This window comes from Methylophilus glucosoxydans (assembly GCF_042676145.1).
In the GTDB taxonomy this organism is placed as follows: Bacteria; Pseudomonadota; Gammaproteobacteria; order Burkholderiales; family Methylophilaceae; genus Methylophilus; species Methylophilus glucosoxydans.
In genome coordinates this window covers 1,316,924-1,373,912 of record NZ_JBHTJW010000002.1, presented here as the reverse complement: position 1 = coordinate 1,373,912, position 56,989 = coordinate 1,316,924, and the positions used below count along the sequence as shown (strand labels likewise).

The following is a 56,989-nucleotide window of genomic DNA, read 5'->3' as shown; positions in this document are numbered from 1 at the left end:
GCACTTGGATTAACAGCCATCATGGTTGTTTTACCATTCACTGCTGGTTACGCGTCATTCATTAGAGAGCATAAAATTGTCAGATTTTATGCAAACCCGACTTACTCAATTTACTCTGCCTACAACTACTTGAGTCAAGAAGCCAAGGTCTATGAGGCACGCAATACAGTGCTCAAAACCATTGCTGGAGACGCAGTAAAGACTACCTCTACCAGTAATAAACATAAGCTGATTATTATGGTGGTTGGCGAAACAGCTCGGTTTGACAGGTTCTCGCTGAATGGTTATCAACGTATTACCAATCCCAACCTCGCAAACGCCAATGTGATCAGTTTTGATAACGTTTCCTCTTGCGGGACTTCTACAAGTGTTTCAGTGCCGTGTATGTTTTCTTCTCTTGGTAAGAAGAATTACGATAAACAGGCAGCATTAAATCAAGAGAATGTCATTGATGTGCTCGCCAGAAATGGCATTGACGTTTTGTGGAGAGACAACAACTCAGACTCCAAAGGCGTTGCTTTGAGAGTTAAATACCAAAACTTCCAGTCAACCACATTGAATCCAATTTGCGATCCAGAATGTCGGGACGTTGGCATGTTGGACGGTCTTGATAAGCACATCCAATCCAAAGGCGATAAAGACGTCCTCATCGTATTGCATCAAATGGGCAATCATGGTCCAGAATACTTCAGGAGATACCCAGCTAGCTTTGAAAAATTTAGCCCGGTTTGTAAATCCAAAGAGCTTAAAGACTGTACGAAACAAGAGATAGACAACTCCTACGACAATGCAATTCTTTATACGGATTATTTCTTGTCAGAGGTTATCAAATTCTTGAAACCCTATGAAGAAAATTATGATGTTGGAATGTTGTATATCGCAGACCATGGAGAGTCTCTTGGTGAATATGGAATGTATCTGCACGCGGCTCCAGTGATGATTGCGCCAAAAGAGCAAACCAGAGTGCCATTGATAGTTTGGACAGGAAACTCATCTGCTTTCCCGGAAAGTCACTTAAGGCAACATAAAAGCTTGGCGCTAAGCCATGATGATGTATTTTGCTCTTTGTTGGTGGCGTATGACTTCCGTTCAAGTATGTGTACGCCGTACGTGGAAGCAGCTAGACATCTGCATGACTCATTAGACCATGATGCAATTGCAGTAGATGATAAGGGCGCTTCAAGCTAAAAACAGTTTGAGTTATTGGTCCCAGTTAATTAGGGCCAACACCCACTCCATTCAAGTTTGGTTTGCCGTTTTCCTAAACAGTAACCTCAATTTTCTCGCGGAAAACGAAGTGCCAAACAATCCAGCTGATGTGTATGGTGTGTAACCAAGGTTGAGGCTTAATATTAAAGAGTGTCAGATTTACTAATTGAACCCAAAGATGGCTTTGAGAAGTTGCCAGCAAAAGGTAGATCTACATGCACCTTGCCCCATGAGCATACGAATACTGTTTATATCGGGCTAGGATATAATAGAACGGCCACGTAGTTCTTTTCAAGCATTTTATAAGTTTGCTTATTCTCTTCTAATAGAACACTTCAAGCACACCAAAAAATGCTCCCCAGTTATCTCGATGAGCCACACTGCAAATATGCAAAAGGAAATCTAATTTTGGCTCTCCTATTAGATAACTCTCTATAAGATAATACGATCCTGATGCCGTCAGAACTGCATTATTTTGCTTATCGAAATACTTTATCGGAGAGGTATGATAAGCATTTTTACCTTCATCATTTTGAATAAATCCTACTAAAAAAACGTGTTCAATTGGATGTGCCGATATCACTCGTTTGTAAAAAAAGGCATCTTGGATAACGCCATTAATACAGGTAAATTTCAGATTTGAGTTTAAGTGTACCAAATCATTTAGTGACACTCTCTCCAATTTAAGCTGATCTCGATTTCTTCTGATTACGTCATCTAAACTCTTAGGGATTAAATCAATTCCAAAACTCTCTTCATTCAAATTCGTCATCTTCATACCTCGAAAATTTATTTTATTTGTTGACACTATATATAGTGTAATGCTACTTTTGAGAAACTCGCAATATCCTATACTCCCAGCATCAGCCTGGAGTACATATGGATACCAAAATTGCGTTCGGAATTACTTTGAAGGGATTTAGAAAGTCAAACGGGATTACACATAGAGACTTTGGTACTAGTCGTACATATATAGGTTCTATTGAGAAAGGTCATGTTTCTCCAACTTTAGAGAAAATTGATGATATAGCCAAAGTTGTAGGTGTCCATCCTATCAGTTTGATTGTCCAGACTTATCTAAACATGGATGTGAATCATTCGTTTGAATATCTGATTTCCATAGTTAAAGAGGACCTAGCTAAATACCATTCAGATCTATGACTTACTATTTGGATAGCATTTATGTTTTTTTCTTTTTATCAAAAAAACAGTATTGAACTTGTTGACTATTCCCCTTGGTTTCTTTGTGAGGTGAGAGAGGAGGAAGGTGTTTCTGGAGATATCAGTTTTTCTAAAACTCATTTAATCGCAGATTTTATAAAGCTAACTGACTTTGCTTCAGGAAATGAGATAAACAAAGCATACGTCGTTATTCCTTACTGTTTGAATAATACAAGCGATTGGAGTTTGGCAAGATTAAGAGGAGTATCACTTGCACAATATTTTCATGAAGGAATTGAAAATATAGTATATCGCTATGAATTAGCTAACGAAGATACTTTTTTAGTTGACTCTTTAGGATTAAAAGTTGAAAGCGAATTAACTTTTAAACCGATTATAAAATTCAAGTAATCTAAATTGGTTTTATTGTATTAAACTCAATTACATTCTTTAAAAGAGGATCGTTTGAATTCTCTAGGTTAGACTGCAATAAGTTGACTCTTCTAGTCTGAACTTCAAGAAGATGTCTTAAGTGCTCATTGTCTTTGGCATACTGATCTGCTTTTGTTTTCCAAACGCGAACTTCCTCACGGCTACAATTCAGGCGCTCTTCTAAGCTTAGGCTCGGCAGAGGTGGGATTGTACTTTCTTTCTCACTCTCAACGAGTTTTACTAAATCTTTTCTTTGGCTTTTGATCTCTTCAAGCTTTTCTAAAGGCCAAACTCTATTATTTAGAGTACCTCTGCTAACCTTGGACAATCTAGCAAGCACTGACTGTGTAGGTTTGAGTTTAGGATTAGAGGATATTTTCTGTAAAGCATCAGAAATCCTATTTGTAACCGTAATAAAGTCAGCTTGATTTTTTTCTTCAAGAGCCTGAGGAAGACTTGATTTGTTAACTATTTTCAACTTTTTCTCCGAGACTTTCTAGAACCATCTTAGCTTCTAAAGCAGCAGTTAAATGAACGTCTTTAGCGTGAGCGAAAGCATCATCATGAGCCATCTGTATATTTTGCTCATAAATTCGCTTCCACTGAGGCACATGCGTTGATGTAATAATTGCTTGGCTACACTTTCCTGGATTACATTGAAGCGAACCAATGCAGGGACTTGTCTCTTTTGTCCCGTCTTTCAGTAAACGATCCCTACGACCTCCGCAATAGCCAGTGCCGACACTAGCAAAAGGAATACCTTGTTTTGAAAGCTGAGCCATTAGCATTTCTTTGGACCAGCCTTGAGCGGCCATGCCTTGAAAATATACCCTTCTTCTTTGTTTGAATTCCTCAGCCCCACCTCCAGCAACTGGCGTATCGGGATCATAAAGGCTTGAAGCAATCTCGGTGTATGCGTTAGTCGTCTGCCTCGCTCTTTGAGCAGAAATATCAGCAATATTCCCATACATCAAAGTAACTGACGGGGGTATTGCATTCAATGCAGAATATAAATGTTTCAATTGATGGGCAATAAACATTAAACCCAAATCAGCTCTAGCAAGTTGGTTCGCAAGACTATGACGAAGTTGGTGAGAACTGATAACCCAACTTCGCCATCTTTCTGTGGTATCGATTTCCCGCAAATAATTATTCATACTTCCAACAAATCCGGTAATGCTTAGAGGTGTTGGCTTTACTCCAATTGGTACAGTTTCTCTGCTAGAAATCAAATATGGATTGAATGTCACTCTTGAAATTTCTTCGAGACATCGCAATGCATCTCGCATTATTGGTATCGCTGGCCATATGTCATTTTCTTCTGGTGACAGGTCATCCTGGCTTTTAACTAATGTGCCCAGCAACACATAAATACCATGATGTTTCTTGATACAGCCTACTTGAAAGGTGGTCAAATCCGAATACCTGGCCCCTGTATACATTCCGATTATGGTATAAGCTGCCCGCTGGACCTTGTAAATGTAATCTAATACATCACTAAGTAATATTCCGTGATCCTCTTTGAATTTTGCTCTCAATTTGATAGTTCCAAAATGACGCTTCTTGCTTAAAGCCGCTGAAATTTCTCGGTCAATTTTCCTTATATTTGTATAGTCTTCAAAGACCAAATTCCCACCCGAAGAACATTCAAGAACTTTATGTTTTGGTATTTCAGCATGGCCATTATCAGCCGCTTCAATATTGAGCCAATTTAAAAAGCCTTTAACCTCTCCACAGGCACGGTTAGATAAGAATTTAAATAAATCATTTGGCATTACCGGATTGTAGTCCGTCCGCTGCGTTTCATACTTAAAAGCTAGCGCCTCAATATCAGTATTAGTCCAGAGCACCCCTTTACCCAAATATCTGGTTACGATTGGGCTTGTAAGGTCTTTTAAACCCTTTTTTAAAGCCTTACCATCTTTGAAGGAATATGATTTAAGAGTCTCCGCAATGTCATGAAGCCTAATATCCGTTATTGATGAAATATGACTCAGACTTCCTGATTGAGAACGTAATGAAATTAAACTTTCTTTATAAACTGCTGAGAAAAAGCGTGCCAGAATCTTGACCATTACAATAACTGTTTGTGGCTTTACCCATCCTTTTCCCTTTAGACTACTGTCAACAAGATAACTTATCGCTGTAAGTATTTTCAACTCATATATTAGCTGGTCTGGAATTGACCGGGCTTCATTTGAATCACCAGAAACATGACATCTATAGTTTTCCCAATTTATCTGAAGCCGAGAAATTGGTACTGATGTTTGTCTAGTTAAGCTTTCATCAAAAAAATCCCAAAAGTCGTCCTGAAATTTAGACTTCTTGGAAACATAAAACTCCTCGTCAAAGTTGAAGTCATTCTCTATTACGGATTTAATATCAATTTTCTTCGCTTTATCAATCACGGGTTACTCCATGATAGATTAGAGGGTCAATTACAACGTCTAGCGTCTCGGACATTTCGACAGCCCATTCAAGAACATCAGAATCGAACTCGCTTTCGTCTGGATCGAAAAGTTGCTCTAATAACTCGAGAGTTTTATCGTAATGATCTGCATTTGGTAGATTTTGAATATTGTTGTTCTGTAAGTCCAAGAGTTGACTTCGGTAGGCTGCTAACACTGGGAGGTGCTCTTTTAATAAGATCACGTTTTTACAAAAAAGACACATATTGAATCTAGTACATGCGGAACCTTGAACATACCCTTGCAATCTTTTTACAGAGTCAGGTGGATCGTAGGTGTTTTTACAATCTGCAACCAATCCCTTATAAATCTTGATTGGTTGATATTCGGGAGCCGTACTTATCTTTGTGGAGCACTCGTTTGTATAGTCAGCTCTATTCTCCCTAATTCTCTGCAAAGCCTCACTCACAACTTTACGAATTGGAATGTCAAGTCTGTTCTTATTTATATACATAAGAGTAGTTGTAATACTTTTGTGGCGAGCAACCTGCTGAATTTCAAAAAGGTCACGACCCGAAAGAGCCATATTGGTTAATTTAGTTGAGCGAAATCTCACCAAATTAAACTCCAACGGTTCTCCATCATCATTTCTTAAATCATATTTATTAACTATTTCTCTACACCAATTTGAAGTTTGTGCGGAACTCAGCCCAATTACCTCACCATACTTTTTTCGACTCCCTGCCTCATAAATTATCAATCTATTTTTAAGTTCGCATTCATCTTGCAATCCATCTCGCATGGTTTGTGTTAAAGCAACTAATGTGTCAAAAGCTTTCTTAACATTAATAGCTTGCTTTCTTTTAAGAGGTTGCTCATCCAAACTATCTAACAATGAGAGGTGCAGCTCCTTTTCCCCTCCAGAGCGTTTTTTTTCAAACTTTATGTAAGGCATGTTTGTTAATGGATGCTCATCAACATACGAATCTAGACTCAGGTTGAGTAAAGAGTCTGGATTTAATCCAGTGAGGTATATCAAATTCACAACCGTAGGCATAATCAAATTTCTCCCTATAAATGGAGTTACGCCCCAGCTGTGGTAGACATTCTGAATACCTCCGTGGGTATTACTGGCATGAAAGTAAAAATTCTTGTGTTTTGAACTATCCTCTGACTGATTTAAAAAGCTGGCATTACCCTTCATAACATTTTCAAAATACCATTGAAGATTGGCTTTAATTTTCCAGCCATGACCAGGATCATTAAGTCTCGCATTTGGGTTAGTTTCAGACTTAATTCGCGGGTCTTTCCCTTCGCCTGGCTTTAGGGAGGTGTAGCCGGCAAGGATTCGTAGGACAACTCTCATTTCTGAATTTACGGCTGTCAATATTTGTTCTAGCTCTTTATCCGAATAGTCTTTATGAGCATTAGTTTCTCTAAAGCCGGATTTTGTATTTGCATTCAGTATCGAATGACATGAAAGCAAATCTTGTGCAAATGCTTCCTTTAAAGTTTGCCGTACCGCGCTCAGAAAACTTACTAAGGTATGAGACGCGAGCTTTGGTAGGTCACTTTTTACATTTCCATGTAAGTCAGTAACTTTTTTCAATCGGACAAAAAAGAATTCATCAATATGTTCTTTTAAAATGAAAGGCCTATTTCCATGCTGCTCCTTCAAGTAAATCAATAATTTTCTTTTTGCTCCCATATAGGTTGATCTGGTTTCTTTTGTAGCAGCTCTGCTTGCCCTTTTATCGAATAACCAAATGATCTGTGCATATGGATTACCTGAAGTAGCCGCAGGTGGCTTCCCAAATTTTTCAATATCTAAAGGAGTTATGTTCGAGCTATTATTCAACTTTCACTCCAATTTTTTTTATGGGTGGTAATTCACGTGCTCTAATGTACGTTTCCTTAAAGATTTTTTCCGACTCTTCTATCCTTTTAATCATAAGAGGGTTATTTGATGCTTCTCTTAGCTTTTGTAGCAAGGCTACTGGAATCTGAGTATAGATTTCGGTTGTTTTAATGCTAGCGTGTCCGAGCATTTTCTGAAGATATAAAAGGTTATCTAGAAAGCTTCCACTTTCTTTTGCTTTCAGTATAGATATTGCGGTACCGTGTCTTAGTCTATGAGGTGACACTTTCTTACCTAGACCTGCCCTGTGAGCAGCATCATCCATAAATTTTTGTATTGCTTTAATGGTTAGCTCCTCTCCATATACATTAAAAAAAGCTGGTCTTGCTTGTTTTGGATTTGGGACATAATTAGCAAACATGTATGATTTTGAATTAAAGTAGCGATTCAATCTGACCAAGAGTGGTCTAGAAATGATTGTATCTCTCATTTTGTACGCACCATTTCGCCCCTTGCTACCCTTTATCCTTAATGGAAAATAATCATCAGTCTCAGGATAGTTTTCCATATTTGGAATATCATCTTGAGTGACTCTAAGAACTTCTGATACGCGAACTCCAGTGTCGAAAATAAAATGTGTGATAAGCCTTTGGATCTCCCAACGCATTCCTTTTGATAATTGAATAACTTCGTTGGGTAATAAATATCTAGGTATTCCTTTTGACGGATTTGAGGTTCGAAAACCAGAATTACAATATAGTGATTTCTTGTGTACTTTCCCTGAGCTCTCGCTAGCCAGCCAATTTGTAAAAGACTTAATAAGAGATTCATAACCTCTAACAGTGCTTGCTGCCAGCCCTTTATTTATTAAATGCTTATAAAAATCGTCGATGATAGTCAAATTTAATCCAACGATTGCTTGGTCCACTGTTACCTGCCCAAAGACTCTATGCGACTCGAGAAAACTACAAAAGTCTTTCAACCGTTTTGAATATAAGTCTAACGTGCATCTACTTCTTGATTTTGGAGACCCCACCATTGAATTCAGAAAATTTGTAGGAAGCTCTACTACACGCTCTAAATTATCAAAGAACAGGTATTCATTCTCGCAAACGGAATCCGCAGTATGGAGTATCAATTTGCACCTCTACTTTTGCTACACATTGATTATGTATTACAAAATCAAATAGCTAACTATTATTTATCGCGACAACATTATAAGAAAATAATATATCAACAAAAAAAACTTGTAAACCATAATTAAAGTTTAAATTGGTTTATTTGAAGGACTTGTGAAGAATTATTCTTACAGGTCTCACTCAATTAAACGTTACAGGCATGTGTTATGCCATTTAACAGTTCGCGGGTAAAAGTAGATTCAAATACGCTATCCAGTATCCGCAAAGGTCAAGTGCTCCGAGACCTCAAGCGATAAGGAAGATTTGAACGAGAAGCATAAGAATGAGGCAACTACTTGAAGATTCTGGCCCTATTAAATACAGGGATTTGAAGTGACATCTGCTTGAATATCTATGGAAAAGAAAGCAGATTTAAATTGATCAGATTAAATTTGGAATAACTGTAAGCGAGAATAATGTGTTTATTTTTGATACTTTAAATCTCAATAGACTTATGTAATGTACAAAAGCATTACGGTAGATAAATAGAAAAATATCCGCACTTCGCTGATAGAGCTGGCAGGACAGTTTGCCATCTGCCACATAAAACTGGAAAAAAGCATGGCATGGCGGCAACTTCATCCGCTCAACATCGGCCACATTCCAGGCAGACACAATTAAGCGACGAGAGTCAGGGGTCTTTTTGATCTGCTCTATAACCTGCGAAATCTGGTCAATATGACTGCCATCCGGCTTGGGCCAATTGCGCCATTGATAACCATAGACCGGGCCGAGATTGCCTTGTTCGTCTGCCCACTCATCCCAAATGGTGACGCCTTGTTCCTTGAGATAGGCAATATTGGTACTGCCTTGCAAAAACCAGAGGAGCTCATGAATAATCGACTTCAGGTGTACCTTTTTGGTCGTTAATAATGGAAAACCTTCTGCCAGGTTAAAGCGCATCTGATAGCCAAACACCGAGATCGTGCCTGTACCGGTGCGGTCAGTTTTGACATGACCATGCGCAAGTACGTGGTTCAGTAAATCATGATACTGTTGCATAGACAGGCTCCCGCTAATTTAGGTATTGGCGACGATAAATGCTTTAATCGCATCGACACTGACGTCCATGACGGTCGAGGTTTGCGGCAACTCTTCCAGACCTTGCAGGCTGGCTGGCCGCTCAGGTTTTTCTCCTAGAGCTTCCACGATGGCATCTTCAAACTTGGCCGGCAATGCCGTTTCCAATACTAGCATGGGCACATTTGGCTTACGGTGTTCCAGAGCGACTTTCAAGCCATCGGCAGTATGCGTATCAATAGTCACGCCATATTTTTCTTTGGTAGTGCGTATGACTTGCATCCGGTTGGCATGGTTACTATGGCCTGAAACAAACCCAAAGTCAGCCACTTTCTCAAAATAACCATCTGCATTCAGGTCAAACTTGCCCCCATGATCCACAGCGGTCCACAGCTCGCGTACCCTTGCGCTGTCTTGCCCCACCAAGTCATAGACAAAGCGCTCAAAGTTGGAGGCTTTGCTGATATCCATGGACGGGCTGGAGGTATGATAAGTCTTGGCTGAACCACGCGGCGCATAAACGCCGGTATTGAAAAATTCGTCCAGCACATCATTTTCGTTGGTAGCAACGATCAATTGATCAATAGGCAAGCCCATCATGCGCGCAATATGCCCTGCACAGACATTGCCGAAGTTGCCACTTGGCACGGTGAAGCTGACCTTCTGGCTGTTGTTTGTGGTCACAGCCAAATAGCCTTTGAAGTAATACACAATTTGGGCTGCAATGCGCCCCCAGTTAATGGAATTGACTGCGCCGATTTTGTATTGCGCCTTGAATGCATGATCATTTGAGACGGCTTTGACCATATCCTGTGCATCATCAAATACCCCTTTAACCGCAATATTGAAGATGTTTTTATCTTGCAGGCTGAACATCTGCGCCGTCTGGAAGCGGCTCATTTTCTGGTAAGGCGACAGCATGAAGACACGCACGCCTTTTTTGCCACGCATGGCGTATTCGGCCGCTGAGCCTGTATCACCGGACGTTGCGCCCAAAATATTGGTGGTCTGGCCAGTTTTTTCCAGCACGTATTCAAACAGGTTGCCCAGCAGCTGCATCGCCATGTCTTTAAACGCCAGCGTTGGCCCATTTGAGAGACTCAGCAGGTAGAGATTATCCTCGAGCTTGAGTGTAGGTGTAATGTCTTCGGCATTTTGGCCAGCACGCGCATATTGATAGACTTCAGCCCGATAGGTTTTATCAATAATGGCTTTGAGATCTGCGTGTGGAATATCACTGTCATCAACCAAGCGTGACAAAACCGCAAACGCCAGCTCACGGTAACTCATGCCACGCATGGCATTGAGGTCAGCATCGCTGAATTGCGGATACTGCTCAGGCAGATACAAGCCGCCGTCTGGAGCCAGGCCACCCAGCAAAATCTCACTAAAACTCAAAGCAGGCGATTGCCCGCGGGTACTGATATATTTCATTGTATGACACTCACTGAATTTGGCCGGGTCAACATTAGACTGACTTAGCGCGACAAGGATTCGACACGGATTTTTGTCACTTTACCAGTCAAGGCGGGCAAGGCCTCGATACGGGCGATCGCGGTATCCATGGTTTTTTCCTGGGTGGTATGGGTCAGAATGACGATATCCGCTTCTGACTCCCCATCTGCCGGCTCTTTCTGCAGCATGGCATCAATCGAAATTTGCAGATCAGCCAGAATCTTGGTCAAATCGGCCATGACACCGGGTTTATCCGATGCACGCAAACGCAAGTAGTAATCAGAATACACTTCTGCAATCGGCAACACGGGCAAAGCTTGCTGCTGATCTAACTGGTAGCCCAAATAGGCCACGCGTTGTTCGGCCTGCGTGCCCTGCAAGCGAGCGATATCGACTAAATCAGCCACCACAGCACTCGCGGTAGGCTCAGCGCCCGCACCGGCGCCGTAGTACAAGGTAGGCCCAACGGCATCGCCTTTCACCACAACGGCATTCATGGCGCCATCGACATTGGCAATCAGGCGTTTTTCCGGGATCAAAGTCGGATGCACACGCAACTCGACGCCCTCACTGGTTTTCTTGCTGATGCCCAGCAATTTAACGCGGTAGCCCAACTCTGCCGCATAGCTAATATCTTGAATGCTGAGTTGAGTGATGCCCTCAGTGTAAGCTTGTTCAAACTGCATGGGCATGCCAAACGCAATACTGGCCATGATGGTCAGCTTGTGTGCGGCATCAATGCCTTCGACGTCAAACGTCGGATCAGCCTCGGCATATCCCAGACGCTGCGCTTCTTTGAGCACATCTGCGAAGGCGAGGCCTTTGTCACGCATTTCGCTCAGGATAAAGTTGGTGGTGCCGTTGATAATGCCAGCCACCCATTCGATTTTGTTGGCACTCAAGCCTTCACGTAAAGCCTTGATGATGGGGATACCACCTGCGACCGCCGCCTCAAATGCTACGATCACGCCTTTATCAGACGCAGCTTTAAAAATTTCGTTACCATGCACGGCCAGCAAGGCCTTGTTGGCCGTGACCACGTGCTTGCCATTGGCAATGGCTTGTAGCACCAACTCCTTGGCAATGGTGTAGCCGCCGATCAACTCGACAACCACATCAATCTCCGGGTTATTGACCACGGCAAAGGCGTCGTCAGTCAAGGCAACCTGCCCATTCGTGACCTGTTTGGCGAGCTCCAGGTTGCGGTCAGCCACTTGCACAATACGGATATTGCCCCCAATCCGGCGTGCGATTTCCGCCTGGTTACGGGTGAGCACGGTGTAAGTACCACCGCCTACTGTGCCTATGCCCAACAATCCAACTTTTAATTCTTTCATACTTAATACTCACCATTGATGGCATGCCCACTGGCACACCTTTTATTTTGAATGTTTCTTTCGATACCCATCGAGGTAACGCCCTATACGTGTCATGGCCTCGGTCAGGTCATCCACATTAGGCAGGAAGACTACACGGAAGTGGTCTGGCGACTTCCAGTTAAAACCGGTCCCCTGTACCAACAGCACTTTTTCTTCGAGCAGCAAGTCCAGAATAAATTGCTGGTCATCCGCAATCGGATACATGTTGGCATCCAGCTTGGGGAACAAATACATGGCGGCCTGAGGTTTGACACAGGTCACCCCTGGCATCGCGGTCAACATGTCATAGGCCAGATCGCGCTGTTTGCACAGACGACCACCAGGGGCCACCAGATCGTTGATACTTTGGTATCCTCCCAACGCAGTCTGGATCGCCAGTTGGCCGGGCACATTGGCACATAAGCGCATAGAGGCCAGCATATTCAGGCCTTCGATGTAGTCTTTGGCGTCTTTTTTGTCGCCTGAAATAACCATCCAGCCAGACCGGTAACCACAAGCCCGGTAGTTCTTGGACAAGCCATTGAAGGTCACAAACAATACATCATCGGCCAAAGAGGCAATCGAAGTATGTGTATTGCCGTCGTACAACACTTTGTCGTAAATTTCATCGGCAAAAATCACCAGACCATGATGACGGGCGATCTCAATAATGCCTTCCAGCGTCTCTTTAGGATATAAGGCGCCGGTGGGGTTATTAGGGTTGATAATCACAATGCCTTTGGTATTGGCATTGATTTTGTTCTCAATATCCTCAAGGTCGGGCAACCAGCCAGACTGTTCATCACACACATAATGCCTTGCCGTGCCGCCCGCCAGATTAACGGCTGCCGTCCACAGTGGATAGTCGGGCATGGGCACCAGAATCTGGTCACCATTATTGAGCAAGCCTTGCATTGCCATGACAATCAGCTCGGACACGCCGTTGCCAATAATAATGTCGTCTATGGTCACACCAGTAACATTTTTTTGCTGGGTGTAATGCATGATGGCTTTGCGCGCGGCAAACAAGCCTTTGGAATCCGTATAGCCAGAGGCCTGATCCATATTATGAATCACGTCCTGAACGATTTCTTCTGGCGCATTGAAACCGAATGGCATCGGGTTACCGATATTCAGTTTGATAATGCGCTGCCCGTCTTCCTCCATCTGGCGTGCGCGCTGTAATACAGGGCCACGGATGTCGTAACAGACATTACTGAGTTTGCTGGATTTATTGACTGGCTGCATAGCGGATTAACAAACACATCTGGCGTGTGTTAAGCTCTTAAAGTAAAACTTTCATTCTACCTGCAAACCCTTGCTACATCAATGAACCTAGTACGTGGCATCGGGTCTGGATTGGATAGTCCTTGCACATTCAGCCACCTCACAATCGAGCTTCAAACTTATGAAACTACATCTGCATACCGGTGAACAGCAATACCAGATTCATGGCGTCGATAGCGATGCGGTGACCATCAATCAGCAGCGCTATCCACAACCAGTCATTGTCAGCGATCAGGCACTGCGCACTGACTGGTTTCATGGTCCTTGGGAAAAGCTGGACGCTCAAGCTTTATCAGTCATTCTGGAGTTCAAACCAGAAGTCGTGTTATTGGGGACGGGAGACAAACAGCGGTTTATTCACCCCAAACATCTGCAGCCCTTTTTATCTGAACTGATCGCTGTGGAATGCATGACCACTGCAGCCGCTTGCCGTACCTTCAACATTTTGAGCGCAGAAAACAGAAAAGTCGTGGCTGCCCTGCTACTTGAAAAACACCTCTCGGACGCAAGTTAACCGCTTACTGCGGCTTGAGCGTCACGCTTAGCCCCTCCGGGGTGACTTTGAGTTGATCGGGTTGATACTTTCTACCGGCATAACTCAAATCTTCCGGCTTCACTTCATATAGGACGACCTGCTTAAACCATTGCCGACCTATGTCTTTAGCCAACTGCTGGGCGAGGTTGCTCCACTCACTGCCAGCACCATCCAGCTGTAATGAATCCACCTCAGGCTGATCCAACACCACCGTCTGTTGCGCCTGATCAAACCTCAACAAACCAGAGAGACCGAGTTTACCGGTCGCAGAGTTGGCCAGCAAATCGCTACGAACATTCGCATCCATCAAGGCATGTATGCGGCCAGAGCCAGGCTCGACCGAAACGAGTGCATTAGAAAGCTGAAGATGAAATACACGCATGAGTGTGATCGGTTTTTCCAGTTTTCGATTCAACTTTTGCTGTAATTGTGCCGTATTAATATGCAAGGTGCGTTCGCCCAGACTCACACAGTGCGAGAGGAGTAACGCTAGCAAAACACTGAGGCAAAGCCCGATTAATTGACGCATTTGTAAGCCCTATTTAACACTTGTAACATTCAACAAAAATCGAAAACACTTCACAGAGGATACGATAAGATCGTGCGCTATGGAAATTAAACATCGCCTCCAGCCTGGATTTACATTGGTAGAAATGATTGTGGTCATGCTGATTCTATCAGCGCTGGCTGTGACTGCCTATGCACGTATTTCTCAGGTCGACTCACAGGCCAGACAAGCCAGCTTGTCAGCCTTCAAAGCTAACGTACAAGCGACTGCCATCATGGCTAAAGGCGTATGCATGTCCGATCCGCAATGTGACAGCCAGCAAGTGGCACCGTCAACCACGATAGAGGGCAATGTTATTTACTTCAGCCAAAGCTATCCTGTCGGATGGCTGGGCAATAGTGATGGCGCAGGCACCCTCAACCAGTTACTAGACACCGGGAAATTTTCTATCCAGCCATCCCTGTCAGATCGTGAGCATGCCACCTATTATTTGCAAGGGGCCAGAAACAGCGCGCACTGCAAGCTGGAATATATCCTGACCTCTGGTGCAAACAGCACTCAGCCCCTGACGATCCAGACAGACAGCAGCGGTTGCTAATAACACCTCCAACAAGCGCCAAAAATAAAAAAGCCGTGTGTTGAAATCACACACGGCTATTCACAGCTCAACCCAAGCTTAAAGATGTTTGGTTGACAAGGTCAATGTGGCGTTGGTGCCACCAAAACCAAAGCTGTTTGAAAGTGCGGTTTGCACCTTGGCAGATGGAATGGCCTGACGCACAATATTCAAGCCCTCAGCCGCCGGGTCCAGATGATCAATATTGGCAGAGGCCGCAATAAATCCGTGCTGCATCATCAGCAAGGTATAAATGGCTTCATTGACACCGGCGGCCCCAAGCGCATGACCAGACAGTGATTTGGTCGAAGCAATCGCTGCCCGACTTTGCGTGCCAAAAACAGCGCGAATGGCTTCAAGCTCTTTGGTATCACCAACCGGGGTACTGGTCCCATGCGTATTGATGTAATCAATATCGTCTGGACTAATCCCTTGCAGGGCTTGCTGCATACAGCGCACCGCCCCTTCGCCACTAGGGGCGACCATGTCGTAGCCGTCAGAGGTTGCTCCGTAACCGATCACTTCAGCATAAATCTGCGCACCGCGGGCTTTGGCATGTTCGTACTCTTCAAGCACGACAATGCCGCCTCCACCGGAGATGACAAACCCATCTCTATCCACATCGTAAGTACGGGAAGCTTTTTCAGGCGTCTCGTTATACTTGCTCGACAAGGCGCCCATGGCATCAAACAGATAACTCATGGTCCAGTGCTCTTCTTCGCCACCGCCAGCAAACACAATATCCTGTTTACCCAATTGAATTTGCTCTACACCGGACCCGATACAGTGGGCACTGGTTGAACAGGCAGAACTGATGCCGTAATTGACGCCCTTGATTTTCGCCCCGGTCGCCAAGCAGGCAGCAATCCCACTGCTCATGGTTTTGGTGACCATGTAAGGTCCCACACGACGAATCCCTTTTTCAGCCAGTGTATTGGTGCCTTCCAGCATACTCTCGGTGGAGGTCCCCCCCGCACCGACAATAAGGCCGGTACGCACATTGGACACCAGTTCCGCTGGCAGTTGCGCATCAGCAATCGCTTCCTGCATGGCCAACCAGGCATAAGCATGGCCTTTGGCCATAAAACGCAACAACTTACGGTCAATCAGGGCTTCGATATCCAAATTTTTAATCGAACCCGCCACGTGCGAGCGCAAACCGCGCTCGGCATACTCCGGCTGATAGCTTATGCCAGAGCGCCCGGCTTTCAGGCTCTCCAGCACTTCTTGTTTGTTATTACCGAGACTTGATACGATACCAAATCCTGTAATCACTACGCGACGCATTGCGCCTCCCTTAAACTTCAAAAAACGGTCACGAATACTAAAAATGATCCGTACTAAAAATTGTCTGTGGTGGTAAACAGCCCAACACGCAAATCGCTGGCAGAATAAATCTCACGACCATCCACCTCCATCCGTGCATCCGCAATCCCCATCACCAGTTTGCGCATGATCACGCGTTTTAAATCAATGTGATAACGCACCAACTTGGCCTTGGGCAGGACTTGACCGGTAAACTTCACCTCGCCTGAACCCAGCGCGCGGCCACGTCCTGGCCCACCTTTCCAACCCAGAAAAAAGCCTACCAGCTGCCACATCGCATCCAGACCCAAACAGCCTGGCATCACAGGGTCTCCGGTGAAGTGGCATTCAAAAAACCACAGGTCAGGACGGATATCCAGCTCAGCAATAATTTCGCCCTGGCCATATTTTCCACCTTCATCAGAAATCTTTACGATCCGGTCAAACATCAGCATAGGAGGCAGTGGCAATTGCGCGTTGCCTTCACCAAACATTTCGCCGCGACCGCAAGACAGCAACTCCTCTTTACTGAAACTACTTTTTCTAGTCATGTATTTTTAGATTTTTAGTATAAAACAATATTTTCGCCGGAAATTGCGTTTAGTGAAAGCTTTTTGTCACGCAAAGACTATACAGACCTGTATACTTTTCTTCAAAACACAGGTAACATTCCCAAAATTGTTACTGAATTTTACATATTAAAAACCGGCTGTCTGACGGGGTTTAAAAAAGGATTCGTGAATTTTTCACCCCGTTAAAGTTACAATTTAGTTACAATCAGAATCACTTAATACATTCAAATCATCAGGAAATCAGGCATGCAAGAACAACAACTCAACGATTGGCGTACCCATGCGCTCACACTCGAGTCAGAAGTCAACAAAGTGGTCGTCGGTCAGGAAACCCCGGTACGCCTGATTACCACGGCCGTGTTTGCGCGCGGCCATGTGCTGCTGGAAGGTGATGTGGGCGTTGGCAAAACCACCTTGCTGCGCGCATTCACCCGTGGCATTGGCGGTGGCTACCAGCGAATTGAAGGCACCATAGACCTGATGCCGAATGATTTGGTGTATCACACTTATTTGGGCGAAGATGGCAAACCTCATGTCAGCCCCGGTCCGCTGCTGATGTCAGGCCAGGACTTGTCGATCTTCTTCTTTAACGAGATCAACCGCGCGCGGCCACAAGTGCACTCCCTCATGCTGCGTGTGATGGCGGAGCGGACACTGACCGCGTTTAACAAGGAACATTATTTCCCGCACATGCTGGTGTTTGCTGACCGCAACCAGGTGGAGCGCGAAGAAACCTTTGATATTCCTTCAGCAGCGCGCGACCGTTTCATGATGGAAATTCCAATCGTGGTGCCGCCTGCACACGACATTATGGAATCCCTGATTTTTGATACGCGCTTTCATGATGTAGACCAACTGATTTCAAATGTGCCAGCCGACATCCTTCAGTTTGACCAGCTAAACAGTTTTGCCAAGGTAATCCAGGAAAACATTCAGGCCAGCCCTGCCCTGCGCAAATATGCACTTGACCTGTGGCTGGCCACCAAAGATCCGGTTGCCTATGGCGTCAAGGTCTCCAACGTAGACATGAAGCGCCTGGTACTGAGTGGCGCCAGCCCGCGCGGGATGGGTATGCTGCTGCGTGCCGCCCGCGTCAATGCCTGGCTCAATAACCGCGCTGCAGTGGTACCGGAAGATATCCATGCCGTGTTCCATGAAACCATTGCACACCGCCTGGTCTTTAGCCCGGTCTACGAAATGCGCCGGACTGAAATTGCCCGCGAATTGCTGTCCGGTATCGTTCACGCGATTGCTGCCCCTTAATGGATGATGTACGAATTCACAAATAACGAGTACTGAAAAGTGATGCAGACAATTAAGGAATTCAGCTACCACATCGGCTGGCGCTCGCGCGCACGTCGCCCTGGCCGCCACAAGAGCAATCAGCGTGGCATGGGGATGGAGTTTCGCGGTCATACCACGCTGCTGTCCTATCCTGACCCGCGCCGGATTGACATCCGCCAAACCATACGTGACCCCATGGAGCAGGTGTATGTGCGTATCTTTAACCAGAAAAGCGCCACGCCTGTGTTTGTCCTGTGTGATATGTCTGGCTCCATGCAATACGGCACACCGCATACCAAACTGGTGACTGCGGCTGAAATCACCCGCTCGGTCGCCCAATCGGCTTGCCGCAATACGGATCCTGTTGGCTTTATCGGCTTTGATGATGATTTGCATGACGCGTGGCTGTCTACGTTGTCTTCACGGCCACACAGCATGTTTGACCTGGCTGACCGCCTTGAAAACCATTTACCCAATGAGGTCGGGGCCGCCGCCCTGCTGGAAAGCGTCAGGTTGTTGCCACGCGAGCGATCCCTGATTTTCATGGTGTCCGATTTCCATATGCCGCTGGAACAACTGGAAGCCGCGCTGGTGCTCATGCTGCGTCATCATATTGTGCCAGTGGTGTTATGGAATAGCACTGAATACAAGCAGTTGCCGGAATTTGGCATCACCAGTATCAATGACCCTGAAACCGGCGAGCGGCGCACGCTGTTTTTACGCGCCTCCTACCGTCAACGCATCCTGGAAGCGTTCGCGGCCCGTCGCCAGGCCATTGAAGATATTTTTATGAGATTTGATATGCAACCCTTTTTTGTGGAAGACCAATTCGATGCCGATTTACTGACCGAATACTTCCATCAATACGTGCCTGCCTGAGGAAAGCGACCCATGAAAGCGCGCCACCATCTTTTATCTTTAGTGTTAGCAGCCAGCCTGTTGTCTGCCTCACTTAGCAGCGTTGCCGATGTGATTTTGCCATCCGTTGACAATAAATTTGTCAGTGTCCAGGAAATCAACCCGACCCGCGATGCCGGCTTTTTCGTCGGTGACAAGCTGCAACGGACCATGATCCTGACCGTCAAGCAACCTTACGAATTGATCAAGGAGTCGCTACCGATTGTCGGTTATGAGCACCGTTATCGTGGCCAGGTTTCTGGCATTGAATTGACGGCAATTGACATGGAGGAAGCCCATGAGCGACAACAGACCGTGTATACGATACATCTCGAATATCAGGTCTTCAAATCTGGTCGCGTGGTCAAGCCCGCCATCCTCAGAGGCGAAATCGTCAAGCTACGCCAGCAAGGCAGTCAGGACATCAAGCAATTCCGCATGCCCTCGTTTAACTTCAGGACCTCACCACTGTCCGTGTATGGCGAAGTCAACCTGAAGAATGAAATGAGCCCGTTTGTCGCCCCCTTGAAACTGCATGCCGACAAAGAATGGCTGGCGCTAAAGGTGGCGACTGGTGTGCTGGCCGTCTGTTTGCTGGGCTTAGTCTACATTTTGGCGGCCAATACCTGGTTACCGCGCATGGGCGGTGCTTTTGCCAAAGCCTACCGCAAGCTTGGCAAACTGCCGGACGACGCGCAAGGTCTGCAACAGGCCATTTCCACGGTACATGAAGCCTTGCATCAGGTGGCGGGGCACAGCGTATTTGGTAATGGTATCGAGCATTTTTTGCAGCAAAAACCTGGTTTTACCCCTGCCAGGCCAGAAATTGAACGTTTTTTTGCCTTGTCTCGCCAAGTATTTTTTGACGCCAGCACTCCGCTAGAACTGGGCATCCCACCACGTGAATGGCTGAAAAAATTCTGTAGGCACATGCGCGACTGCGAACGCGGCTTGAAGCCAGAGGTACATGCATAATGGCTTTTACCCATCCCTGGCTGTTGTGGGCACTCCCCTTGGCGCTGTTACCATTATTGCTAGATCGTTCCCATAGTAAACATTACTCCTGGGTGAGCTTGTTGCCACCGGACCCGCTGTCCAGAACCATCGGTTTTTTACTCAAGGTCTTGGCCGTCATTAGCATCGTCTTCATTATTTTGGGCCTGGCCGGCCCACATAGTCTGGAGCAACAGGTGGAGCGGACCGGCATAGGTGCGCAGATCGGCCTGGTGCTGGACCGCAGCGCGAGTATGGACGACCCGTTTGCCGGAGACAAAGATGGCAATGTCGGTGAAACCAAATCGGTCGCAGCCGCACGTATCATGACCAAATTTGTGGAAAGCCGCCAGAACGACATGATGGGTCTGATTACCTTTAGTAACTCAGCCATGTATGTGTTACCCCTGACTGAAAATAAAGAAGCGATTTTGTCTGCCATTCAGGCGACTGCCGGCAACTCGCTGTTTCAAACCAATATTGGCGGCGGTTTGACCAGTGCGGTTGAATTGTTCAAGGATATGCCGGACTCCGGCTCTCGCGTGATTATCCTGATTTCTGACGGTGCAGGACGCGTCAGTGACATGGTGCAACAGAAGCTGCGTGACTGGCTGCAACGCTATAACATCGGCTTGTACTGGATTGTATTGCGCCAGCCAGGTGGCATTACCATCTTCGATCCCAAATATACGGCCAGTGGCTACGACGGCCCCATGCCAACCGAAGTATTGCTGTATCAGTTCTTCCAGACGCTGCGTACCCCGTTTAGCGCCTATGAAGCCGCAGATCCCAAGTCACTGGAAGCGGCGATTGCCGATATCAACAGCAAAGAAAAAAAACCGATTCAATATCTGGAAAAAATCCCCGGCCATGATTACACCAATGTGTGTTACTGGGTGGCTTTCGTCATGATTGCACTCTTGCTGGCGGTTAAATATTTGGAGATTCATACATGGCGCTCAGCGTAAATAAACTTGTGATTGGACTGGTCGTTGTTGCGGTCTTGGCCGCGGGCACCATCGCCTACAGCTGGCAACGTATCAAGCAAGTCGAAGCCTTTAATCAGGCCGTGGCGACAGCTAAAAGTCCACAAACGGACCAGCAAAGTTTCGAAGCCAAGTATGCAGTCGCCTACTGGTTAGGCAAAAATGAGCGTTACAAGGAGTCCACACTTTTGTTTACCAAGCTCATCGAACAAGCCAATGCCAGTCAGCGCGCGGCCATTCTGCACAATGTGGGTAATATGTTTTTCATGCGTGCAATCCAAATGACGGGCGGCAATGACAACAGCACACGTGATGAGATTGAATACCTGTTGTCGCAAGCGGCCACCTCTTATAAATCAGCGCTCAAAGCAGATAACAGCAACTGGGGCACACGCCGCAACTATGACCGCGTTCTTGGCTTGCTGCCAGAAAAACCCACGCCAGGTGTAGGCGAATCTGACAATCCCGGGTTGATCATGGGCAACATTCCCAACGGATTGCCATAACAGGCGGCGATTTTCTCTGGCTCTGGATCTGAACATATTGACTGGCATGGCATGAAAATCTGGCTAAGACACTTTATCAAACATCGCGACACGGCGCTGCTCGCCTTGGCACTGCTCTTTCTGCTGGGAGCAATTTTACGACCCAGCATCCCGTTTAAACATAATATCTATGCCTATTTTCTGGTTGCAGATATTTCGCAAAGCATGAATGCAGAGGACATGATGCTGCATGGCAAAAAAGTCACGCGCATGGCCTATATGCAAAACATGATGCATGAAGTGGTGGCTTCATTGCCATGTGGCACCAAAGTCAGCATCGGCATGTTTGCAGGTAACTCGGTCGCCGCCATGTATGCACCGATTGAGGTATGCCGTAATTTTGCCGCAATCCAGGACACCATTGCCCATCTGGACTGGCGTATGGCGTGGTCAGGTAACAGCCGGGTGCGTGAAAGCCTGTTTGTGACCGCGAAAGTGGTGCGTGCCATGCCTGAGCCGGCGCAAGTGCTGTATTTTACCGATGGCGAAGAAGCCCCTAAACTGCACGCCTTCAACACCAAAAACCTCGATGAATTTCAAGGCGGTGATGACTGGCTGTTTGTTGGCATCGGTACCGATGAAGGCGTGGCGATTCCCAAGCTGAGCCAGGATAATCAGGTCATTGGCTACTGGTCTAATGAAAGTTTTGCCATGCAGCCTGGTATCGCACAGATCTCCGAAAGCACTTTGGGCGTGCGCGACGATAACGTCGCATTTGGTGACCATGACCGCTATGTCTCCAAACTGGCCAGCGAATATCTGGAAAACCTGACCAAAGAAATTGGCGCAAAATTCATCAAAGGTGACAGCACCTATACCGTCCTCAAAGCCATGAAGGAGCAAAAACCGGCCCGCCGCGATATTGCTCCCTTACCATTGGATTGGCTACTGGCCAGCCTAGCAGGCTTATGTATACTCGCCACCTATGCGAGCCATCACCCTTGGCGGCAAATCAAGCAGAACCTGCATCTTTACCGTCGTGAGATTCAATCCAGATTTTTTGTAAAAAGCGAGGCCGTCGCCCACGACAACCATTTTCAATAACCGTTAACGCCTCGCCCCTCTGACATCCTAGGCCAGCGATGCAGGCAAACAGAAGACCTGACCATGCACAAAAAATGGCTACCCTTTTGCCTGAAACATCGCGACACCCTACTGCTAGGCATTGCCCTGATGCTTTTACTCGGGGCGGCCTTGCGGCCTTCAATACCGATTAAGCGCAATATCCATACTTACCTGCTGATAGCAGATATCACGCAAAGTATGAATGTGATCGATATGTCGCTCGATCATGCCCCTGCCAGCCGTCTCGATTACACCAAACGCATGATGCATGACATCATCGCCCAACTGCCCTGTCAGACCCGCATCAGTATCGGCCTGTTTGCAGGCGATGCGGTAGCCGCCCTTTATACGCCCCTGCATGTCTGCAAACACTTTTCAGCTATACAGCAGACCATAGACCATCTCGATTGGCGCATGGCCTGGACCGGCAACAGTCAGTTACGCCAAAGCGTGCCGATGGCAGCAAAACTATTGCGGCAAATGCCTGAGGCAACCAAAGCCGTCATTTTTACTGATGGCGATGAAGCGCCCCTGTTGCATGCCTTTAACACGCGTAACCTCAAAGACTTTCAGGGCTCGGACGACTTTTACTTTGTCGGCGTCGGGACAGACCAAGGGGCTGGCATTCCCAAGCTGACAGAAAACAATCAGATGATAGGCTACTGGTCGAATGAAAGCTTCGCCGTCCAGCCTAATATCGCGCAGGTCACCGCCAGTAAAAGCAGTGGACGTGATGACAGCGTGGCTGTCTCGGACTATGACCGCTATATTTCCAGGCGGGCGTCGGCGTATTTGAAAAAACTGTCTGAAGAAATTGGCGCGCAATACCTGGATGGCGATGACCCCCACCATGTATTGCAACACATCCAAAAACACAGCTCGCCACGTTATGAAATTGTGGCATACCCGATAGACTGGATACTCGCCACCCTGTCTGCGGTATGCATCGTCAGCGCCTATATCAACCAGGACTCTAAACGACAGCTCACGCATACACTACGCAAACGATTTACCAAGTTGAGGCAGACGCGCTTGTTTAAAGCTAGACACGATGTCGCACACGACAATCACTTTTAAGCATGGGCCATTCAAGCCTGTCCCCAACGCAACCAAACGCGCAAAGCCGTTAAGCTTGCCCTGTCGGCCTGGTCCGGGAGCACTAGCATACGCTGCGTGCGCAAGATGGGTTCAGTTGCTGCCTCATGCAGTGGTTGCAGCTGCATATGCAAGACCAGGCACCACGGATGCACAACGCTATCAGGGAGCACGCTGACCTGATAGACCTGTCCCGTGCGGTTCACGACAGTCATATGCCCATACACATCCACACGCAGCCTCTGGATACTGTGTTTCCAAAAAGTTGCCGCCAGTTGCGTCCAGTGCCAGCCACTTGCCAGTCCATAGACAGCCGTTGCACTCAACGCCCAGACAAACGCTAATTTCCACCACAGGCAGGCCATCACCAGCATTGAAAATAAGTACCACCAGCCCCATAAAAGATATGATGGTCGTAAGCGCAGATCAATTTCAGTTGATAAAATAGCTTTTTTCATTGCATGAACCAGGGCAAAGCCGCGCAAGCGACTCTGGCCCAAAAAGGAAAACCGAGTTATGTCCAATCCAGCCACCGCATGGCAAACGTTTTTAATCTCGCAAGGGGCGCAGTTTAATCCACAAGGTGAAGCCAGCTTCCCCATAGGAAAGGCCTCTGCGCAACTATTTGACCTGTCGGGCAATGGCCTGATCGCCATCAGCGGTGCAGATAGCCAGACCTTTTTGCAGGGCCAGGTCACCAATGATATTAAACTGCTCGCTCAAGGTGCGCAATTCAATGGTTATTGCACGCCCAAAGGCCGCTTGCTGGCGCTGTTTTACACCTTTACTGTTGAGGACGTCATTTACTTGCAATGCCCGCGCGCCTTGGTGCCAGACCTGGTGAAACGCTTGCGCATGTATGTGTTACGCAGCAAGGTGGTGGTAGAGGATGCCAGTGAGCGCCTGTACAGCCTGGGTTTGACGAGTGATGCACTTGCGAGCACATTGACTGGCCTGCCCGCGGATCCGCATCAACTGGCGCAAACCGAGCTGGGGACGCTGATCCGCCTCGCTGACGCTGACACACAACAACGCGCCCAGCTGATTGTCGCTGCCGACCAGGCTGAAACCGTTTGGCAATCGCTGCGCGCGACCTTCACCCCAAGCAGCACGGCTCACTGGGAAGCGCTTGAAATTCAGGCGGGGATTCCGCAAGTTTACCCAGCCACTAAAGAACAGTTTGTCCCACAAATGGTCAATCTGGATGCATTAAATGGCATCAACTTTAAGAAAGGCTGCTATACCGGCCAGGAGATCGTTGCCCGCACGCACTATCTGGGCAAGGTCAAGCGCCGCACATTGCTGGCACAGCTGCCTAAAACCGCCCAAGTACCACTGGCAGGCGACACGTTGCAGGATGCCCAGACACAAGACGCGGGTCAACTGGTGCGCGTTGCGCCCGATGCCTTAAGTGGCGGCTGGTGGGTATTGGCAGAATGCCGACTGGAAGCCAAAGAGGCCGGAGAGATTCTCTGGCAAGGTCAGCCCTTGCTGTTTAAAGAATTACCGTATGCCTTGCCCTAATCGACTAGGTCAATAAAAATAAAAAAGGCGCTAGAAGCGCCTTTTTATTGGGACGGCTGCGCCGGGATCACAGGCACTGCATCAGCGGGCTTGGCCGCAGCGTCGGTCTGGCTCTTGCTGGCTGAAGACTTGTTCTGAATCACCTGAAAAAATACTTCGTCCTGCTTCACCAGGCCCAGCTCACTGCGTGCCCGCTCTTCAATCGCAGATTGACCCTGCTTGAGATCGCGCACTTCAGCGCGCAGGGTTTCATTGCGTTGCCGATAATAATCGTTACGCTTTTGGTGCGCCTCAATCTGCTGTGAATATTGCCATACGCGCAACCAACTGCCCTTGCCCAGCCACAACGGATATTGTAGCAGGGCAATCAGGACCACTAATACAACTGTCAGTTTACGCACCGTGGCCCAAAATCAGTTATTTGAACAACTGATAGAAAGCAGACAAGCCAGCGTAGCTGGTAGCATCGCCCAACTCTTCTTCAATACGAAGCAACTGGTTGTACTTGGCAACGCGCTCTGAACGGCACAGGGAACCCGTCTTGATTTGCAAGGCATTGGTCGCCACAGAGATGTCGGCAATCGTCGTATCTTCGGTTTCGCCAGAGCGGTGTGACACTACGGCCGTGTAGTTGGCACGTTTTGCCATCTCGATGGTCTGGAAAGTTTCAGTCAAGGTACCAATCTGGTTGACTTTGATCAGCACAGAGTTGGCCACGCCTTTCTGGATGCCTTCACGCAGGATTTTGGGGTTGGTCACAAACAGGTCATCGCCGACCAACTGTGTGGATTTACCCAAGCGTTGTGTCAACAGGTCCCAGCCCTCCCAGTCAAACTCGCTCATACCATCTTCAATGGTGATGATAGGATACTTGTCAGCCAAGGTAGCCAGGTAGTCACAGAACTGGGCAGAGGTCAGCGCAGCGCCTTCAGACTCAAGATGGTATTTACCATCACGGTAGAATTCGGTACTGGCGCAATCCAGGCCCAGGTAAATATCTTTGCCTGGCTCATAGCCAGCCGCTTCGATGGATTCCATGATCAGCTGCAAGGCAGACTCGTTGGAGGGCAAGTTAGGTGCAAAACCACCTTCATCACCCACGGTTGTCGCCAAGCCTTTGGCATGCAGGGTTTTCTTCAGTGCATGGAACACTTCTGCACCCGCACGCAAGGCTTCACGGAAACTTGGCAAGCCCGCTGGCACAATCATGAATTCCTGAATATCCACAGAGTTATCTGCGTGTGCACCACCGTTGATGATGTTCATCATAGGCGTTGGCAATTGCATGAACGCAGAACCACCCAGGTAACGATACAGTGGCAAACCGCTTTCTTCAGCCGCCGCACGTGCACAGGCCATGGACACGCCCAAAATCGCATTTGCACCCAGACGGTCTTTGTTCTCGGTACCATCCAGCTCAATCAGCGTCTTGTCGATAAAACTTTGCTCTTCAGCATCCAGGCCAATGATCGCTTCGGTAATTTCCGTGTTGACGTTCTCAATCGCGTTCAATACGCCTTTGCCCAGGTAACGGCTTTTATCGCCATCCCGCAGTTCCACGGCTTCTTTGGTACCGGTAGATGCGCCTGAAGGCACTGCCGCACGACCAATCACCCCGCTTTCCAGCAAAACGTCGACTTCAACCGTCGGGTTGCCACGGGAATCCATAATCTCGCGGGCGATAATATCTACAATAGCGCTCATGATTTATCCTTATCTAAGATGAAAAAAATTATAGGGTTTGTTCTGCGAAACCGGCTTTTTTGACCAGCTTGTCGAGATCGACCAGCAAGTGCAGCAAGTCCTCCATTTTGCCCAAGGGCCAGGCGTTCGGGCCATCAGACAAAGCTTGGCTCGGGTCAGGATGCGTTTCCATAAAGACGCCGGCAATACCACTTGCCACTGCTGCACGTGCCAACACCGGCACAAACTCACGCTGACCGCCACTCTTCTCGCCCTGCCCGCCTGGTTGCTGGACAGAATGGGTGGCATCAAATACCACTGGACACTGTGTTTCACGCATAATCGCCAAACCACGCATGTCAGAAACCAGCGTGTTATAGCCAAACGAAGCACCGCGTTCGCAAACCATAATATTGTCGGCACCACCGTTGGCTTCTTTAGCCTTGTTGACCACTTGTTTCATGTCACCAGGGGCTAAAAACTGGCCTTTTTTGATATTGACCGGCTTGCCAGACTGGGCACAAGCCACGATAAAGTCAGTCTGACGGCACAGAAAAGCCGGGGTTTGCAACACATCCACCACCGCGGCCACGTGAGGCACCTGTTCTTCGGTATGCACGTCGGTCAAGATCGGCACACCGATCTGGGCACGCACTTCATCCAGAATTTTCAGGCCCTCTTCCATGCCAAAACCACGAAAAGTCTTAGTCGAACTACGGTTTGCTTTGTCGTAAGAAGATTTATAAATAAATGGCACCCCCACGCGGGCAGCCATCTCTTTTAACTGGCCAGCCGTATCAATTGCCATTTGTTTGGATTCTATGACGCAGGGGCCCGCGATCAGAAACAGAGGATGTTCGAGACCAACGTCAAAACCACATAATTTCATTCAACATTCCTTATTTTTTGGATGCTTTTTGTGCCAGCGCAGCCTGCACATAGGCTTTAAACAATGGATGACCCGCACGCGGGTTAGACGTAAACTCGGGGTGGAACTGGCACGCGACAAACCACGGATGCACAGACTGTGGCAACTCAATCATTTCACACAATTCTTCACGCGGCGTGCGTGCAGAAATGACCAGACCGGCGTCTTTCAACTGGTCCACATAGTGGTTGTTGACTTCATAGCGGTGACGGTGACGCTCATTAACTTCGCTGCCGTAAATGCTGGCGGCCAACGTGTTCGGCACAATCGGACAGCTTTGCGCACCCAGACGCATGGTGCCACCGAGATCGGAGTGTTCATCACGCTTCTCGATCTTGCCGGAAGCATCTTGCCACTCGTCAATCAGACCAATCAATTTATGCTCGGTGCCAGGGTTAAATTCAGTGCTGTTCGCATCCTTAAGCCCTGCGACATTACGCGCATACTCAATCACGGCCAATTGCATGCCCAGGCAGATACCCAGGTAAGGCACTTTGTTTTCACGCGCATACCGAATAGCCGCAATCTTGCCTTCGGTACCACGTACGCCAAAGCCGCCAGGAATCAGGATCGCATCCATGCCCTTAAGACTATCGGTGCCACTTTTCTCAATGTCTTCGCTATCGATGTAGTGAATCTTGACCTTGGACTCGGTATGAATACCAGCGTGTATCAGCGCTTCGGTCAGCGACTTGTATGACTCGGTCAAATCGACATACTTACCGACAAATGCGATATCGACAATCTCTTTGGGATTGGCTTGCGCGTGAGTAATTTTTTGCCAGGCAGACAAATCCGCTGCTTTGGCCAGAATATTCAGTTTGTGGCAAACAATCTCATCTAGCATTTGCGCGTGCAACAGGCCGGGGATTTTGTAAATCGAATCGCTATCAATGGCACTAATCACCGCCTCAAAAGCCACATTGGTGAACAAGGCAATCTTGCGTTTTTCGTCTTCAGGGATTTCGCGTTCAGCACGGCACATCAAAATATCAGGCTGAATACCGATTTCGCGCAATTCTTTCACCGAGTGCTGGGTGGGTTTGGTTTTCAGCTCGCCTGCGGTTGGAATCCATGGCAACAGGGTCAGATGGATATAACAGGCGTTGTTTCTGCCTTCTTCAATCCCCATCTGACGAATCGCTTCCAGAAACGGCAAGGACTCAATATCGCCGACCGTACCGCCCACTTCGACAATCGCCACATCCGCGCCTTCAGCACCACGTTTCACGTGTGCCTTGATTTCATCGGTAATGTGCGGAATGACCTGTACGGTTTTACCCAGATATTCGCCACGGCGTTCTTTCTTGATCACCGTTTCGTAAATCTGGCCTGTGGTGAAGTTGTTACGCTTGGACATCTTGCTGCTAATAAAACGCTCATAATGACCAAGATCGAGATCGGTTTCCGCGCCGTCATCGGTCACAAACACTTCGCCGTGCTGAAATGGCGACATGGTGCCGGGGTCAACGTTGATATAGGGATCAAGTTTCAGCATGGTTACTTTAATGCCACGCGATTCGAGAATGGCGCCGAGGCTGGCGGCCGCGATACCTTTTCCAAGAGAAGAAACAACACCGCCGGTTACGAATACATATTTGGTCATGGATCAGGTACTTTGAGATTGTTACAGACGGGAGAACATTTTACCGTAAAGCCCCCTCTCCCACAATGAAAGTCAGGCATTAAATCTGGCAGCGACTCGCCAAGGCCTGCGCTTACGCATACAATTCCATCATGTATGACACTCAAACAAACGCTCCAGCCCTGTGGCAACCATTATTGCCGCAACCGCATGCGCAAAGCCATAAATATAGCCGCGGCTATGTGCTGATCCAGGGTGGCTACCCGGTCACTGGCGCAGCCCGCCTCGCGGCAATGGCGGCGGCCAGATGCGGGGCAGGCATGACGGCGATTGCAGCCCCAGAAGTCGCACTGCCTATTTATGCCAGCGCGCTATTGAGCGTGATGGTGAAACCCTATGCTCATGCCGCAGAATTACAGACACTGCTTGAAGACACCCGCGTGAGTAGCTATTTAATTGGCCCCGGCGCAGGCATCTCACAAGACACCAGACTCACCACCCTGGCCATGTTAGCCACAGGCAAACCGGTGGTCATCGATGCCGATGCCCTGACAACCTTTGCCGGTCAGACGGATACCCTCAAGCAAGCAATAGGTGCAAGTTGCGTAATCACCCCGCATGAAGGCGAGTTCAAAAGCGTTTTTGGAATAAGTGCGGCGCATGATAGACCCACCCGTATCACACAAGTAATGACGGCGGCACAAGCCTGCGGGGCTATTGTTTTACTCAAAGGTGCCCACACCATTATTGCCACGCCGGAAGGCCGGGTGTTGATCAACGAACAAGCACCATCGACCTTGGCGACTGCAGGCGCTGGCGATGTGCTGGCGGGCATGATTGCCAGTCTGTTGGCACAAGGCATGCCCGCATTCGAAGCATGTGCGGCGGCCACCTGGATGCATGCGCAAGCCGCGCGTTTATTTGGAGTGGGATTGATTGCAGAAGATTTGCCAGGGATGATTCCGGCCGTGTTGCAGGCGCTTTTAAAAACTTAACCCTTTTCTAAAGATTCGCCTTTTGCTAAGCGCACTTGATTTCGCGTCACTTTTAACGCTTCATCTTGTTTTTCATCAGCGCATTTTGCTCGCGCTTCCAGTCGCGCTCTTTTTCAGCATCACGCTTATCGTGTTGTTTTTTACCTTTAGCCAACCCAATTTGCACTTTTACCCGTCCGCGGGTGAAATGCATGTCCAGCGGCACCAAGGTGTAACCTGCACGCTCGACCTTACCGATCAATTTGTCGATCTCTTCGCGGTGCAGCAGCAATTTGCGTGTACGGATCGCATCGGGACGCACATGGGTGGATGCCGAGCCTAGCGGCGTAATGTGGCAACCGATCAGGTACAACTCCCCACGCATGACCACCACGTAGGATTCCTTGAGGTTGGTACGGTTATCGCGTATCGCCTTGACTTCCCAGCCCTCGAGCACGAGGCCGGCTTCGTACTTTTCTTCAATAAAATAGTCAAAAAACGCTTTTTTGTTTTGCGCGATAGTCATAACGCTGCTGTGCGGGCTTAAATCACTTAAAATAGCATTTTAACTCAAAACCGACTTTCGTTCTGACGCAATGGCTCAAGTAGAAAAAACCGTGCTGGTCATGCATTCGTGTGAAGCGATGTTTCAATTGGTTGATGCCGTTGAAACCTATGCTGACTTTTTACCCTGGTGTGGCGGTAGCCAAGTCATCGAGCGCACGGATACCGTGACCCAGGCCACCATTCACATCCGTTACCACGGCATACAGCAGCACTTTACAACACGCAACCACAAACAGTTCCCTCACCGCATGGAAATCACGCTGGTGGATGGCCCGTTCAAACAACTGAGTGGACACTGGCACTTTATAAGACTGCGTGAAGATGCCTGCAAAATTGAATTCAAGCTTGAATATGTCTTTGCCAACGGCCTGATTGAACGCATGATTGCGCCGGTGTTCAGCCATATTGCCAACACCTTCGTCGACAGCTTCGTCAAACAGGCTGGCAAGCTCCAACTCAAGTAATGACCAAACCGGTCACGCCAGCCATGCCTGAAGAACTCACCGGGATGCTCAATATAGAAGTGGTCTATGCGCTGCCAACGTCGCAAACGCTGATCACACTCGTGGTGCCGCCAGGCACCACGGCAATCGCGGCCGTGCGACAGTCGGGCATTCTGGAACAACACCAGATGACCGCAAGCAAAGAATTACCCTTAGGCATTTTTGGCAAAAAAGTCAGCCACGACAGGCCACTAAAAGCGATGGACAGGGTAGAAATTTATCGCCCGCTGATTGCGAACGCCAAAGAAATGCGCCGTCAGCGTGCCACTAAACAGAAAACAGCCACGGCCAAGCGGGCCAATTCCCGTTAATTACGTATTGCACCATTCAGCGCACTGACAAAACTACAGGCTTTCTGATCAACACCATCAAGATGCATTACTCGGGTGGACAATTTTCGTCGATTTCTTGCTGCGCGGCTGCCAGCCCCTGACGAATTTGCTCATCTGACAGATATTCGCGCTGACCATTCTCGTTCACATTCTGCATGCGGCCGCCCACGGCATAGTTGCGATAGTTGCTTCTGGCTGCTGCACAATTTTGGGCTTTTTGACGCGCTTCCATCGCCTTGAGCGCTTCAGCTTCTGGGGACGCATTCTGCCCGGCTGAGTTCTCGGGCATTTTCTGTTTGGCCGGATTCATTTGCTCGCGCGAATAGGCGTCGGATCGCGTCAGTGGCGTATCCGCTGGCACCGTCGTCGCCTTGATTTTTTGCGTGGATGGACCGGCGACAGGAGGCGTATCCGAATAATTCATAATGCCTTTTTCATCGCGCCATTTATAAATCTCGGCCGCAGCCTGCATGGCCCAGCACAAGCCCAGCATCAACATCCATCTCAACGTCATTCTCATTTGATAAACCCACACTTGCTTAGAAAAAGGTTAAGTAAAGGCCTCATGCACAAACCATGCCAGACATCAGCAAACAGAACTGCAAAAACGCAAAACGCTTTGTCAAGGCAAAGTGAAATCGGTATAATTATATTTTGGAGATAAGGAATTCACATGCGTTTGTTGCAACAAGCTCTTACCTTTGATGACGTTTTACTCGTTCCCGCACATTCGAATGTGATGCCGCGCGAGGTCAATCTCAGCACCAAGCTTACCAAGAGCATCACCTTAAATATTCCCCTGCTATCTGCTGCGATGGACACGGTCACTGAAGCACGCATGGCCATTGCATTGGCGCAACTGGGCGGCATGGGCATCATACACAAAAATATGTCGGTAGAGATGCAAGCTTCTCGCGTCTCCCGCGTAAAACGCTTCGAGTCCGGCGTCGTCATTGACCCGGTCACCATCCACCCGGCCATGAGTGTGCGCGAGGTGATGAATATCACCCAACAGCAAAAAATTTCAGGCTTGCCTGTGTTGCAAGATGGCAAGGTGGTCGGCATTGTTACCAACCGTGACCTGCGCTTTGAAACCAATCTCGATCAAGCCGTCAGCAATGTGATGACCCCGCAAGACCGTCTGGTCACCGTGCGTGAAGGCGCCAGTCGCGAAGAAATCATGGGCTTGCTGCATAAACACCGTCTTGAGCGCTTGCTGGTTATTGGTGAAAACTACGAGCTCAAAGGCTTGATTACCGTTAAAGACATTCAAAAATCGTCAGATCACCCCCTGGCCTGTAAAGATGAAAAAGGCCGCTTGCGCGTCGGCGCGGCAGTGGGCGTGGGTGACGGCACTGAAGAACGCATTGCCGCACTGGTTGAAGCCGGTGTCGATGCCATTGTGGTAGATACCGCGCATGGTCACTCACAAGGCGTACTGGATCGCGTCAAATGGGCTAAAACCCACTATCCAAAACTGCAAGTGATTGGTGGCAACATTGCCACGGCAGAAGCCGCGCTGGCCTTGGTGGATCATGGCGCTGACTGTGTCAAAGTGGGCATCGGCCCTGGCTCTATCTGCACCACCCGTATCGTGGCTGGCGTCGGCGTGCCGCAAATCACAGCCATCAGCAATGTGGCCAAAGCCCTCGAAAAATCAGGCGTGCCATTTATTGCAGACGGCGGGATTCGCTTCTCTGGCGACATTTCCAAAGCCATTGCTGCAGGCGCGTACAACGTCATGCTGGGTGGGATGTTTGCAGGCACTGAAGAAGCGCCTGGCGAAGTAGAGTTGTACCAAGGTCGCTCTTACAAATCCTACCGCGGCATGGGCTCCATAGGCGCCATGCAAAAAGGCTCTTCTGACCGCTACTTCCAGGACAGCACGGCCAACGCCGACAAGCTGGTGCCTGAAGGCATCGAAGGCCGCGTCCCTTATAAAGGCAGTGTCGTTGCCGTGATCCATCAGTTGATGGGCGGCTTGCGTGCCTCCATGGGTTATGTGGGCTGCGCTTCTATTGAAGAAATGCGTAACAAGGCAGAGTTTGTGCAAATCACCAGTGCCGGTATGCGCGAGTCGCATGTGCATGATGTGCAGATTACCAAAGAAGCACCGAATTACCGTATTGATTAACCCTTATTGATAAACGCGAATTCATCCATTTAATCAAAGCCACAGAGGACACAGAGATCACAGAGAAATGACTTCTCTAAGACTCTGTGTCCTCTGTGCACTCTGTGGCTAAACACATGTCTCATTCAAAAATCCTGATTCTAGATTTCGGCTCCCAGGTCACCCAACTGATTGCACGCCGTGTACGCGAAGCGCATGTCTACTGCGAAATTCATCCTTGTGATGTGTCCGATGAATTTGTCCGCAATTTCGGTGCTGACGGCATCATTTTGTCTGGCAGCCACGCCAGCGTTTACGAAGAAGAAACTGACAAGGCCCCACAAGCCGTGTTTGAACAAGGCGTACCTGTGCTGGGCATTTGCTACGGCATGCAAACCATGGCGCAGCAGTTAGGCGGCAAGGTTGAGGCAGGTGCAAAACGCGAATTTGGCTACGCCCAAGTGCGTGCACGTGGCCACTCTGCCCTGTTTCGCGACATTCAGGATGCCACCAACGCTGAAGGCCACGGCCTCATCGACGTCTGGATGAGCCACGGCGACAAGGTCACCGAACTGCCTGACGGTTTCAAAGTGATCGCCAGCAACGACACCACGCCCATCGCCGCCATGGCTGACGAAAGCCGCAAGTTTTACGCGGTGCAATTTCACCCTGAAGTCACCCACACCAAGCAAGGCCAGGCCATGCTTGAGCGCTTTGTACTGGATATCTGCGCGGCCAAGGCAGACTGGATCATGGGTGACTATATCGCCGAAGCCGTTGCAAAAATCAAGGCACAAGTTGGCGATGAAGAAGTCATTCTCGGCTTATCAGGAGGCGTAGACTCCTCCGTGGCAGCCGCACTGATACACCGTGCCATTGGTGACCAACTCACCTGCGTCTTTGTCGATCACGGCCTGCTGCGTCTGAATGAAGGCGATATGGTGATGGACATGTTTGCTGGTCGTCTGCACGCCAAAGTCATCCGCGTGGATGCCTCTGCACAATTCATGGGTAAACTGGCTGGCGTCAGTGACCCGGAGGCCAAGCGCAAGATCATAGGCGCAGAATTCGTTGAAGTGTTTAAGGCCGAAGCCGCCAAGCTCAAGGCCAGCGGTGCCGGTCACAAAGGCGCCACCTTCCTGGCACAGGGCACCATTTACCCGGATGTGATTGAATCGGGCGGCGCCAAGTCCAAAAAAGCGGTCACCATCAAGAGCCACCACAATGTCGGTGGCTTGCCAGAACAATTAGGCCTCAAGCTGCTGGAGCCATTGCGTGACCTGTTTAAGGATGAAGTGCGTGAACTGGGCGTCGCGCTGGGCTTGCCCCGCGACATGGTTTATCGCCACCCCTTCCCTGGCCCGGGCTTGGGCGTGCGCATTCTGGGTGAGGTCAAACAGGAATATGCCTTGTTACTGCAACGTGCAGATGCCATCTTCATTGAAGAGTTACGTAATACCGTGGATGCCGCCAGCGGCAAAACCTGGTACGACCTCACCAGCCAGGCCTTTACTGTGTTCCTGCCGGTCAAGTCTGTCGGCGTGATGGGCGATGGCCGCACTTACGATTATGTGGTTGCATTGCGCGCCGTGATCACCAGCGACTTTATGACTGCACATTGGGCGGAATTACCCTATAGCCTGCTGAGCAAAGTGTCTAACCGCATTATTAATGAAGTGCGCGGCATTAACCGCGTGGTTTATGATATTTCCGGCAAACCTCCCGCAACCATTGAGTGGGAATAAGCTTTAAACATTATTCTGACGGCCTACACTGAGAACAAAAAATGAGCACTAAATCCATCATCCTTACTGGTGATCGCCCGACTGGCCCGCTGCATTTGGGTCATTTTGTCGGCAGTTTGCGCAACCGCGTCAAATACCAACATGAATACAAACAGTATGTCATGCTGGCCGACGCGCAAGCGCTGACCGACAATATGGATGATATCGACAAGGTGCATCGCAACGTGGTGGAAGTCGCGCTGGATTATCTGGCAGTCGGTATAGACCCCAAGCTGTCGACCATATTTATCCAGTCGCAAGTGCCTGAACTGACTGAGCTGGCCTTTTACTACCTCAACCTGGTCACTGTGGCGCGTTTGGAGCGCAATCCGACGGTGAAAGAAGAGATACGCCTGCGTGATTTTGAGCGCGACATTCCGGCCGGTTTCCTCACCTACCCAGTCAGTCAGGCAGCCGATATTACGGCCTTTAAAGCAACGCTGGTGCCAGTGGGCGAAGACCAGATTCCCATGATTGAGCAAACCAATGAAATCGTGCGCCGCTTTAACCGCACCTATAAAAACATTCAAACCAAGCAAGAGATTCTGGTTGAAACCAAGGCTCTGGTGCCTGAACTCGGCCGCTTGCCTGGCATTGACGGTAAAGCCAAGATGAGCAAATCCCTGGGTAATGTGATAAATCTGGGTGCAAGCGCAGACGAAGTCACCAAAGCCGTCAAGCGCGTCTACACCGATCCCTTGCATTTGAAGATTGAAGATCCTGGCCATGTAGAGGGCAATATTGCCTTTACCTATCTAGATGCGTTTGACCCGGATAAAGCAGCGGTCGCCGAGTTAAAAGCACACTACACACGCGGTGGACTGGCAGACAGCATTGTAAAAAAACGCCTGGAAGCCGTATTGCAGGAAATGCTGGAACCCATTCGTAGCCGCCGGGCCGAACTGGCCAATGACAAAGGCTACATTTTGCAGTTGCTGCGCGAAGGTACCGAGCAAGCGCGTGAAGTCGCCGCTCAAACCATGAGCGAAGTGCGCGCGGCGCTAGGCCTGAATTACTTTTAAATGGCGCAGGCATCCACACCTCACCTATGAGCCGGGGCTTTGTCAAAGAAGACGATCTGGAACTGGCGGGCACCGATTTACCGGAACGCCCCATCAGTGCGCATGTCAATTACGTCACGCCTGCAGGCTTGCAACAATTGCAGCAGGCAGTGAAAGCGCTGGAAGCTGACCGCTTGCACTTTAGTGCGCGCAAGGAAGATCCCAACGCGCAACAGAAGCTGGCCGAGATAGACCGCGACCTGCGCTACTTTGTCGCACGGCTGGAAACCGCACAACTTGTGGATCCCGTCCAACAGCCGCAACATACGGTGCTCTTCGGCGCGACCGTGACCGTAGAAGACGAACTGGGGGCGCAACAGGCTTACCAGATTGTTGGAGAAGACGAGGCAGACATTGCGCAGCACAAAGTCAGCTATGTTTCGCCCGTGGCCAAAGCCCTGCTCGGCCGTAAAGTCGGTGACACCACGGTCTGGCAACGGCCTGCGGGTCCCTTGTCACTGGATATTTTAGACATTAAATACTGAAAACACGATGAACGTTTCCCAAGCAATTGAACAACGCCGCTCTATTAAAGCCTACGACCCTGCACACCGCATGACCGAGGCAGAAATCCAGCAACTCTTGTCGCTGGCCATGCTCTCCCCGACCGCTTTTAACATCCAGCACTGGCGTTTTGTGGTCGTGACTGACCCGGTGTTACGTCATCAGATCCGCGCGGTGAGCTGGAACCAGGCACAAGTCACCGATGCCTCATTGCTGATTATCCTGACTGCGGATTTAAAGGCCTGGGAAAAAGACCCTGCCCGCTACTGGGTGAACGCGCCGCAGCCAGTCAGTGACTATCTGGTCAAGGCCATTCACGGCTATTACACTGATCAACCTCTGGCACAACGCGATGAAGGCATGCGTTCTTGCGGCATGGCAGCCATGACCTTGATGCTGGCCGCCAAAGAAATGGGCTATGACACCTGCCCGATGGATGGTTTTGATTTTGAGGCTGTGTCCAAATTAATCAACTTGCCTGAAGATCATGTCCCCGTGATGTTTGTCGTGGTAGGGAAAGCCCTCGAAGCAGCCAAGCCACGTGGCGGCCAATTGGCCATGGATGAAGTCGTCATTTATAACCGTTTTTAGCTCTATTACGATGCCTGAAAGCAGGCGCACCTTTTTAATTATTGATTGAGAGTTCTTGCATGTTAGTTGCGAACAATATCACCATGCAGTTTGGCTCCAAGCCACTGTTTGAAAATGTTTCCGTCAAATTTGGTGATGGCAACCGTTATGGTCTGATTGGCGCCAATGGCTGTGGTAAATCCACGTTTATGAAGATCCTGGCCGGGGTGCTGGAGCCTACCAGTGGCAACGTCAGCCTGGACCCGAACGAACGCATGGCCTTTTTGAAGCAGGACCAATTTGCCTATGAAGACCAGCGCGTGCTGGACGTGGTCATGATGGGTCACGAGCAAATGTGGAAAGCCATGCAAGAGCGTGACGCGATTTACGCCAACCTCGAAGCGACCGAGGACGACTACATGCGTGCCGCCGAACTGGAAGGCGTATTTGCAGAGTATGACGGCTATACTGCCGAAGCACGTGCTGGCGAATTGCTGTTAGGCGTAGGCATTCCCCTGGAGCAACATAATGGCCCGATGAGCGCCGTAGCCCCAGGCTGGAAGTTGCGTGTGCTGCTGGTACAAGCCCTGTTTGCAAATCCAGATGTGTTATTGCTGGACGAACCGACCAACAACCTGGACATCAACACCATCCGCTGGCTGGAAGATGTGGTCAATAATCGTGACTGCACCATGGTCATTATTTCGCACGACCGCCACTTTTTAAATCAGGTCTGTACCCATACCTGTGATATGGATTACGGCAAGATTACCTCTTATCCAGGTAACTATGATGATTACATGGAAGCCAGCATTGCCGCACGTAATCAGCAAGCCAAGGACAATGCCAAGGCCAAACAGCAGATTGCAGACTTGCAGGACTTTGTCCGTCGCTTCTCTGCTAATGCGTCTAAAGCCAAGCAGGCAACCAGCCGCGCCAAACAGATTGATAAAATCAAGGTCGAAGAGTTTAAACCCTCTAGCCGCCAGTATCCGTTTATTCGCTTTGAATTTGACGACAAAGAGAAGCTGCACCGCAATGCCGTCGAGCTCAAGAAACTCGGCCATGGCTTTGACAAACCCTTGTTTAACAACGTGGAATTGATCTTCGAAGCAGGTGAAAAAGTCGCCATCATTGGTGAAAACGGCATTGGTAAAACCACCTTTTTGCGTTGCCTGGCCGGGGATTTGCAGCCCAAGCATGGCGAAGTCAAATGGGCAGAAAAAGCCAAGCTGGGCTATTTTGCGCAAGACCATGAATACGAGTTTGCAGAAGGTGAAGACTTGTTTGAATGGATGACCAAGCAACGCCAGCAAGGCGATGATGACAACACCGTGCGCAGCATGCTGGGCCGTTTGCTGTTCCCGACCGAAGCCACTAAAAAATCAGTCAAAGTGCTGTCCGGGGGTGAAAAAGGCCGCATGCTTTACGGCAAACTAATGCTGGCGAAAACCAATGTTTTGCTGATGGACGAACCGACTAACCATATGGACATGGAGTCGATTGAAGCGCTGAATACGGCACTGGACAAATACAAGGGCACCTTATTTTTTGTCAGCCATGACCGTGAATTTGTCAGCTCGATTGCCACCCGTATTATCGAAATCAAGACGGATGGCATTGTCGACTTTACCGGCAACTATGAAGACTATTTAGCCAGCCAGGGGATTGCCTAAAAACTGACGATACATTCCGTTACACAGCTGACCACCCCTGACAAACACCCGATACAATCGGGTGTTTTAATATCATCATTGCAAATTCGCAATGGTGATTGAAAGGAACCATCATGAAACTGAACAAACTGGTATTCGCGGGGCTTTTGGTGTTGGTGTGCGGAACTGCCTTTGCCGAGCATGGCCATGATTGCGGTAAAGGCAAATTTGACCCTGCCAACTGGCAAGCACAGCGCCTGGAGCACTTTGAACAGCATCAGGAAAAATTGCATACCATTTTGCAACTGACAAGCGCACAGGAAAATGCCTGGAAAACCTATCAGGCACAGATCAAACCGCAAGACAAGGAACATCCGGACTTTGCAGAGTTAAGCAAACTGAATACCTTGCAACGCCTGGACAAAATGGAAGCCTGGGATAAAGCGCGTGACGCACGTCAGGCTGAACGTGCCAAAGCCATCCGTACATTTTACGCCCAGCTGAATGATGCACAGAAGAAAGCATTTGATGAAAATGCCTTACCGCAACATCCGCATCATGCCAATGCGCATCACGAAAAACCTGTGCGTGAATAATCTCAACGCGTTTCACAGACTCACCGGCCACAATGGCCGGTTTTTGTGCTCAAATACTCCCCTTGCAAGTCCGAGACACTTTTATGACTGACGGCCATCCTGATACCCATGTGCTTGTCGTTGATGACGACGATGCCATCCGTGATTTATTGTGCGACTTTTTGCAGGATAATCAACTCAGCACACAACAAGCCAGCAATCATGCACAAATGTGGCAAGCGTTGCAGCAGCGCATGCCTGATGTCATTATCCTCGACATCAACATGCCGCAGCGGAGTGGTATTGAGCTCTGCCGTGAACTGCGCGAGTCCGGCAAATATCATCTCCTGCCCATCATCATGCTCACAGCCAGAACCAGCTCTCTGGATACCATCATGGGCCTGGAAACCGGGGCAGATGACTACGTGGCCAAACCGTTTGAGCCGCTGGAACTGCTGTCGCGTATCCGTAGCGTGGTCAGACGGTCGCGCATGATGCTGGAGAGCGCAGGCAAACCCGATCACGAATGGCAGACCGATCACGCTCTTTTGCGTTTCATTGAGTTTAACGAATGGACTCTGGATATTCAAAACCGTACCCTGGTCGACAGCCAGCATACGCGCATTCCCCTCTCCAATGCCGAATTCAAGTTCTTGCGTTTCATGCTCCTGCATGCCAACCGCACCTTGAGCCGTGATCAGCTCATGGAAGAAATGCATGGACGGGAGGCGGGTCCATTTGACCGGTCAATAGACTTACAAATCAGTAGATTAAGACAGAAACTTGAAGTGGATACTAAGAATCCATCCATGATCAAAACGCTACGCAACGAAGGCTATTTACTCACCGCCGAAGTGCGTTACATTAAATAATGTGTGACATTCAATGACCGGATACACAAGATGATGAAAAAATGGCTAGGCACCATGTCGGTTCGTATTTTCCTGATCACGGTGATCGGTATTCTATTGACCGCCACCACGGTCAGGATGCTGGGACAGCGGGACTTTAAAGAAAATGAATCTCGCATGCGCGACCAATTTGCCTTTGACCGCATTGAGAGCATGGTGCGCATACTTGAAGCCACCGTCCCCGAAAAACGCGTCGAAATTCAAGACGTGTTTAAGCGTATGGGCAGCCACGTCACCATTGGCGCCAACAAACCTTCACAGGTGCCCGCCTTACCCGCAGAACTGGCGCACTTGAATACCTTGCTGGTGCCAGAAGTGGCAGACATGATTGACCTGGTTCCCCTCAGTAATTGTGCTCCACGCCGCATGACACTGCCGCCGCCGTCTGCCATGGGTTTCTCGCCGCCGCCTCGTCCGCATGGGCAATGTCTGGCCATTTACACCCACCTTGAAGACCAGACACCGATAGTGATCACTCTGCACTATGGCGGCCATAGACCACCGCCACCGCACGAACGCAACCCTTTAGCCATTTTACTGGCCTTCCTCGGCTTATTGCTGATCATTTGGACCGTCGCCTCCGTAGCCACCAGACCCCTGCGTAAACTGGCCGATGCGGCCTTGCAGCTCGCCCATAATATCGAGCACCCGCCACTGCCAGAAAATAAAGGCTCTACAGAGGTCCGCCATGCCGCCAAAGCCTTTAATGAAATGCAACGGAGCATCCTCAAGCATATTCAGGAGCGTGGCTTTATTCTGGGGGCCATCGCGCATGACCTGCAAACACCGTTGACCCGTCTGCGCTTGCGCCTCGAAAAAGTCAAAGACCCAGAACTCAAGCAGGGACTGATCAAAGATCTGACCGCCACCCAGGAAATGGTCCGGGAAGGACTGGATTTTGCGCGCCTCTGCGGTGAAAACATCCACAAAAACAAAGTGGATCTCACCGCCCTGGCAACGGCTGTTTGCGACGACTTTGAAGACGCAGGCCAAGCCATTCAAAAAACACTACCCGAACAGGCAATCACCGTCATGGGCTCAGCCCATCTGCTCACACGCTGTCTCACCAACCTGCTCAACAATACCATTGCCTATGCAAAAACGCCTGCCTTATCCATTCAAGTCAAAGGTAAACAAGTCATCTGTACCGTCTCGGACAATGGCCCAGGCATTCCTGAATCTGCCCTAACCAGCGTGCTGGAACCGTTCCGGCGCCTGGAGGACTCCCGCTCCCGCCAGACCGGTGGCACCGGCCTCGGCCTGGCCATTGCACGAATGATTGTTGAAAAACACGGTGGAAAAATGACATTGAACAACAAGACAGCCCCTGAAACCGGCCTGGTCGTGCAGATTGTGCTACCACTGAACTAAATCAGCCGTTGCGTAACACTGCTTGCATATTTTTGTTGAAGCGCGAGGCCACCACAGTGTAGACTAGCGCCCTTATCAAAGCTTGCTGGTCGCAATGATTACGCAAGACCTCCCGGAGAAGTGGCAGAGCTGGTTGAATGTACCTGACTCGAAATCAGGCATACGTGAAAGCGTATCGGGGGTTCGAATCCCCCCTTCTCCGCCAGTCATCTCAGGCATGAGAAATCCGTAGCTGGATTCTGATGACATTTTAGTCACGCCTGTTTAATGTTCACCCATTCATTCTATTTGCTTAGAACAACCACACTACTCGACATCGAGTCGACTCATTTTTTGCTTGAAGCTGTTTACAGAAAAGTCAGCCGCGGCAAGACATGCGGCCATATCAAATTGATTGTCGCTGATATCAATATAGCCCATTCCCCAGTCAGCATATAGCCTCCCTGGCAGATCACCGCTGAGGATCATCACGATATTTTTGTGTCGCCGATCACGCAGGATATTCGCTAGCAGCGCATCGACACTGGACGCTTCTCCTTCAAAATATTGCGTGAAATTTAAGCCATCAAACAGTAATACACCGGTAATTCCATCACGGCTGTTTGCAGCACGCGCAGTTTTAACGATCTCAGGCACCACCAATACGTCGTAGTGCTCTTGGTTTAATACGCTTGTATACAGAACAAATTTCATGGCTGTGCTCATGTTTTGAGATACTTAATGATATACGATAAATAATTGATCAATATATATTTAAAGCGTCATGTTTGATCTCGTCTGATCGTCGCAACAGTTCTAGCAAGCGCGCAAGCCCCGTCCTGACTGATCCGACAACCCCGTGGCATCAATAACTGCCTGGTCCTGCATCAAGCTCGACTACGTTGTTTAACGTATTAATCAACGATGACTTCGGTGCGAGCATAGTAACAAACAAGCTTGGCAGTAAACCGTGCAATGGTGATCAGCCCTTCTGTTTCTCTTTTCTTCAGGCCCGCGAGATCGGTGGTCAGCGCAAAAGAGTAACAGGTCATAGAGCGCAACTTCCCCATATTCAGCCAGCCCCCCATAGGCGGCATGCACACCTCTTATCCGTCATTCAGCCGCTCTCAAGCCTTGTTCCTTGAGCCAACGACTATCACGCCTAGCAGCGCCATGTTAACGAGCTCACTTGCACATTCTTAACCCAGTGGAGTCTTTCAATATGTCAGAGCATACTTGTAGTCCCGGTTGTCAGCATGGCGTTACCCCAGGTAATGAAGCACACATCAAAGAAGAGTTTCACGAGGCAAGGAGGTCTTTTTTAAAAGATGCCTTTGCCGTCGGCAGCACCACTGCCGCGCTTGGCGCGATGGGGATTACCATGTCGTCAAACGCCTTTGCCCAGAGTCCCAAGGTCGGTACGGGCCGCGCCAATCATTTTTATGTCCCTGCCAATGACAAAACGGTCCATTGGGGATTTTTCAGTAAATCCCTCAAACCGTTAATTGAGGTCGAGTCTGGGGACTATGTGACCCTGGAAACCCTGACCCACCATGCCAATGATGATGCCGAACGGATGGTGAGAGGCGATGCGGGCGCAGAAAGTGTGTTTTACTGGGATAGCAAACGCAAAGGAGTAGACCGTCGCGGGATAGGCGCCATGAATGCCAAAGTGGGCGCAGGGGGTGGCTTAGGTGTCCATATTTGTACCGGGCCGATTGCAGTTAAGGGCGCTGAGCCGGGTGATATTCTGGAAGTCCGCATTGTGGATGTCACTCCCAGACCTAGCGCTAACCCCTTGTACAAGGGCAAGGCCTTTGGCAGTAATGCTGCCGCCTGGTGGGGATTTCATTACGGTGACACGATAGAGGAGCCGAAAAAACGTGAAGTGATCACCATTTATGAAGTCGATGCGACCGGCGAAAGAAACTATGCGTCCGCAGTGTATAACTTTCGCTGGACGCCACAAACCGATCCATTCGGAATTGTGCACCCCATCATTGACTACCCAGGCGTCCCGGTCGACCATAAAACCATCAAAGAAAATCATAATGTACTGAAAAACGTCCGTATCCCTATCCGTCCGCACTTCGGTACTATGGGGGTCGCGCCAAGTGAAGCTGACATGGTCAACTCGATTCCTCCCAACTACACCGGCGGCAACATAGATAACTGGCGCATTGGTAAAGGCGCCACGCTCTACTACCCGGTATCGGTGTCAGGCGGCTTATTTTCGGTCGGCGATCCGCATGCGTCACAAGGCGATTCCGAGCTGTGTGGCACGGCCATCGAGTGTTCTCTGACCGGCACTTTTCAGCTGATTTTGCATAAAAAAGCCAGCCTGCCCGGCACGGCACTGGAAAGCCTGAAATATCCACTGCTGGAAACGCAAGATGAATGGCTGCTTCATGGATTCAGTTATCCAAACTACCTGGCGGACTTGGGGCCAGATGCGCAGAATAGTATTTTTGCCAAATCCTCGGTCGATTTAGCCTTGCGCGATGCCTACCGCAAAATGCGCGATTTCTTGATGACTACCCAAGGATTGAGTGAAGACGAGGCGATCTCACTGATGTCAATTGCGGTTGACTTTGGCATTACGCAGGTGGTGGATGGCAACTGGGGCGTGCATGCGTTGGTGAAAAAAAGCATTTTCCCGCCGCGCAAAAATTGATCATGCGCCAGAGCATCAGCCTGATAAATTGCTAATGGAAAGGCAACGCGCCTCTCCGTTAGCAAATCTATTTAAGAAGAAGGATGCGTTCTAAGAAAAAACAGGATTGAGCAGAGCAGCGTGCAATGCATGCGGTGACTAGATTAAAGCACGAATCTCGGGCAAATTGCGCCACCAGCCATACACGTCCATGCCGCAGCCAAATACGTAGCGGTTTGGCACCACCAACCCGACCACATCGGCTTGCAATGGCTTTTGCAAGCCATTGTCTTTTTCAGTCAGCACCGCGGTGAGCACGTGGCGCGCACCTGCCGCATGGCAAAAGCGCACCACTTCTGCCAAGGTAATCCCCTCATCCAGAATATCGTCCACAATCACCACAGTTTGGTCACGCAGGTCTAACTCGGGCTGCTTGCTCCAGACAATTTCATGGCCAGCCGTGCCGTGATAGCGATTGGCCTGCAAGTAGTCAATCCGTGCAGGCAGATTGAGTCGCGCCATTAATTGACCGGCCAGATAAAGGCCGCCACGCATCACGCAAAGCAACACGATGCTTTCGCTAGCAAGGTCTTGCATGCGCTGCTGCAACTGTAACGCAACGCGCTCGATGGCGGCGTTGACCGCTTGTGCGGTAAATACCACCTGCGACTGCGCCAGCCACTGCGCCGGCGGTTGATCCTGCGGTGCAACCATGCGCGTTAGAGGCTCAGGGTTTTCAGATACGCTCTGAAGCTGTCGGCGATTTCGGGATGTTTGAGACCCAACTCAACGTTGGCCTGCATAAAGCCGAGTTTGCTGCCGCAATCATAGCGTTTGCCCTTGTAGCGGTACGCCATGACTTTCTCGTACTGCATCAAGGCAGAAATACCGTCTGTCAGTTGAATTTCGCCGCCTTTGCCTGGCTTGACGTGCTCCAGGCACTCAAAAATGCGTGGGCTCAATACATAACGACCGACCACGGCCAGGTTGGAAGGCGCTTCTTCCGGTTTTGGTTTTTCTACCATGCCTTTCACTTCGAGCAAGTCATCGGTTTTTGCCACGGCATCCACCACGCCATAGCTGCTGGTTTCTTCTGGTGCAACCGTTTCAATGCCCAAAATGGAGCATTGCTGCTCTTCATACATGTCTACCATTTGTTTGGTGATGGATACATCACCAACCAGCAAATCGTCCGCAAGTAAGACTGAAAATGGCTCATCCCCGACCACAGGCTTGGCGCAAAGCACGGCATGGCCCAGGCCCAATGCTTGTGACTGGCGGATAAACACGCAGCTGACGCCTTTGGGCAGAATGCTGTGCACAATATCCAGCAGTTTTTGCTTGCCAGCCGCCTCGAGTTCGGCTTCCAGTTCATAGGCCTTGTCAAAATGATCCGCAATCGAACGTTTATTGCGACCAGTGATAAAAATTAACTCGGTTGCGCCAGCGGCAATCGCCTCTTCGGCTGCATATTGAATCAGCGGCTTATCGACGACAGGCAGCATTTCCTTAGGGCTAGCCTTGGTCGCTGGCAAAAATCGGGTCCCTAGCCCTGCCACCGGGAAGACTGCTTTTGTAATTTTTTTCATGGTCGTATCCTAAATAAATAAAAATAGTTATAACAAAAGAATAAAGGTGTGACTCAAATTTTTAATATAGATTTCAACTTTAAGCAAAGAACAGTCCCTGCCAGCAATGCCGTCACCGCATTGGCGATAATCACCGGCCAATCTCCGATCAAGAGACCATAAATCAGCCATAACACCACGCCAGAAGTGAAAATGGTGTACATCGGCAACGAGATGCCGCTTAAATCCCTGGTACGCCATGATTGCAAAACTTGTGGGATAAAGGCTAACGTGGTGCACACGGCAGCGATTGATCCAATACAGGTGTTTACTATGCTCATTTCAAATCTTCTACTTCGGCACCAAAGGCCTGTAACTTGAGTTTTTTGAGTTGATCCCTGAATTGGGCCGCCTTTTCGAACTCAAGGTTTTTGGCCGCGTCGTGCATGGCTTTTTCAATGCGCTTGATTTCCTTAGTCAGCATTTTTTCGCTCATGCTTTCATAGCTGGCCTGTTCCTGCGCAGCCTTGCGTTCACGCTGGGCCTCATCCTTGTCATAGACGCCATCAATGATGTCTTTAATGCGCTTGGTGACGCCTTTGGGCGTAATGCCATGCTCGGCGTTAAACGCCAATTGAATCTTGCGGCGGCGGTCCCCTTCATCCATCGCCAGCTTCATGCTGCGTGTGATGCTATTGGCATAAAAAATGACGCGCCCATTCAAATTACGCGCCGCACGGCCCGCCGTTTGAATCAATGACCGCTCAGAGCGCAAAAAGCCCTCTTTATCGGCATCCAGCACGGCCACCAGCGACACCTCGGGGATGTCCAGGCCTTCACGTAGCAGGTTAATGCCGACCAGCACATCAAACTCACCCAGGCGCAAGTCACGGATGATCTCCACGCGTTCCACCGTATCAATATCGCTATGCAAATAGCGGACCTTGACGCCATGTTCGCTCAGGTAATCCGTCAGGTCTTCAGCCATGCGCTTGGTCAGGGTTGTTGCTAGCACGCGTTCGCCCACGGCGACACAGCGTTTGATCTCGCCGAGCAGATCATCTACCTGAGTATCGGCAGGTTTGACGGTAATTTCAGGGTCTACCAGTCCGGTTGGCCGAGCAATCATTTCCACCACTTGCTGCTGATGCTCTTTTTCGTAATTGGCAGGCGTGGCCGAGACAAATACGCATTGCCGCATAATACGCTCAAACTCTTCAAACTTGAGCGGACGATTATCCATGGCCGAGGGCAGGCGCCAGCCATAATCCACCAGGTTAGCCTTGCGTGAGCGATCACCCAGATACATGCCCCCAATTTGCGGCACGGTCACATGGCTCTCGTCTATGATCATCAGCGCTTCAGCGGGCAGGTAATCAATCAGCGTCGGCGGCGGGTCGCCGGGGTTGCGGCCCGTCAAATGACGGCTGTAATTTTCAATGCCTTTGCAAAAGCCGATTTCGTTAAGCATTTCGAGGTCAAAACGCGTGCGCTGTTCGATGCGCTGCGCTTCTACCAGCTTGTTTTCACTCAGAAAAAAACTGACGCGCTGACGCAGTTCTTCCTTGATGGTTTCCATGGCCCTTACCGTCGCTTCACGCGCGGTCACATAATGGCTGGACGGGAAAATACGGAAATTGTGTATCTTGTTAAAAATCTGGCCCGTCAGCGGATCAAACAACTGAATGGTATCAATCTCGTCATCAAACAGATTGATTCTGACCGCCGTTTCACTGTTCTCTGAAGGGAACACGTCAATAATGTCGCCCCGGACACGGAAGCAGCCCCGGCTAAAGTCAAAGTCGTTGCGGTCATACTGCATGGCAATCAGGTGCGCAACAATGTCTTTTTGTGCAATCTTTTTGCCCTGATGAATATGCAACACCATGCCATGGTACTCACCCGGATCGCCAATACCGTAAATGGCCGAAACAGTAGCCACAATCACGGCATCTTCGCGCTCGAGCAAGGCTTTGGTCGCGGACAAACGCATCTGCTCAATGTGTTCGTTGATGCTGGAGTCTTTTTCGATAAACAAGTCGCGCGAAGGCACGTAGGCTTCAGGTTGGTAATAATCGTAATAGCTGACGAAATACTCGACGGCATTATTGGGAAAAAACTCGCGGAACTCGCTATAAAGCTGTGCCGCCAAGGTTTTATTCGGTGCCATGACAATCGCCGGTTTGCCGGTGCGCGCAATCACGTTCGCCATGGTGTAGGTCTTGCCAGAGCCTGTCACCCCCAGCAAGGTTTGAAACTTGAGGCCGTCATGAATCCCCTGCGTCAATTTTTCAATTGCCTGTGGTTGATCCCCAGCCGGCGGAAAGGGCTGGTGTAACTCATATTTACTACCGGGGAAAGTGACGATCACAACAACAGTCTGTGCATGGGATAAATAATATAGATTCTATTTTAACTGCTTTTGCGCAGGCAGGCATATGATTTACAATTTTCTCAACTACTTTGCGCCTGAACTTTTATCGCAAGCACCAGTCAGTTAAACCACAATGAATCATATTTTTTTGGGGGTCGCGTGAAATTCCTTTTAATAGCCATTCTGGCACTCGGTACACCAGCGGCGCAAGCCTACAATCAGCAAGCCCTGATGGAAGCTTACTTTGGCGTGGTCATGATCCGCGGCTACAACCAGGAAGGTGGCATGGCCTATGGTTCCGGCGTGGTCGTCAGCGACAATTCAGTGGTCACAAATTGCCATGTCTTGCGCGCAACCAAACAGCCCTGGGTCTCGCGTGGCGAAGACAGCTACCCAATCACCAGCGTACGCGCAGATGCCTGGCATGATTTGTGTCTGGTGACCACTAGCCATATGCCCTTCAAGCCAGTCCCGCGCGGCAACAGCCTGGCCTTGAGTCGCGGCCAGGAAATCACCGCGATTGGACACTCAAATGGTGTGCCTGCACCGATCACCTCTATTGGTGAAATTCAGGGCTTGTATCCCACGCCTGCCGGCAATATGATCCGCAGCAGCGCCAAGTTCCTCATGGGAGCCAGCGGCAGCGGCTTGTTTGACATGGATGGCAAACTGGTGGGCATCAATACCTTTAAAACGGCAGGCAATGGTGGCAGCATTCACTTTGCATTGCCCGTCGAGTGGCTGGAGACCCTGGAGAAAATGCCAGCCAGTAACATCTTTCCAGTGTCAGGCAAAGCATTGTGGGAGGAAGACGAAGACAAAAAACCCTACTATATGCGTGCTGCCGTGCCCGAATCCCGTCAAGATTGGCCCGCACTGGCGCAAGTCAGCCAGCTTTGGACCCAGCAAGAAACAAGTAGTCCAGATGCCTGGTTTAGTCTGGGGCTGGCAGAAATGTCACTCAAGCACTTTGATGTCGCCGCCTCCGCCTTTAGCCAAGCCGTCAAACTGGACAAACAGTTTGTTGAGGCCTGGTTTAGACGTGGTGAAATGGCCCAGAAACTGGGCGACCAACACACCGTGCATGAGATTGAGGGCCAGTTACAACAAATAGATCCCACCCTGGTGCCTGTCTACCAGGCTTATCTCGGCTGCGGCAAACAATGTTAAATCTTCCTGTCATCATTTTCGCCTCACCGCCCCGCCCGGGGCGACCAGCTTAAAACAACTGGCGCGCCTCGCGCGCGCCTTTCACTTCCCTATCCGCTTGTTTTTGCGTAAAATATTGCGTTTTTCATTTTTTTGCAGGCTGCATACGCAGCCTGCTTATTAAGCATACGACCCAACAAGGAAGTGATCTTGAACCAAGCTGCTGCCAACGTGCTGTCCGCACGCGTGTTATCCATTAAAGAATCGCCCACCCTGGCCATTACAGCCAAAGCGGCCAAATACAAGTCTGAGGGCCGCCCTATCATAGGCCTGGCGGCAGGCGAACCTGATTTTGACACGCCACAACATATTAAAGATGCAGCTAAGGCAGCGATTGACGCCGGGTACACCAAATATACCCCTGTGAGCGGGATTCCCGCCCTCAAAAAAGCCATCGTCAACAAATTCAAAAACGAAAATGGCTTTGATTACGCAGCCAATGAAGTGATTGTTGGCGTCGGCGGCAAACAAACCATTTTCAACCTGTGTCTGGCGGTGTTAAACCCAGGCGACGAAGTCATCGTGCCTGCCCCCTACTGGGTGAGCTATGCCGACATTGCCATGGTCGCAGAGGCAAAACCGGTGATTATCGAATGCGGGATTGAGCAAGGCTTTAAACTACTGCCCGCGCAACTCGAAGCAGCAATCAACAGCAAAACCAAACTGGTGATGTTTAACTCACCTTCCAACCCAACCGGCGCAGTCTATAGCCTGGACGAGCTCAAGGCGCTGGGCGAGGTGCTGCTCAAACATCCCCATGTGCTGGTCGCAACTGATGACATGTATGAACACGTCAACCTGACCGGCGAAAAATTCCACAACATCCTCAATGCCGCACCAGGCCTCAAAGACCGCTGCATTGTGCTCAATGGGGTGTCAAAAGCTTACTCCATGACCGGCTGGCGTATCGGTTATGCCGCAGGCCCGGCCTACATCATCAAGGCGATGGAAATCCTGCAAAGCCAATCCACCAGCAACCCGACCTCAATTTCGCAATATGCGGCCGAGGCAGCCCTCAGCGGTTCGCAAGACTGCATCAAGCCCATGGTTGCCGCCTTCCGCGAGCGCCACAAATATGTGGTGGATCGTTTTAACGCCATGCCAGGCTTGAGCTGCCTGATGGCAGGCGGCGCATTCTATGCCTTCCCGGATGCACGCCAGGCCATTGCCAACCTGCACCAGGCTGGCAAAATCAAGGAAACCACCGATATGGCGCTGGCAGAATACCTGCTTGAAGAGCACAATGTCGCCGTGGTCCCAGGCTCTGCGTTTGGCGCAGAAGGCTACTTCCGCATCTCGTTTGCCACCAGCATGGAAAACTTACGCGAAGCGTTAGACCGCATCGAGCACGCACTTAAGGTTTAACAAGATAGCCCCAAATAGACTCACCAAAAAGCGCCTGCGGGCGCTTTTTGCTTTTGCATCGCAACACCTGTCACAAAACCAGTTTAAAGCTCAAAACAAGCGTATCAGCCTAAAGCTCCATAGTTTTTCTGCGCTTTGCGCAGGGTTCAAGGTCGAGACTGCCATGCCCATCTGCAAGGTATAACGCTCACTCGCATCGTAATGTACTTGTGGCGTCAATCGATAACGCCAAGTACCGCCCCGGCTGATTTCCTGATTTATTTCCATGCCCAAGGTCACGCGCGTCGATGCATCATAAAACACCGAGTGATTAAGCAAATAGCCAGCCCTGGCACGCCGATTGACATCCTGTACACGCAGTCCCAGCATACTCAGCGACGACCATGGCTCATTCCATCGCTTGGCGACAATATAGGTTGCATCGACAGAAACAGCTTTACTATGTTTATGCATATCAACAAAAGCCTGCCAACCGGTGGCCATGCCTCGCGCAGAGGAAACCTGCAGCGTCTGCTGAATGGCCAATTTATAGCGTTCGTGCCGCGTATTCTCGATAGGCAATTCCAACTCCACCCCAATGTCGTCCGCCAGGCCATATTCAAGCTCAGGCGCCCAGCTGACATCCCCGGTCGCCGCACTCACATCCACCAGCGCATTCACCTCCAGATCGCCCTGCTTCACCCCCAACGGTCGCACCAGATCATAGACCATAGGCTCAGGCACTCTCAACACACGGTCACTATGTGCAGCATCCGACTCAAGAAACAGCGCTTCTTCAGAAGCCTCCGAAACAAAGGCGCTGGTTAACAGCCACACATAAGCACAAACAACAGCACAGACATTCACAATTACATTTATGCAAATATAAAAACCACATCATACCAAGCAAGCGACCAACGCTCCAAGTGATTCCTCCTCACACAGGTTATTCTTGTTTGACATGCGCAGGAAAGCCTTTGGAAGCAAACAGCAATGATCAGGCGTTTGCAAAATAAACAAAGAGAGAGATAAAGAATGCATCAGGATAAGGTGATCCGATATTGCGAAGCGCTAGGCAATGCTGCAGAAAAGCAAAAAGGCCTCGCATCTCTGCAAGGCCTTTTTCTATTTGGCTCCTCAACCTGGGCTCGAACCAGGGACCTACGGATTAACAGTCCGGCGCTCTACCGACTGAGCTATTGAGGAATCGGTACGTCGTTTGAAGGCGCTATATTACTGAGACCACGCCCCTTGGTCAACCACTTTTTGCGAAATATTTTATATTTTTTTGGCCACAGGCCAGCCATCTGCAAAATGCCACTCACGCTGCAAATTTTCGGCAAATTTTTGTAATATTCAGCTTGTCCAAGCTTGACAGACTTAGGCATGTAAGGTTATGAGGATATAATATTTCCAGGAGAATAAAGATGCATAGCATGGTGGCAAAAATTTCACACCTGGATGGTCAGGTCGAGGCGGTCAACGCAATGGGCCAGCACCGGCCACTGAGCGCTGGGGACTGGTTACGTGAGGGTGAGCGTATTGTGGCGCAGGATGGCGCTCAGGTTTCGCTGGAGACTGCGACTGGTGAACGCTTGCAGGTGCAAGGTCTGCAAACCATGACACTGAGCGCGCAATTGACGGCGGATTATCTGCCGCATGCCAGTGATGATGCGATTGATGCACAATTGTTGCAACATGTCCTCTCCTCATTACAGGCGGGCGATACCGAACTGGATATTTCTACCCTCTTACAATCACCGCTGGAGTTTGCCGCTTTTGCGGCCCCAGCGGATCATCCGCCACAAGCGGATGCCTTGCATATCGCTGACTTGATCCCTGAACAAGCCGCCGCTGAACATGGTCCATCCAGTTTAGCGCCTAACGATAGTGTCGCGTTGATGGTTGCCACCGCATTGCCTAGCGAGATCGCGCTGCAGCAGCAACTATTAAAAGACCTGGATCAGCACTAATCTTGTGAGTGATGTCTGCTAAAAGCCTTGCATTGTTGCAAGGCTTTTTACTTATGCGGGCCTGCGCTCTTACCAACAAGTCATCAAACGGCGTCTCTTTGTCAGGCAAACGCCGAGGATAGATTTTTTTACTTGCAGACGGCCCTGTGGCAAACTTAATGGGCGTAGACACGGTCTATATTGTTGATTTCCGCAACAGCAGGCGATATCCCTCTCCGGCGGCGGGAAGGTAAGGTGGTAGAAAGATCAATATGTCTGATTTGGCACTGACGCTGGCGCGTATCCAGTTTGGTTTTACGATTTCGTTTCACATCATCTTCCCGGCCATCACCATAGGTTTGGCCAGTTACCTGGCAGTCCTCGAAGCACGCTGGCTCATGACCAAACAAAGCGTGTATCTGGATCTCTACCACTTCTGGATTAAAGTGTTCTCGCTATGTTTTGGCATGGGCGTGGTATCTGGCCTGGTGATGGCCTACCAGTTTGGCACTAACTGGGCTGGCTTCTCCAATGTCGCCGGCGGCGTGACCGGTCCTTTACTGGCTTATGAAGTGCTTACCGCCTTCTTCCTTGAGGCGGGTTTTCTCGGCGTGATGCTGTTTGGCTGGAACAAGGTCGGGCCAGGCCTGCACTTTCTGTCAACCTTGATGGTCGCGGTTGGCACCTTGATCTCTGCCACCTGGATTCTGGCTTCGAATAGCTGGATGCAAACGCCACAGGGCTTTGAGTTAATCGCCGGTAAAGTAGTGCCGGTGGACTGGTGGCAGATCATATTCAATCCCTCATTCCCTTACCGGCTCATGCACATGGTCATCGGTGCCTATCTGGCCACAGCCTTGCTGGTGGTGGCGACAGCTGCCTGGCACTTGCTCAAGCAGCGGGATCACGCCAGCATCCGTAAAATGTTGTCCATGGGGTTATGGCTGATTCTGCTGATTGCGCCCTTGCAAGCATTTATTGGCGATATGCATGGCTTGAATACCCTCAAATACCAACCCGCCAAAATCGCCGCGATTGAAGCGCACTGGGAGAACAAAGGCAATGAACCGACGCCGCTGATTCTGTTTGCCTGGCCAGACATGCAACAGGAAAAGAATCATTTTGTCCTCGAAATCCCGGTGCTTGGCAGCCTGATTTTGCGTCACTCATTGACCGAGCAGATTCCTGCACTCAAGCAATTCGCCCCTCAAGATCGGCCCAATGCCACCATTATTTTCTGGACCTTCCGCGTGATGGTGGCGCTGGGCTTGCTCATGATCTTGCTGGCATTCTCCTCCGTGTGGCTACGCTTGAAACAACAACTGTATCAACAGCCGCTGTTCCTCAAGTTTGCAGTGGCCATGGGGCCCGCAGGCATTATTGCCATCCTGGCAGGCTGGTTCACCACCGAAATCGGCCGCCAGCCCTGGGTAGTGTATGGCGTGTTGCGTACTGCAGAGGCGGTGACGCCGCACCCTGCCAGCGAGGTGGCACTGACCTTGGGCCTGTTTGTCATCATTTACCTGTTAGTGTTTGGCATGGGCACGCGCTTCATGCTCCGGCTGCTCAAAGCAGGCCCTAGTACCGGGGAGGCACTGCACGGCGACGCCATTTCACCGCAGCTTGACCACGCCACTGCATTTACGCTGGCCCCTGAGTTTCACCCGGAGACGAAGACACCCGCTTCGGCGCAGTCAGCAAAGCACCAGGCTGGCACTCAGGCTGACGATCAATCAAAGGATCAATAAATGGACTTGTCTCTGATATGGGCTGCGATCATTCTGTTTGGCATCATGATGTACATCATCATGGATGGCTTTGATCTTGGTATAGGCATTCTTTATCCCTTTTTTAAAGACAAAAGCGACCGTGACCTCATGATGAACACGGTGGCCCCGGTGTGGGATGGTAATGAAACCTGGCTGGTGTTGGGCGGCGCCGGCTTGCTCGCCGCCTTCCCCTTAGCCTATTCAGTGATTTTGAGTGCGTTTGCGCTGCCTTTGCTGCTGATGCTGATGGCACTGATCTTTAGAGGCGTAGCGTTTGAATTCAGGTTTCGCGCCAAGGACAGCGAAAGGCACTTCTGGGACAAGGCATTTACCGGCGGATCGGTTGCGGCGACCTTCTTTCAGGGCATGACGCTAGGCGCTTACCTGCAAGGAATCCCCATGTCAAACCAGGCCTATGCGGGTGGCTCACTGGACTGGATTTCACCGTTTTCGCTGTTTACCGGCCTTGGGCTGCTGGTCACCTATGCCCTGCTCGGCAGCACCTGGCTGATCATGAAAACCGATGGCGCGCTACAGGCCAGCTGTTACCGCCTGTCAAAACACATCGCCACCGCCTTGTTTGCCATCATTTTCATCATCAGCGTGTGGACGCCATGGATGGATAGCCGCATTGCTGAGCGATGGTTCAGCATGCCGAATCTGTTATGGCTGTCGCCCGTGCCGTTGCTGGTAGGGTTGTGTTTTTACCGCTTGCAGCGTGCGCTGAGCCAGCAAGCTGAAACCCGCCCATTCCTTTACACACTGGCACTGGTTCTGCTGGGCTATGCCGGGCTGGGCATCAGCATCTGGCCTAACATCATTCCGCCCGACTTGCCGATACAAGCTGCCGCAGCGCCGCATATCAGCCAGATGTTTGCATTGATAGGCGCACTGGTGATCATCCCGATTATTTTAATTTACACCGCCTGGGGCTACTATATATTCAGGGGCAAGGTGAATAGAGATGAGCACTACCATTAAGCACACAACAGGGACAAAGTCTGTTCAGGCAGACACCCCACGCCCCAACTGGCGCAAGCGTGTAGGCTGGCTATGCCTGATCTGGCTCGCCAGCATTGCGGCATTGGGCGTAGTCAGTTTATTGCTGCGCTTTTGCATGCGCCTGGCAGGCCTGCATACTTAAGAATCTCATCAAAACAGGCGCGCCTCCTCTGCTGAATACGTCGGCTTGCGCACACCCGGCAGCGCATCGCTCAGAAAATCCTTCTTGCCCCATCCCTACTCCTTTCACCATGGCAAAAAGGATGAGACAACAGGGATTTCAAAGCGCGTATGCGGTGACAAATTGTGTGCATCAAACCGCCCTTAGAGACAATTCCTGTCATCAGTCCCTCTTATGAGTGTCTAGGGCACGGAATTTTTCTTGCCTGATCAAATCCAATCCCATTACTATGCTTGTATCCAGCCTGTTGAAAAACTGACAATCCGCTGCCTGCAACCCCCTGTATGACGACCCAGCAACCGACAAAATGGCGACGCTTGCGTGCCTGCCCAGCCTGTGACATGGTCAGTGCCATTCCGGTACTGCGGCCGGGTCAGCACGCCAGTTGCCCGCGCTGTGGTCATGTGCTGGCACGCCGCTACCTGCATCCGGTGCAACGCAGCATTGCGCTGGCGGCAAGCGCGCTCATCACGCTGTTGATTGCGGTGGCGTTCCCGTTTATCCGTGTCGATGCCGGCGGGCTGGATAACCAGATCGCGCTGTCGCAAACT

General features: G+C 49.7%; 58 protein-coding genes, 2 tRNA genes and 1 pseudogene (2 of these 61 cut by a window edge). 34 read left to right on the top strand and 27 right to left on the bottom strand.

Annotated elements, in window-relative coordinates; translation table 11 throughout:
• Positions 1–1,188: the 3' portion of a phosphoethanolamine transferase gene (locus ACFQ1T_RS09265; RefSeq protein ID WP_194753415.1), read on the top strand. The gene continues 501 nt to the left of window position 1, outside the view; only the last 1,188 of its 1,689 coding nucleotides appear in the window; the start codon falls outside the window, past its left edge; the stop codon is at positions 1,186–1,188.
• A 343-nt stretch (positions 1,189–1,531) separates the two neighbouring features.
• On the opposite strand, the gene ACFQ1T_RS09260 is transcribed toward ACFQ1T_RS09265, so the two are convergent.
• Positions 1,532–1,981, bottom strand: coding sequence for a hypothetical protein (locus ACFQ1T_RS09260; protein ID WP_194741765.1), 450 nt, complete (start codon positions 1,979–1,981; stop codon positions 1,532–1,534).
• A gap of 107 nt (positions 1,982–2,088) precedes the next feature.
• On the opposite strand from ACFQ1T_RS09260, the gene ACFQ1T_RS09255 reads away from it, so the two are divergent.
• A complete protein-coding gene (locus tag ACFQ1T_RS09255; RefSeq protein ID WP_194741764.1) occupies positions 2,089–2,370 on the top strand; it encodes a helix-turn-helix domain-containing protein in 282 nt (93 codons plus the stop codon).
• Positions 2,371–2,391: 21 nt separating this feature from the next.
• Positions 2,392–2,781 carry a hypothetical protein gene (locus ACFQ1T_RS09250; protein WP_194753414.1) on the top strand — a complete coding sequence of 130 codons (390 nt, stop codon included), beginning with the start codon at positions 2,392–2,394 and terminating at the stop codon, positions 2,779–2,781.
• 1 nt (position 2,782) lies between these two features.
• Here ACFQ1T_RS09250 and ACFQ1T_RS09245 read toward each other — a convergent pair whose 3' ends face one another.
• From ACFQ1T_RS09245 to ACFQ1T_RS09210, 8 genes and pseudogenes are all read right to left on the bottom strand, one after another.
• Positions 2,783–3,280 carry a hypothetical protein gene (locus tag ACFQ1T_RS09245; RefSeq protein ID WP_194741762.1) on the bottom strand — a complete coding sequence of 166 codons (498 nt, stop codon included), beginning with the start codon at positions 3,278–3,280 and terminating at the stop codon, positions 2,783–2,785.
• Complete coding sequence (locus ACFQ1T_RS09240) at positions 3,267–5,210, bottom strand: tyrosine-type recombinase/integrase (protein ID WP_194753413.1); 1,944 nt, start codon at positions 5,208–5,210, stop codon at positions 3,267–3,269. Before ACFQ1T_RS09240 ends, ACFQ1T_RS09245 begins: the two co-directional genes overlap by 14 nt.
• Positions 5,203–7,068: a site-specific integrase gene (locus ACFQ1T_RS09235; protein ID WP_194753412.1), complete on the bottom strand. Its 1,866-nt coding sequence runs from the start codon at positions 7,066–7,068 to the stop codon at positions 5,203–5,205. The genes ACFQ1T_RS09240 and ACFQ1T_RS09235 overlap by 8 nt, the downstream gene beginning before the upstream one ends.
• On the bottom strand, positions 7,061–7,996 hold the full coding sequence (locus tag ACFQ1T_RS09230; RefSeq protein WP_194753411.1) for a tyrosine-type recombinase/integrase: 936 nt from the start codon (positions 7,994–7,996) through the stop codon (positions 7,061–7,063). The genes ACFQ1T_RS09235 and ACFQ1T_RS09230 overlap by 8 nt, the downstream gene beginning before the upstream one ends.
• A 673-nt stretch (positions 7,997–8,669) precedes the next feature.
• Positions 8,670–9,248, bottom strand: a pseudogene (locus ACFQ1T_RS09225) (thymidylate synthase); the annotation flags it as partial.
• Between the two features lie 18 nt (positions 9,249–9,266).
• Entirely contained in the window at positions 9,267–10,700 is a 1,434-nt protein-coding gene (gene thrC, locus ACFQ1T_RS09220; protein ID WP_379075900.1) for a threonine synthase, read from the bottom strand.
• A gap of 44 nt (positions 10,701–10,744) precedes the next feature.
• A complete protein-coding gene (locus ACFQ1T_RS09215) occupies positions 10,745–12,058 on the bottom strand; it encodes a homoserine dehydrogenase (protein ID WP_338654408.1) in 1,314 nt (437 codons plus the stop codon).
• Between the two features lie 42 nt (positions 12,059–12,100).
• Positions 12,101–13,327 (bottom strand): pyridoxal phosphate-dependent aminotransferase, encoded by a 1,227-nt coding sequence (locus ACFQ1T_RS09210; protein ID WP_338654410.1) that lies wholly within the window; start codon positions 13,325–13,327, stop codon positions 12,101–12,103.
• A 160-nt stretch (positions 13,328–13,487) separates the two neighbouring features.
• Between ACFQ1T_RS09210 and ACFQ1T_RS09205 the strand changes: the two genes are divergently transcribed.
• Positions 13,488–13,880, top strand: a complete 393-nt coding sequence (locus ACFQ1T_RS09205) for an Mth938-like domain-containing protein (RefSeq protein ID WP_379075896.1) — start codon at positions 13,488–13,490, stop codon at positions 13,878–13,880.
• A 4-nt stretch (positions 13,881–13,884) separates the two neighbouring features.
• Here the strand turns inward: ACFQ1T_RS09205 and ACFQ1T_RS09200 are convergent, their stop codons facing one another.
• Positions 13,885–14,430 carry a DUF1439 domain-containing protein gene (locus ACFQ1T_RS09200; protein WP_379075893.1) on the bottom strand — a complete coding sequence of 182 codons (546 nt, stop codon included), beginning with the start codon at positions 14,428–14,430 and terminating at the stop codon, positions 13,885–13,887.
• A gap of 79 nt (positions 14,431–14,509) precedes the next feature.
• On the opposite strand from ACFQ1T_RS09200, the gene ACFQ1T_RS09195 reads away from it, so the two are divergent.
• The gene (locus ACFQ1T_RS09195) at positions 14,510–15,007 is read left to right on the top strand and encodes a type II secretion system protein (protein WP_379075890.1); all 498 of its coding nucleotides are present in this window, start codon (positions 14,510–14,512) and stop codon (positions 15,005–15,007) included.
• 78 nt (positions 15,008–15,085) lie between these two features.
• Here the strand turns inward: ACFQ1T_RS09195 and fabB are convergent, their stop codons facing one another.
• Complete coding sequence (gene fabB, locus ACFQ1T_RS09190; RefSeq protein WP_379075887.1) at positions 15,086–16,312, bottom strand: beta-ketoacyl-ACP synthase I; 1,227 nt, start codon at positions 16,310–16,312, stop codon at positions 15,086–15,088.
• Between the two features lie 53 nt (positions 16,313–16,365).
• On the bottom strand, positions 16,366–16,881 hold the full coding sequence (gene fabA / locus ACFQ1T_RS09185) for a 3-hydroxyacyl-[acyl-carrier-protein] dehydratase FabA (RefSeq protein ID WP_194747833.1): 516 nt from the start codon (positions 16,879–16,881) through the stop codon (positions 16,366–16,368).
• 267 nt (positions 16,882–17,148) lie between these two features.
• On the opposite strand from fabA, the gene ACFQ1T_RS09180 reads away from it, so the two are divergent.
• The 7 genes from ACFQ1T_RS09180 (at position 17,149) to ACFQ1T_RS09150 (ending at position 23,749) form a co-directional block, all read left to right on the top strand.
• Positions 17,149–18,165 (top strand): AAA family ATPase, encoded by a 1,017-nt coding sequence (locus ACFQ1T_RS09180; protein ID WP_275355518.1) that lies wholly within the window; start codon positions 17,149–17,151, stop codon positions 18,163–18,165.
• 42 nt (positions 18,166–18,207) lie between these two features.
• Positions 18,208–19,065 (top strand): DUF58 domain-containing protein, encoded by an 858-nt coding sequence (locus tag ACFQ1T_RS09175; RefSeq protein ID WP_194747837.1) that lies wholly within the window; start codon positions 18,208–18,210, stop codon positions 19,063–19,065.
• 12 nt (positions 19,066–19,077) lie between these two features.
• The gene (locus tag ACFQ1T_RS09170) at positions 19,078–20,058 is read left to right on the top strand and encodes a hypothetical protein (RefSeq protein WP_194747839.1); all 981 of its coding nucleotides are present in this window, start codon (positions 19,078–19,080) and stop codon (positions 20,056–20,058) included.
• Positions 20,058–21,044, top strand: a complete 987-nt coding sequence (locus ACFQ1T_RS09165; protein ID WP_379075882.1) for a vWA domain-containing protein — start codon at positions 20,058–20,060, stop codon at positions 21,042–21,044. The genes ACFQ1T_RS09170 and ACFQ1T_RS09165 overlap by 1 nt, the downstream gene beginning before the upstream one ends.
• Positions 21,029–21,568 carry a hypothetical protein gene (locus ACFQ1T_RS09160; protein WP_194747843.1) on the top strand — a complete coding sequence of 180 codons (540 nt, stop codon included), beginning with the start codon at positions 21,029–21,031 and terminating at the stop codon, positions 21,566–21,568. Before ACFQ1T_RS09165 ends, ACFQ1T_RS09160 begins: the two co-directional genes overlap by 16 nt.
• Before the next feature lie 51 nt (positions 21,569–21,619).
• The gene (locus tag ACFQ1T_RS09155) at positions 21,620–22,651 is read left to right on the top strand and encodes a vWA domain-containing protein (RefSeq protein ID WP_194747845.1); all 1,032 of its coding nucleotides are present in this window, start codon (positions 21,620–21,622) and stop codon (positions 22,649–22,651) included.
• Between the two features lie 63 nt (positions 22,652–22,714).
• Positions 22,715–23,749, top strand: coding sequence for a VWA domain-containing protein (locus ACFQ1T_RS09150; protein WP_379075878.1), 1,035 nt, complete (start codon positions 22,715–22,717; stop codon positions 23,747–23,749).
• An 11-nt stretch (positions 23,750–23,760) separates the two neighbouring features.
• On the opposite strand, the gene ACFQ1T_RS09145 is transcribed toward ACFQ1T_RS09150, so the two are convergent.
• Entirely contained in the window at positions 23,761–24,225 is a 465-nt protein-coding gene (locus ACFQ1T_RS09145; protein ID WP_379075875.1) for a hypothetical protein, read from the bottom strand.
• 58 nt (positions 24,226–24,283) lie between these two features.
• On the opposite strand from ACFQ1T_RS09145, the gene ygfZ reads away from it, so the two are divergent.
• A complete protein-coding gene (ygfZ, locus tag ACFQ1T_RS09140) occupies positions 24,284–25,291 on the top strand; it encodes a CAF17-like 4Fe-4S cluster assembly/insertion protein YgfZ (RefSeq protein WP_379075869.1) in 1,008 nt (335 codons plus the stop codon).
• Positions 25,292–25,335: 44 nt separating this feature from the next.
• On the opposite strand, the gene ftsB is transcribed toward ygfZ, so the two are convergent.
• From ftsB to ACFQ1T_RS09120, 4 genes are read right to left on the bottom strand one after another with little or no spacing between them, the layout of a single operon-like run.
• A complete protein-coding gene (gene ftsB / locus ACFQ1T_RS09135; RefSeq protein WP_313987935.1) occupies positions 25,336–25,692 on the bottom strand; it encodes a cell division protein FtsB in 357 nt (118 codons plus the stop codon).
• 16 nt (positions 25,693–25,708) lie between these two features.
• On the bottom strand, positions 25,709–26,995 hold the full coding sequence (gene eno / locus ACFQ1T_RS09130; RefSeq protein ID WP_194747853.1) for a phosphopyruvate hydratase: 1,287 nt from the start codon (positions 26,993–26,995) through the stop codon (positions 25,709–25,711).
• Between the two features lie 28 nt (positions 26,996–27,023).
• Positions 27,024–27,863, bottom strand: a complete 840-nt coding sequence (kdsA, locus tag ACFQ1T_RS09125) for a 3-deoxy-8-phosphooctulonate synthase (RefSeq protein WP_194747855.1) — start codon at positions 27,861–27,863, stop codon at positions 27,024–27,026.
• 10 nt (positions 27,864–27,873) lie between these two features.
• Positions 27,874–29,508, bottom strand: a complete 1,635-nt coding sequence (locus tag ACFQ1T_RS09120; protein WP_194747857.1) for a CTP synthase — start codon at positions 29,506–29,508, stop codon at positions 27,874–27,876.
• A gap of 131 nt (positions 29,509–29,639) precedes the next feature.
• On the opposite strand from ACFQ1T_RS09120, the gene ACFQ1T_RS09115 reads away from it, so the two are divergent.
• A complete protein-coding gene (locus ACFQ1T_RS09115; RefSeq protein ID WP_379075864.1) occupies positions 29,640–30,482 on the top strand; it encodes an NAD(P)H-hydrate dehydratase in 843 nt (280 codons plus the stop codon).
• 52 nt (positions 30,483–30,534) lie between these two features.
• Here ACFQ1T_RS09115 and smpB read toward each other — a convergent pair whose 3' ends face one another.
• Positions 30,535–30,987 (bottom strand): SsrA-binding protein SmpB, encoded by a 453-nt coding sequence (gene smpB / locus ACFQ1T_RS09110; RefSeq protein ID WP_194747859.1) that lies wholly within the window; start codon positions 30,985–30,987, stop codon positions 30,535–30,537.
• A 70-nt stretch (positions 30,988–31,057) separates the two neighbouring features.
• On the opposite strand from smpB, the gene ACFQ1T_RS09105 reads away from it, so the two are divergent.
• Positions 31,058–31,492 carry a type II toxin-antitoxin system RatA family toxin gene (locus ACFQ1T_RS09105; protein WP_194747861.1) on the top strand — a complete coding sequence of 145 codons (435 nt, stop codon included), beginning with the start codon at positions 31,058–31,060 and terminating at the stop codon, positions 31,490–31,492.
• Positions 31,492–31,842, top strand: coding sequence for an RnfH family protein (locus ACFQ1T_RS09100; protein WP_338654436.1), 351 nt, complete (start codon positions 31,492–31,494; stop codon positions 31,840–31,842). Before ACFQ1T_RS09105 ends, ACFQ1T_RS09100 begins: the two co-directional genes overlap by 1 nt.
• Positions 31,843–31,909: 67 nt before the next feature.
• Here the strand turns inward: ACFQ1T_RS09100 and ACFQ1T_RS09095 are convergent, their stop codons facing one another.
• Positions 31,910–32,377 carry a DUF4124 domain-containing protein gene (locus ACFQ1T_RS09095; protein ID WP_275355541.1) on the bottom strand — a complete coding sequence of 156 codons (468 nt, stop codon included), beginning with the start codon at positions 32,375–32,377 and terminating at the stop codon, positions 31,910–31,912.
• A gap of 159 nt (positions 32,378–32,536) precedes the next feature.
• On the opposite strand from ACFQ1T_RS09095, the gene guaB reads away from it, so the two are divergent.
• From guaB to ACFQ1T_RS09045, 10 genes are all read left to right on the top strand, one after another.
• Complete coding sequence (guaB, locus tag ACFQ1T_RS09090; RefSeq protein ID WP_194747867.1) at positions 32,537–33,997, top strand: IMP dehydrogenase; 1,461 nt, start codon at positions 32,537–32,539, stop codon at positions 33,995–33,997.
• A 116-nt stretch (positions 33,998–34,113) separates the two neighbouring features.
• Positions 34,114–35,721 carry a glutamine-hydrolyzing GMP synthase gene (gene guaA / locus ACFQ1T_RS09085; RefSeq protein WP_379075858.1) on the top strand — a complete coding sequence of 536 codons (1,608 nt, stop codon included), beginning with the start codon at positions 34,114–34,116 and terminating at the stop codon, positions 35,719–35,721.
• A gap of 41 nt (positions 35,722–35,762) precedes the next feature.
• Complete coding sequence (gene trpS, locus ACFQ1T_RS09080) at positions 35,763–36,782, top strand: tryptophan--tRNA ligase (protein ID WP_338654440.1); 1,020 nt, start codon at positions 35,763–35,765, stop codon at positions 36,780–36,782.
• Between the two features lie 26 nt (positions 36,783–36,808).
• Positions 36,809–37,306, top strand: coding sequence for a GreA/GreB family elongation factor (locus tag ACFQ1T_RS09075; RefSeq protein ID WP_379075854.1), 498 nt, complete (start codon positions 36,809–36,811; stop codon positions 37,304–37,306).
• Between the two features lie 7 nt (positions 37,307–37,313).
• Entirely contained in the window at positions 37,314–37,916 is a 603-nt protein-coding gene (locus ACFQ1T_RS09070) for a nitroreductase family protein (protein ID WP_194747875.1), read from the top strand.
• 59 nt (positions 37,917–37,975) lie between these two features.
• Positions 37,976–39,571 (top strand): ABC-F family ATPase, encoded by a 1,596-nt coding sequence (locus tag ACFQ1T_RS09065; RefSeq protein ID WP_194747877.1) that lies wholly within the window; start codon positions 37,976–37,978, stop codon positions 39,569–39,571.
• A 113-nt stretch (positions 39,572–39,684) separates the two neighbouring features.
• Positions 39,685–40,146 carry a Spy/CpxP family protein refolding chaperone gene (locus ACFQ1T_RS09060; protein WP_275355547.1) on the top strand — a complete coding sequence of 154 codons (462 nt, stop codon included), beginning with the start codon at positions 39,685–39,687 and terminating at the stop codon, positions 40,144–40,146.
• Positions 40,147–40,229: 83 nt separating this feature from the next.
• A complete protein-coding gene (locus ACFQ1T_RS09055) occupies positions 40,230–40,997 on the top strand; it encodes a response regulator (protein ID WP_194747880.1) in 768 nt (255 codons plus the stop codon).
• 30 nt (positions 40,998–41,027) lie between these two features.
• Complete coding sequence (locus tag ACFQ1T_RS09050) at positions 41,028–42,407, top strand: ATP-binding protein (RefSeq protein ID WP_379075849.1); 1,380 nt, start codon at positions 41,028–41,030, stop codon at positions 42,405–42,407.
• A 114-nt stretch (positions 42,408–42,521) separates the two neighbouring features.
• A tRNA-Ser gene (locus ACFQ1T_RS09045) sits at positions 42,522–42,612 on the top strand.
• A 101-nt stretch (positions 42,613–42,713) separates the two neighbouring features.
• Here the strand turns inward: ACFQ1T_RS09045 and ACFQ1T_RS09040 are convergent.
• Positions 42,714–43,100, bottom strand: coding sequence for a BLUF domain-containing protein (locus tag ACFQ1T_RS09040; protein ID WP_379075846.1), 387 nt, complete (start codon positions 43,098–43,100; stop codon positions 42,714–42,716).
• Positions 43,101–43,300: 200 nt separating this feature from the next.
• Positions 43,301–43,483, bottom strand: a complete 183-nt coding sequence (locus ACFQ1T_RS09035; protein WP_379075843.1) for a hypothetical protein — start codon at positions 43,481–43,483, stop codon at positions 43,301–43,303.
• A 125-nt stretch (positions 43,484–43,608) separates the two neighbouring features.
• Here ACFQ1T_RS09035 and ACFQ1T_RS09030 point away from each other — a divergent pair, with 125 nt between their 5' ends.
• Complete coding sequence (locus ACFQ1T_RS09030) at positions 43,609–45,060, top strand: acetamidase/formamidase family protein (RefSeq protein ID WP_338654453.1); 1,452 nt, start codon at positions 43,609–43,611, stop codon at positions 45,058–45,060.
• Positions 45,061–45,198: 138 nt separating this feature from the next.
• Here the strand turns inward: ACFQ1T_RS09030 and ACFQ1T_RS09025 are convergent, their stop codons facing one another.
• From ACFQ1T_RS09025 to uvrB, 4 genes are read right to left on the bottom strand one after another with little or no spacing between them, the layout of a single operon-like run.
• Entirely contained in the window at positions 45,199–45,753 is a 555-nt protein-coding gene (locus ACFQ1T_RS09025; RefSeq protein ID WP_379075839.1) for a hypoxanthine-guanine phosphoribosyltransferase, read from the bottom strand.
• 5 nt (positions 45,754–45,758) lie between these two features.
• Positions 45,759–46,628, bottom strand: a complete 870-nt coding sequence (gene galU / locus ACFQ1T_RS09020; RefSeq protein WP_194747895.1) for a UTP--glucose-1-phosphate uridylyltransferase GalU — start codon at positions 46,626–46,628, stop codon at positions 45,759–45,761.
• Positions 46,629–46,681: 53 nt separating this feature from the next.
• A complete protein-coding gene (locus ACFQ1T_RS09015; protein ID WP_313987966.1) occupies positions 46,682–46,948 on the bottom strand; it encodes a SemiSWEET transporter in 267 nt (88 codons plus the stop codon).
• The gene (gene uvrB / locus ACFQ1T_RS09010) at positions 46,945–48,978 is read right to left on the bottom strand and encodes an excinuclease ABC subunit UvrB (protein WP_194747899.1); all 2,034 of its coding nucleotides are present in this window, start codon (positions 48,976–48,978) and stop codon (positions 46,945–46,947) included. The genes ACFQ1T_RS09015 and uvrB overlap by 4 nt, the downstream gene beginning before the upstream one ends.
• 162 nt (positions 48,979–49,140) lie before the next feature.
• Between uvrB and ACFQ1T_RS09005 the strand changes: the two genes are divergently transcribed.
• Positions 49,141–50,151: a trypsin-like peptidase domain-containing protein gene (locus ACFQ1T_RS09005; RefSeq protein ID WP_379075835.1), complete on the top strand. Its 1,011-nt coding sequence runs from the start codon at positions 49,141–49,143 to the stop codon at positions 50,149–50,151.
• Positions 50,152–50,340: 189 nt separating this feature from the next.
• Positions 50,341–51,555, top strand: a complete 1,215-nt coding sequence (locus tag ACFQ1T_RS09000; protein WP_379075832.1) for a pyridoxal phosphate-dependent aminotransferase — start codon at positions 50,341–50,343, stop codon at positions 51,553–51,555.
• Positions 51,556–51,645: 90 nt separating this feature from the next.
• Here the strand turns inward: ACFQ1T_RS09000 and ACFQ1T_RS08995 are convergent, their stop codons facing one another.
• Positions 51,646–52,371 (bottom strand): hypothetical protein, encoded by a 726-nt coding sequence (locus tag ACFQ1T_RS08995; RefSeq protein WP_379075829.1) that lies wholly within the window; start codon positions 52,369–52,371, stop codon positions 51,646–51,648.
• Between the two features lie 293 nt (positions 52,372–52,664).
• Positions 52,665–52,740: transfer RNA gene (locus ACFQ1T_RS08990), tRNA-Asn, on the bottom strand.
• Between the two features lie 221 nt (positions 52,741–52,961).
• Here ACFQ1T_RS08990 and ACFQ1T_RS08985 point away from each other — a divergent pair.
• From ACFQ1T_RS08985 to ACFQ1T_RS08965, 5 genes are all read left to right on the top strand, one after another.
• Entirely contained in the window at positions 52,962–53,507 is a 546-nt protein-coding gene (locus ACFQ1T_RS08985) for a hypothetical protein (protein WP_379075826.1), read from the top strand.
• Between the two features lie 251 nt (positions 53,508–53,758).
• Positions 53,759–55,234, top strand: a complete 1,476-nt coding sequence (locus tag ACFQ1T_RS08980) for a cytochrome ubiquinol oxidase subunit I (protein ID WP_194747913.1) — start codon at positions 53,759–53,761, stop codon at positions 55,232–55,234.
• Entirely contained in the window at positions 55,235–56,236 is a 1,002-nt protein-coding gene (gene cydB, locus ACFQ1T_RS08975) for a cytochrome d ubiquinol oxidase subunit II (RefSeq protein WP_379075823.1), read from the top strand.
• The gene (locus ACFQ1T_RS08970) at positions 56,220–56,399 is read left to right on the top strand and encodes a DUF2474 domain-containing protein (RefSeq protein WP_194747917.1); all 180 of its coding nucleotides are present in this window, start codon (positions 56,220–56,222) and stop codon (positions 56,397–56,399) included. Before cydB ends, ACFQ1T_RS08970 begins: the two co-directional genes overlap by 17 nt.
• Before the next feature lie 323 nt (positions 56,400–56,722).
• Positions 56,723–56,989, top strand: partial view of a PqiA/YebS family transporter subunit gene (locus ACFQ1T_RS08965; RefSeq protein ID WP_379075820.1) — the 5' end (the start) only. It continues 1,014 nt past the right edge of the window; the window shows 267 of its 1,281 coding nt (coding positions 1–267); its start codon is at positions 56,723–56,725; its stop codon lies beyond the right edge, outside the window.

Bases quoted from the DNA above. Each gene is read 5' to 3' on its own strand.
- ACFQ1T_RS09260 (WP_194741765.1), bottom strand. From the start codon at position 1,981: ATGACGAATTTGAATGAAGAGAGTTTTGGAATTGATTTAATCCCTAAG.
- ACFQ1T_RS09255 (WP_194741764.1), top strand. From the start codon at position 2,089: ATGGATACCAAAATTGCGTTCGGAATTACTTTGAAGGGATTTAGAAAG.
- ACFQ1T_RS09250 (WP_194753414.1), top strand. From the start codon at position 2,392: ATGTTTTTTTCTTTTTATCAAAAAAACAGTATTGAACTTGTTGACTAT.
- thrC (WP_379075900.1), bottom strand. From the start codon at position 10,700: ATGAAATATATCAGTACCCGCGGGCAATCGCCTGCTTTGAGTTTTAGT.
- ACFQ1T_RS09215 (WP_338654408.1), bottom strand. From the start codon at position 12,058: ATGAAAGAATTAAAAGTTGGATTGTTGGGCATAGGCACAGTAGGCGGT.
- ACFQ1T_RS09210 (WP_338654410.1), bottom strand. From the start codon at position 13,327: ATGCAGCCAGTCAATAAATCCAGCAAACTCAGTAATGTCTGTTACGAC.
- ACFQ1T_RS09205 (WP_379075896.1), top strand. From the start codon at position 13,488: ATGAAACTACATCTGCATACCGGTGAACAGCAATACCAGATTCATGGC.
- ACFQ1T_RS09200 (WP_379075893.1), bottom strand. From the start codon at position 14,430: ATGCGTCAATTAATCGGGCTTTGCCTCAGTGTTTTGCTAGCGTTACTC.
- ACFQ1T_RS09195 (WP_379075890.1), top strand. From the start codon at position 14,510: ATGGAAATTAAACATCGCCTCCAGCCTGGATTTACATTGGTAGAAATG.
- fabB (WP_379075887.1), bottom strand. From the start codon at position 16,312: ATGCGTCGCGTAGTGATTACAGGATTTGGTATCGTATCAAGTCTCGGT.
- fabA (WP_194747833.1), bottom strand. From the start codon at position 16,881: ATGACTAGAAAAAGTAGTTTCAGTAAAGAGGAGTTGCTGTCTTGCGGT.
- ACFQ1T_RS09180 (WP_275355518.1), top strand. From the start codon at position 17,149: ATGCAAGAACAACAACTCAACGATTGGCGTACCCATGCGCTCACACTC.
- ACFQ1T_RS09175 (WP_194747837.1), top strand. From the start codon at position 18,208: ATGCAGACAATTAAGGAATTCAGCTACCACATCGGCTGGCGCTCGCGC.
- ACFQ1T_RS09170 (WP_194747839.1), top strand. From the start codon at position 19,078: ATGAAAGCGCGCCACCATCTTTTATCTTTAGTGTTAGCAGCCAGCCTG.
- ACFQ1T_RS09165 (WP_379075882.1), top strand. From the start codon at position 20,058: ATGGCTTTTACCCATCCCTGGCTGTTGTGGGCACTCCCCTTGGCGCTG.
- ACFQ1T_RS09160 (WP_194747843.1), top strand. From the start codon at position 21,029: ATGGCGCTCAGCGTAAATAAACTTGTGATTGGACTGGTCGTTGTTGCG.
- ACFQ1T_RS09155 (WP_194747845.1), top strand. From the start codon at position 21,620: ATGAAAATCTGGCTAAGACACTTTATCAAACATCGCGACACGGCGCTG.
- ACFQ1T_RS09150 (WP_379075878.1), top strand. From the start codon at position 22,715: ATGCACAAAAAATGGCTACCCTTTTGCCTGAAACATCGCGACACCCTA.
- ACFQ1T_RS09145 (WP_379075875.1), bottom strand. From the start codon at position 24,225: ATGAAAAAAGCTATTTTATCAACTGAAATTGATCTGCGCTTACGACCA.
- ygfZ (WP_379075869.1), top strand. From the start codon at position 24,284: ATGTCCAATCCAGCCACCGCATGGCAAACGTTTTTAATCTCGCAAGGG.
- eno (WP_194747853.1), bottom strand. From the start codon at position 26,995: ATGAGCGCTATTGTAGATATTATCGCCCGCGAGATTATGGATTCCCGT.
- kdsA (WP_194747855.1), bottom strand. From the start codon at position 27,863: ATGAAATTATGTGGTTTTGACGTTGGTCTCGAACATCCTCTGTTTCTG.
- ACFQ1T_RS09120 (WP_194747857.1), bottom strand. From the start codon at position 29,508: ATGACCAAATATGTATTCGTAACCGGCGGTGTTGTTTCTTCTCTTGGA.
- ACFQ1T_RS09115 (WP_379075864.1), top strand. From the start codon at position 29,640: ATGTATGACACTCAAACAAACGCTCCAGCCCTGTGGCAACCATTATTG.
- smpB (WP_194747859.1), bottom strand. From the start codon at position 30,987: ATGACTATCGCGCAAAACAAAAAAGCGTTTTTTGACTATTTTATTGAA.
- ACFQ1T_RS09105 (WP_194747861.1), top strand. From the start codon at position 31,058: ATGGCTCAAGTAGAAAAAACCGTGCTGGTCATGCATTCGTGTGAAGCG.
- ACFQ1T_RS09100 (WP_338654436.1), top strand. From the start codon at position 31,492: ATGACCAAACCGGTCACGCCAGCCATGCCTGAAGAACTCACCGGGATG.
- ACFQ1T_RS09095 (WP_275355541.1), bottom strand. From the start codon at position 32,377: ATGACGTTGAGATGGATGTTGATGCTGGGCTTGTGCTGGGCCATGCAG.
- guaB (WP_194747867.1), top strand. From the start codon at position 32,537: ATGCGTTTGTTGCAACAAGCTCTTACCTTTGATGACGTTTTACTCGTT.
- guaA (WP_379075858.1), top strand. From the start codon at position 34,114: ATGTCTCATTCAAAAATCCTGATTCTAGATTTCGGCTCCCAGGTCACC.
- trpS (WP_338654440.1), top strand. From the start codon at position 35,763: ATGAGCACTAAATCCATCATCCTTACTGGTGATCGCCCGACTGGCCCG.
- ACFQ1T_RS09075 (WP_379075854.1), top strand. From the start codon at position 36,809: ATGAGCCGGGGCTTTGTCAAAGAAGACGATCTGGAACTGGCGGGCACC.
- ACFQ1T_RS09070 (WP_194747875.1), top strand. From the start codon at position 37,314: ATGAACGTTTCCCAAGCAATTGAACAACGCCGCTCTATTAAAGCCTAC.
- ACFQ1T_RS09065 (WP_194747877.1), top strand. From the start codon at position 37,976: ATGTTAGTTGCGAACAATATCACCATGCAGTTTGGCTCCAAGCCACTG.
- ACFQ1T_RS09060 (WP_275355547.1), top strand. From the start codon at position 39,685: ATGAAACTGAACAAACTGGTATTCGCGGGGCTTTTGGTGTTGGTGTGC.
- ACFQ1T_RS09055 (WP_194747880.1), top strand. From the start codon at position 40,230: ATGACTGACGGCCATCCTGATACCCATGTGCTTGTCGTTGATGACGAC.
- ACFQ1T_RS09050 (WP_379075849.1), top strand. From the start codon at position 41,028: ATGATGAAAAAATGGCTAGGCACCATGTCGGTTCGTATTTTCCTGATC.
- ACFQ1T_RS09040 (WP_379075846.1), bottom strand. From the start codon at position 43,100: ATGAAATTTGTTCTGTATACAAGCGTATTAAACCAAGAGCACTACGAC.
- ACFQ1T_RS09035 (WP_379075843.1), bottom strand. From the start codon at position 43,483: ATGCCGCCTATGGGGGGCTGGCTGAATATGGGGAAGTTGCGCTCTATG.
- ACFQ1T_RS09030 (WP_338654453.1), top strand. From the start codon at position 43,609: ATGTCAGAGCATACTTGTAGTCCCGGTTGTCAGCATGGCGTTACCCCA.
- ACFQ1T_RS09025 (WP_379075839.1), bottom strand. From the start codon at position 45,753: ATGGTTGCACCGCAGGATCAACCGCCGGCGCAGTGGCTGGCGCAGTCG.
- galU (WP_194747895.1), bottom strand. From the start codon at position 46,628: ATGAAAAAAATTACAAAAGCAGTCTTCCCGGTGGCAGGGCTAGGGACC.
- ACFQ1T_RS09015 (WP_313987966.1), bottom strand. From the start codon at position 46,948: ATGAGCATAGTAAACACCTGTATTGGATCAATCGCTGCCGTGTGCACC.
- ACFQ1T_RS08985 (WP_379075826.1), top strand. From the start codon at position 52,962: ATGCATAGCATGGTGGCAAAAATTTCACACCTGGATGGTCAGGTCGAG.
- ACFQ1T_RS08980 (WP_194747913.1), top strand. From the start codon at position 53,759: ATGTCTGATTTGGCACTGACGCTGGCGCGTATCCAGTTTGGTTTTACG.
- cydB (WP_379075823.1), top strand. From the start codon at position 55,235: ATGGACTTGTCTCTGATATGGGCTGCGATCATTCTGTTTGGCATCATG.
- ACFQ1T_RS08970 (WP_194747917.1), top strand. From the start codon at position 56,220: ATGAGCACTACCATTAAGCACACAACAGGGACAAAGTCTGTTCAGGCA.